The organism is Leisingera sp. M523, from assembly GCF_025141335.1.
GTDB lineage: Bacteria > Pseudomonadota > Alphaproteobacteria > Rhodobacterales > Rhodobacteraceae > Leisingera.
The window spans coordinates 57,501-115,171 of sequence record NZ_CP081036.1; the positions used below are offsets into that span (position 1 = coordinate 57,501).

The 57,671-nt window shown below is 59.5% G+C and carries 45 protein-coding genes, 1 tRNA gene, 2 rRNA genes and 7 pseudogenes (2 of these 55 cut by a window edge); 38 read left to right on the forward strand and 17 right to left on the reverse strand.

What is annotated here, in order from left to right; all coding sequences use genetic code 11:
* The 9 genes from K3557_RS00265 to K3557_RS00305 all read left to right on the forward strand — a co-directional run.
* Window positions 1–1,737, forward strand: a 23S ribosomal RNA gene (locus K3557_RS00265); it begins 1,107 nt to the left of the window's first position.
* A 212-nt stretch (window positions 1,738–1,949) separates the two neighbouring features.
* A 5S ribosomal RNA gene (rrf, locus tag K3557_RS00270) occupies window positions 1,950–2,064 on the forward strand.
* Window positions 2,065–2,110: 46 nt separating this feature from the next.
* Window positions 2,111–2,187 (forward strand) — tRNA-Met (locus K3557_RS00275).
* A gap of 324 nt (window positions 2,188–2,511) precedes the next feature.
* Window positions 2,512–2,913: a hypothetical protein gene (locus tag K3557_RS00280; RefSeq protein WP_259996632.1), complete on the forward strand. Its 402-nt coding sequence runs from the start codon at window positions 2,512–2,514 to the stop codon at window positions 2,911–2,913.
* Between the two features lie 29 nt (window positions 2,914–2,942).
* A complete protein-coding gene (gene tnpB / locus K3557_RS00285) occupies window positions 2,943–3,284 on the forward strand; it encodes an IS66 family insertion sequence element accessory protein TnpB (protein WP_259996633.1) in 342 nt (113 codons plus the stop codon).
* Window position 3,285: 1 nt separating this feature from the next.
* The gene (locus K3557_RS00290; protein ID WP_259996638.1) at window positions 3,286–4,380 is read left to right on the forward strand and encodes an AAA family ATPase; all 1,095 of its coding nucleotides are present in this window, start codon (window positions 3,286–3,288) and stop codon (window positions 4,378–4,380) included.
* 163 nt (window positions 4,381–4,543) lie between these two features.
* Complete coding sequence (locus K3557_RS00295; protein WP_259996649.1) at window positions 4,544–4,924, forward strand: transposase; 381 nt, start codon at window positions 4,544–4,546, stop codon at window positions 4,922–4,924.
* A complete protein-coding gene (gene tnpB / locus K3557_RS00300; RefSeq protein ID WP_259996652.1) occupies window positions 4,918–5,271 on the forward strand; it encodes an IS66 family insertion sequence element accessory protein TnpB in 354 nt (117 codons plus the stop codon). Before K3557_RS00295 ends, tnpB (K3557_RS00300) begins: the two co-directional genes overlap by 7 nt.
* Before the next feature lie 54 nt (window positions 5,272–5,325).
* Window positions 5,326–5,658: a transposase gene (locus K3557_RS00305; protein ID WP_259996653.1), complete on the forward strand. Its 333-nt coding sequence runs from the start codon at window positions 5,326–5,328 to the stop codon at window positions 5,656–5,658.
* Between the two features lie 157 nt (window positions 5,659–5,815).
* Here the strand turns inward: K3557_RS00305 and K3557_RS00310 are convergent, their stop codons facing one another.
* The 6 genes and pseudogenes from K3557_RS00310 to K3557_RS00335 form a co-directional block, all read right to left on the reverse strand.
* Window positions 5,816–6,703 (reverse strand): DMT family transporter, encoded by an 888-nt coding sequence (locus K3557_RS00310; protein WP_259996655.1) that lies wholly within the window; start codon window positions 6,701–6,703, stop codon window positions 5,816–5,818.
* A 425-nt stretch (window positions 6,704–7,128) separates the two neighbouring features.
* Window positions 7,129–8,348: pseudogene (locus K3557_RS00315) on the reverse strand (IS91 family transposase).
* Window positions 8,349–8,360: 12 nt separating this feature from the next.
* Window positions 8,361–9,250 (reverse strand): annotated as a pseudogene (locus K3557_RS00320) (tyrosine-type recombinase/integrase).
* 169 nt (window positions 9,251–9,419) lie between these two features.
* The gene (locus K3557_RS00325) at window positions 9,420–9,995 is read right to left on the reverse strand and encodes a recombinase family protein (RefSeq protein ID WP_259996657.1); all 576 of its coding nucleotides are present in this window, start codon (window positions 9,993–9,995) and stop codon (window positions 9,420–9,422) included.
* 450 nt (window positions 9,996–10,445) lie between these two features.
* Window positions 10,446–11,513, reverse strand: a complete 1,068-nt coding sequence (locus K3557_RS00330) for an IS110 family transposase (RefSeq protein WP_259996669.1) — start codon at window positions 11,511–11,513, stop codon at window positions 10,446–10,448.
* Window positions 11,514–11,601: 88 nt separating this feature from the next.
* The gene (locus K3557_RS00335) at window positions 11,602–11,979 is read right to left on the reverse strand and encodes a helix-turn-helix domain-containing protein (RefSeq protein ID WP_259996671.1); all 378 of its coding nucleotides are present in this window, start codon (window positions 11,977–11,979) and stop codon (window positions 11,602–11,604) included.
* 124 nt (window positions 11,980–12,103) lie between these two features.
* Here K3557_RS00335 and K3557_RS00340 point away from each other — a divergent pair, with 124 nt between their 5' ends.
* Window positions 12,104–13,015, forward strand: a complete 912-nt coding sequence (locus K3557_RS00340; RefSeq protein ID WP_259996673.1) for a PLP-dependent cysteine synthase family protein — start codon at window positions 12,104–12,106, stop codon at window positions 13,013–13,015.
* Between the two features lie 412 nt (window positions 13,016–13,427).
* On the opposite strand, the gene K3557_RS00345 is transcribed toward K3557_RS00340, so the two are convergent.
* A complete protein-coding gene (locus K3557_RS00345) occupies window positions 13,428–14,447 on the reverse strand; it encodes a helix-turn-helix domain-containing protein (protein WP_259996675.1) in 1,020 nt (339 codons plus the stop codon).
* Window positions 14,448–14,587: 140 nt separating this feature from the next.
* Between K3557_RS00345 and K3557_RS00350 the strand changes: the two genes are divergently transcribed.
* From K3557_RS00350 to K3557_RS00375, 5 genes and pseudogenes are all read left to right on the forward strand, one after another.
* Window positions 14,588–15,676, forward strand: a complete 1,089-nt coding sequence (locus tag K3557_RS00350) for a hypothetical protein (protein ID WP_259996678.1) — start codon at window positions 14,588–14,590, stop codon at window positions 15,674–15,676.
* Between the two features lie 290 nt (window positions 15,677–15,966).
* Window positions 15,967–16,468, forward strand: a pseudogene (locus tag K3557_RS00360) (DUF932 domain-containing protein); the annotation flags it as partial.
* 205 nt (window positions 16,469–16,673) lie between these two features.
* Entirely contained in the window at window positions 16,674–17,408 is a 735-nt protein-coding gene (locus K3557_RS00365; RefSeq protein ID WP_259996682.1) for a GTPase, read from the forward strand.
* Entirely contained in the window at window positions 17,405–18,055 is a 651-nt protein-coding gene (locus K3557_RS00370; protein ID WP_259996684.1) for a hypothetical protein, read from the forward strand. Before K3557_RS00365 ends, K3557_RS00370 begins: the two co-directional genes overlap by 4 nt.
* A 144-nt stretch (window positions 18,056–18,199) precedes the next feature.
* Window positions 18,200–18,604, forward strand: a pseudogene (locus K3557_RS00375) (ParB/Srx family N-terminal domain-containing protein); the annotation flags it as partial.
* A 542-nt stretch (window positions 18,605–19,146) separates the two neighbouring features.
* On the opposite strand, the pseudogene K3557_RS00380 reads toward K3557_RS00375, so the two are convergent.
* The 4 genes and pseudogenes from K3557_RS00380 to K3557_RS00395 form a co-directional block, all read right to left on the reverse strand.
* A pseudogene (locus tag K3557_RS00380) lies at window positions 19,147–19,368 on the reverse strand (integrase); the annotation flags it as partial.
* 546 nt (window positions 19,369–19,914) lie between these two features.
* On the reverse strand, window positions 19,915–20,259 hold the full coding sequence (locus K3557_RS00385) for a copper-binding protein (protein ID WP_259996686.1): 345 nt from the start codon (window positions 20,257–20,259) through the stop codon (window positions 19,915–19,917).
* Window positions 20,260–20,294: 35 nt separating this feature from the next.
* Window positions 20,295–23,474 carry an efflux RND transporter permease subunit gene (locus tag K3557_RS00390; RefSeq protein ID WP_259996696.1) on the reverse strand — a complete coding sequence of 1,060 codons (3,180 nt, stop codon included), beginning with the start codon at window positions 23,472–23,474 and terminating at the stop codon, window positions 20,295–20,297.
* Window positions 23,471–24,763: an efflux RND transporter periplasmic adaptor subunit gene (locus K3557_RS00395; protein WP_259996698.1), complete on the reverse strand. Its 1,293-nt coding sequence runs from the start codon at window positions 24,761–24,763 to the stop codon at window positions 23,471–23,473. The genes K3557_RS00390 and K3557_RS00395 overlap by 4 nt, the downstream gene beginning before the upstream one ends.
* A gap of 328 nt (window positions 24,764–25,091) precedes the next feature.
* On the opposite strand from K3557_RS00395, the gene K3557_RS00400 reads away from it, so the two are divergent.
* From K3557_RS00400 to K3557_RS00475, 17 genes and pseudogenes are all read left to right on the forward strand, one after another.
* On the forward strand, window positions 25,092–27,185 hold the full coding sequence (locus K3557_RS00400; protein WP_259996703.1) for a 3-hydroxyacyl-CoA dehydrogenase NAD-binding domain-containing protein: 2,094 nt from the start codon (window positions 25,092–25,094) through the stop codon (window positions 27,183–27,185).
* An 11-nt stretch (window positions 27,186–27,196) separates the two neighbouring features.
* Window positions 27,197–28,375 carry an acetyl-CoA C-acyltransferase gene (locus tag K3557_RS00405; RefSeq protein ID WP_259996716.1) on the forward strand — a complete coding sequence of 393 codons (1,179 nt, stop codon included), beginning with the start codon at window positions 27,197–27,199 and terminating at the stop codon, window positions 28,373–28,375.
* A gap of 13 nt (window positions 28,376–28,388) precedes the next feature.
* Window positions 28,389–29,585 (forward strand): acyl-CoA dehydrogenase family protein, encoded by a 1,197-nt coding sequence (locus K3557_RS00410; RefSeq protein WP_259996726.1) that lies wholly within the window; start codon window positions 28,389–28,391, stop codon window positions 29,583–29,585.
* A gap of 14 nt (window positions 29,586–29,599) precedes the next feature.
* Entirely contained in the window at window positions 29,600–30,730 is a 1,131-nt protein-coding gene (locus K3557_RS00415; RefSeq protein ID WP_259996728.1) for an acyl-CoA dehydrogenase family protein, read from the forward strand.
* A 3-nt stretch (window positions 30,731–30,733) separates the two neighbouring features.
* Window positions 30,734–31,159, forward strand: coding sequence for a PaaI family thioesterase (locus K3557_RS00420; protein ID WP_259996730.1), 426 nt, complete (start codon window positions 30,734–30,736; stop codon window positions 31,157–31,159).
* Window positions 31,156–31,935, forward strand: a complete 780-nt coding sequence (locus K3557_RS00425; protein ID WP_259996732.1) for an oxepin-CoA hydrolase, alternative type — start codon at window positions 31,156–31,158, stop codon at window positions 31,933–31,935. Before K3557_RS00420 ends, K3557_RS00425 begins: the two co-directional genes overlap by 4 nt.
* A 10-nt stretch (window positions 31,936–31,945) precedes the next feature.
* Window positions 31,946–32,950: a nitronate monooxygenase family protein gene (locus K3557_RS00430; protein ID WP_259996734.1), complete on the forward strand. Its 1,005-nt coding sequence runs from the start codon at window positions 31,946–31,948 to the stop codon at window positions 32,948–32,950.
* A gap of 23 nt (window positions 32,951–32,973) precedes the next feature.
* Window positions 32,974–34,494, forward strand: coding sequence for a class I adenylate-forming enzyme family protein (locus K3557_RS00435; RefSeq protein ID WP_259996736.1), 1,521 nt, complete (start codon window positions 32,974–32,976; stop codon window positions 34,492–34,494).
* 176 nt (window positions 34,495–34,670) lie between these two features.
* Window positions 34,671–35,741, forward strand: a complete 1,071-nt coding sequence (locus tag K3557_RS00440; RefSeq protein ID WP_259996738.1) for a C4-dicarboxylate TRAP transporter substrate-binding protein — start codon at window positions 34,671–34,673, stop codon at window positions 35,739–35,741.
* A 61-nt stretch (window positions 35,742–35,802) separates the two neighbouring features.
* Window positions 35,803–36,300: a TRAP transporter small permease gene (locus K3557_RS00445; RefSeq protein WP_259996740.1), complete on the forward strand. Its 498-nt coding sequence runs from the start codon at window positions 35,803–35,805 to the stop codon at window positions 36,298–36,300.
* 41 nt (window positions 36,301–36,341) lie between these two features.
* Window positions 36,342–37,682: a TRAP transporter large permease gene (locus K3557_RS00450; protein ID WP_259996751.1), complete on the forward strand. Its 1,341-nt coding sequence runs from the start codon at window positions 36,342–36,344 to the stop codon at window positions 37,680–37,682.
* Window positions 37,683–37,749: 67 nt separating this feature from the next.
* Complete coding sequence (locus tag K3557_RS00455) at window positions 37,750–38,553, forward strand: IclR family transcriptional regulator (protein ID WP_129369615.1); 804 nt, start codon at window positions 37,750–37,752, stop codon at window positions 38,551–38,553.
* A gap of 220 nt (window positions 38,554–38,773) precedes the next feature.
* Window positions 38,774–39,630 (forward strand): annotated as a pseudogene (locus tag K3557_RS00460) (transposase); the annotation flags it as partial.
* Window positions 39,631–39,713: 83 nt separating this feature from the next.
* On the forward strand, window positions 39,714–40,118 hold the full coding sequence (locus K3557_RS00465) for a hypothetical protein (protein WP_259996753.1): 405 nt from the start codon (window positions 39,714–39,716) through the stop codon (window positions 40,116–40,118).
* Window positions 40,115–40,465 (forward strand): IS66 family insertion sequence element accessory protein TnpB, encoded by a 351-nt coding sequence (gene tnpB, locus K3557_RS00470; RefSeq protein ID WP_259996760.1) that lies wholly within the window; start codon window positions 40,115–40,117, stop codon window positions 40,463–40,465. The genes K3557_RS00465 and tnpB (K3557_RS00470) overlap by 4 nt, the downstream gene beginning before the upstream one ends.
* A 77-nt stretch (window positions 40,466–40,542) precedes the next feature.
* Window positions 40,543–41,412: an AAA family ATPase gene (locus K3557_RS20505; RefSeq protein ID WP_409201194.1), complete on the forward strand. Its 870-nt coding sequence runs from the start codon at window positions 40,543–40,545 to the stop codon at window positions 41,410–41,412.
* A gap of 44 nt (window positions 41,413–41,456) precedes the next feature.
* A pseudogene (locus K3557_RS00475) lies at window positions 41,457–42,172 on the forward strand (hypothetical protein); the annotation flags it as partial.
* A gap of 126 nt (window positions 42,173–42,298) precedes the next feature.
* Here K3557_RS00475 and K3557_RS00480 read toward each other — a convergent pair.
* Window positions 42,299–42,991: a TetR family transcriptional regulator C-terminal domain-containing protein gene (locus K3557_RS00480; RefSeq protein WP_259996770.1), complete on the reverse strand. Its 693-nt coding sequence runs from the start codon at window positions 42,989–42,991 to the stop codon at window positions 42,299–42,301.
* A gap of 113 nt (window positions 42,992–43,104) precedes the next feature.
* Here K3557_RS00480 and K3557_RS00485 point away from each other — a divergent pair, with 113 nt between their 5' ends.
* From K3557_RS00485 to K3557_RS00500, 4 genes are read left to right on the forward strand one after another with little or no spacing between them, the layout of a single operon-like run.
* Window positions 43,105–44,742 (forward strand): NAD(P)/FAD-dependent oxidoreductase, encoded by a 1,638-nt coding sequence (locus K3557_RS00485; protein WP_259996772.1) that lies wholly within the window; start codon window positions 43,105–43,107, stop codon window positions 44,740–44,742.
* Window positions 44,743–44,752: 10 nt separating this feature from the next.
* On the forward strand, window positions 44,753–46,324 hold the full coding sequence (locus K3557_RS00490) for an NAD(P)/FAD-dependent oxidoreductase (protein ID WP_259996774.1): 1,572 nt from the start codon (window positions 44,753–44,755) through the stop codon (window positions 46,322–46,324).
* Complete coding sequence (locus K3557_RS00495) at window positions 46,324–47,502, forward strand: aminomethyltransferase family protein (RefSeq protein ID WP_259996777.1); 1,179 nt, start codon at window positions 46,324–46,326, stop codon at window positions 47,500–47,502. Before K3557_RS00490 ends, K3557_RS00495 begins: the two co-directional genes overlap by 1 nt.
* Window positions 47,503–47,520: 18 nt before the next feature.
* Window positions 47,521–48,900 (forward strand): aminotransferase, encoded by a 1,380-nt coding sequence (locus K3557_RS00500; protein ID WP_259996778.1) that lies wholly within the window; start codon window positions 47,521–47,523, stop codon window positions 48,898–48,900.
* A gap of 221 nt (window positions 48,901–49,121) precedes the next feature.
* On the opposite strand, the gene K3557_RS00505 is transcribed toward K3557_RS00500, so the two are convergent.
* A complete protein-coding gene (locus K3557_RS00505; protein WP_259996780.1) occupies window positions 49,122–51,161 on the reverse strand; it encodes an NAD(P)-binding protein in 2,040 nt (679 codons plus the stop codon).
* 166 nt (window positions 51,162–51,327) lie between these two features.
* On the opposite strand from K3557_RS00505, the gene K3557_RS00510 reads away from it, so the two are divergent.
* On the forward strand, window positions 51,328–52,389 hold the full coding sequence (locus K3557_RS00510) for an extracellular solute-binding protein (RefSeq protein ID WP_259996782.1): 1,062 nt from the start codon (window positions 51,328–51,330) through the stop codon (window positions 52,387–52,389).
* 102 nt (window positions 52,390–52,491) lie between these two features.
* On the opposite strand, the gene K3557_RS00515 is transcribed toward K3557_RS00510, so the two are convergent.
* From K3557_RS00515 to K3557_RS00530, 4 genes are read right to left on the reverse strand one after another with little or no spacing between them, the layout of a single operon-like run.
* Window positions 52,492–53,595, reverse strand: a complete 1,104-nt coding sequence (locus tag K3557_RS00515; RefSeq protein WP_259996784.1) for an ABC transporter ATP-binding protein — start codon at window positions 53,593–53,595, stop codon at window positions 52,492–52,494.
* Between the two features lies 1 nt (window position 53,596).
* Window positions 53,597–54,430 carry an ABC transporter permease gene (locus tag K3557_RS00520; RefSeq protein WP_259996786.1) on the reverse strand — a complete coding sequence of 278 codons (834 nt, stop codon included), beginning with the start codon at window positions 54,428–54,430 and terminating at the stop codon, window positions 53,597–53,599.
* On the reverse strand, window positions 54,427–55,284 hold the full coding sequence (locus tag K3557_RS00525; RefSeq protein ID WP_259996789.1) for an ABC transporter permease: 858 nt from the start codon (window positions 55,282–55,284) through the stop codon (window positions 54,427–54,429). The genes K3557_RS00520 and K3557_RS00525 overlap by 4 nt, the downstream gene beginning before the upstream one ends.
* A gap of 58 nt (window positions 55,285–55,342) precedes the next feature.
* Window positions 55,343–56,548: an SRPBCC family protein gene (locus tag K3557_RS00530; protein ID WP_259996791.1), complete on the reverse strand. Its 1,206-nt coding sequence runs from the start codon at window positions 56,546–56,548 to the stop codon at window positions 55,343–55,345.
* 148 nt (window positions 56,549–56,696) lie between these two features.
* Between K3557_RS00530 and K3557_RS00535 the strand changes: the two genes are divergently transcribed.
* A protein-coding gene (locus K3557_RS00535) for a trimethylamine methyltransferase family protein (RefSeq protein WP_259996802.1) crosses the window boundary here: on the forward strand, window positions 56,697–57,671 show its 5' portion. The gene runs 525 nt beyond the window's last position; 975 of the gene's 1,500 nt are visible here — the first part of the coding sequence; the start codon lies at window positions 56,697–56,699; its stop codon lies beyond the right edge, outside the window.

A 57,671-nucleotide genomic window follows, 5' to 3' on the forward strand; every position in this document is an offset into this window, starting at 1 on the left:
AGCCATCCTTTAAAGATAGCGTAACAGCTCACTGGTCTAATCAAGATGTCTTGCGGCGAAGATGTAACGGGGCTCAAGCCATGAGCCGAAGCCGAGGATGCACATAGTGCATGGTAGCAGAGCGTAGTGTGACATAGTTCCATGCGTCCTTATCTTCCTCCGGGAAGAGTTGGACGCAAGGAGCTTTCGATGAAGCGGGCCTGTGAGGGATCCCGTGGAGAGATCACTAGTGAGAATGATGACATGAGTAGCGACAAAGAGTGTGAGAGACACTCTCGCCGAAAGTCCAAGGGTTCCTGCTTAAAGCTAATCTGAGCAGGGTAAGCCGGCCCCTAAGCCGAGGCCGAAAGGCGTAGGCGATGGGAACCACGTTAATATTCGTGGGCCAGGAGGATGTGACGGATTGTGAAGGTAGTTCATCCTTATCGGATTGAATGGGCTGCTGATCAGTCCCTGGAAATAGCCCTCCATCAGACCGTACCCTAAACCGACACAGGTGGACAGGTAGAGAATACCAAGGCGCTTGAGAGAACGATGTTGAAGGAACTCGGCAAAATACCTCCGTAAGTTCGCGAGAAGGAGGCCCGGGTCCTACGCAAGTGGAATCCGGGGGCACAAACCAGGGGGTGGCGACTGTTTATTAAAAACACAGGGCTCTGCGAAGTCGCAAGACGACGTATAGGGTCTGACGCCTGCCCGGTGCCTGAAGGTTAAAAGGAGGGGTGAGAGCTCCGAATTGAAGCCCAGGTAAACGGCGGCCGTAACTATAACGGTCCTAAGGTAGCGAAATTCCTTGTCGGGTAAGTTCCGACCTGCACGAATGGCGTAACGACTTCCCCGCTGTCTCCAACATCGACTCAGCGAAATTGAATTGCCTGTCAAGATGCAGGCTTCCCGCGGTTAGACGGAAAGACCCCGTGCACCTTTACTACAGCTTCGCACTGGTATCAGGATTGTGATGTGCAGGATAGGTGGTAGGCATCGAAACCGTGACGCAAGTCGCGGTGGAGCCTCCCTTGAGATACCACCCTTCGCACTCTTGATATCTAACCGCGGTCCGTTATCCGGATCCGGGACCCTGCGTGGCGGGTAGTTTGACTGGGGCGGTCGCCTCCTAAAGAGTAACGGAGGCGCGCGAAGGTTGGCTCAGAGCGGTCGGAAATCGCTCGTTGAGTGCAATGGCAGAAGCCAGCCTGACTGCGAGACTGACAAGTCGAGCAGAGACGAAAGTCGGCCATAGTGATCCGGTGGTCCCGAGTGGAAGGGCCATCGCTCAACGGATAAAAGGTACGCCGGGGATAACAGGCTGATACTGCCCAAGAGTCCATATCGACGGCAGTGTTTGGCACCTCGATGTCGGCTCATCTCATCCTGGGGCTGGAGCAGGTCCCAAGGGTACGGCTGTTCGCCGTTTAAAGAGGTACGTGAGCTGGGTTTAGAACGTCGTGAGACAGTTCGGTCCCTATCTGCCGTGGGTGTAGGATACTTGAGAGGAGTTGCCCCTAGTACGAGAGGACCGGGGTGAACGAACCACTGGTGGACCTGTTGTTGCGCCAGCAGCAGTGCAGGGTAGCTATGTTCGGACAGGATAACCGCTGAAGGCATCTAAGCGGGAAGCCCCCCTCAAAACAAGGTATCCCTGAGGGCCGTGGAAGACCACCACGCCGATAGGCCGGAGATGTAAGTGCAGCAATGCATTCAGTTGACCGGTACTAATCGCCCGATAGGCTTGATTTGATCCAGTAACAGACAGTGTTACCGAAAATCCAAACAAGCAAACACATCCCAAAATACAAACGCTTGGACAACGTTGATTGTACTGCCTTCCGCTCGTGGAAACGTCTCGTGACGTAACTGGGGTGCGGTCTTTCGCGTATTTGCTCTGCAAACACGCTGCCGACCGCAAACCAAGAAAATCCACTTGCCGGAGGCAAGTGGATTTTTCTTGGTTTGGTGGCTACAGCACAAGTGAAACACCCGGTCCCTTCCCGAACCCGGAAGTTAAGCACTGTCGCGCCGATGGTACTTGGGCTCAAGCCCTGGGAGAGTAGGTCACCGCCAAACCTAGTAAAATCCAAATATCTCTCAATACGATCTCAAACAAACCTGACGCGGGATGGAGCAGCCAGGTAGCTCGTCAGGCTCATAACCTGAAGGTCGCAGGTTCAAATCCTGCTCCCGCAACCAACACTAATTCGACAGATATATCAAAGGCTTCGGATCTACCGTCCGAGGCCTTCTTCGTGTTCACCCCTTCCGCACCCGCCGCAAGATGCAATAGACCCGCCAGATCGCCCTCAAGGGTCAGATCCAGGCCAGCGCCCTCCGCCGCTGGCGTCAGCACGATCCGCTCCACCAATGCGCGCAGTGCCTCCTTGGCCTCTTCCATGCCTGCGGCGGAACCAAGGTTCCGGATCAGCGTAAGCGTTGCATCCAACCCCCTCGATGGCATCTAAACCCGTTCAACTACCCAGTGATATGTAGGCCTCCAATCCACAGCAGGAGGCAAACATGTCGAAACATGAGGTTTGGGGTTTCACCATTGAAACATCCCCTTCAGGCAAGAATATCTGGCCCATTGACCTGAAACGGGAAGCAACCCGGCGCATCCGGGAAGACGGCCTGTCTCCCGGCGACATCGCCGCGGAACTGGGAGCCCATGAATGCCTCGTTCGCAAGTGGTGGGTCGCTGACCGCCGCAGCCGAGGCGAGCATATCGCGGTCCAAGGCCCTGCGTTCGCCGAAATCAGGATGGCCGAAGAAAGCCAGCCTCCTTCGGCCCCGGTCGAAACTCGCGGCACACCACCTGGATTTGCGCGTTTCCACTGCGGTGCGCTGTGTTTTGAGTTCCCAGTTAGCATACCCGAAGCCGATTTATTGAAACTCATTCGGGTTGCCGGTCAAACCTCATGATCGCTCCGTCAAACTCATTCAAGATTTACTTGGCGACCACCCCCGTCGATTTCCGCAAGGGCATTGACGGTCTCGCCAACTACGTCATGAGCAACTTCGAGCTCGATCCGTTTTCAGGTGCCTTCTTCGTGTTCCGATCCAAGGGGCGTGACAAGATCAAGGTGCTTATGTGGGACGGTACTGGCCTGGTTCTGATCTACAAGCGCATCGAAGGCGCTGGTTTCATCTGGCCTAAATTGTCGGATGGGACAATGACCCTGACGAAGGCTCAGTTCGAGGCCCTGTTCGAGGGGATAGATTGGCGCCGGGTCGCTTCTGCGCCGTATCACCGTCCCGCTCTCTTTCAAAACCAGCATGCCGAGGTTCAATAGAATGCCATTGATACCCTTCATTGATATCCGTTTTTTCCCGCCTGAGGAAACCAGAGAAAGCCTGGAAAAGCGTTTCACCCGGCATCTTCGGCTGTTGAGGTGCGGGCTCGTAGCCGCTTTCAGATCTGGCAATCACCCGCTGCCCGAAGGTGATGCTGATAAACTGCTGTCGGTAAAAATCACGCACATTGACAGGATCCGCGTTCAAAGACGCGCCGGAAGGATCATTGAACGCAGGCAGGCTGCGTCCGGTCTCGCTCATCTCGTCAGAGCTGACCGCGAGCGCCTCACGACGCTGCATGACGGAGTCAATCTCGTGGAAATACCTACCGAGCATCGTGCTGATGAAATTGCGGCGGCGCTGCATGAAGAAATGCCATGGATGGGCGCCGCGACCGAGCAGATATGGCACGCGATGCGGAGGTCGGTTCGAGACGGAACGGCAGGGCTTCGCTTGCCACCTATTTTGCTTGATGGACCGCCTGGGATTGGAAAGAGCTTTTGGGCCCGCCGTCTGGGTGAATTGCTGTCGGTTCCAACGACAGTGATCGAAGCTACCAATGAGAACGCATCTTTCGGAATCGTTGGCTCACAGAAAGGCTGGAGTAATGCCGCTCCCGGCCGAGTTCTGGAAACCATTCTTCAATCTCGGGTCGCGAACCCGGTGGTTGTCGTTGACGAGGTCGAAAAAGCTGGCACCGCGAAATCTGTATCAGGACGAGCGTTTGGGCTGACCGAGGCCTTGCTGCCCCTCCTTGAGCCTATGACGGCGCAAAACTGGAGCTGCCCATACTACCAAGTGAAATTCGACATGAGCTGGGTGGCATGGGTGCTGACCTCGAATGACTTCCGGAGCCTGCCCGAGCCTCTTCTAAGCAGATGCCCGCCAATCCGTTTGCGGCATCTGACACAAGCTGAGCTGGTGAAATTTATTCGCCGCGAGGGTCATAAGAAGGGCATTGATGACACAGGGATTGAAGCTGCCGTGGAAGCGTTCACCCGCGCAGGAGGAAAGGACCAAAGTATGAGTTTGCGAACCGCAGCGCGTGTAATCCAGCGCGCATACGATCTGGAACGGCACCCAATTTTGCATTGATCGCTATTTGGATGCTTGTGCGGCTTCGCTGCTGTAGCGAGATGCTTCGTAACCGGCGTCTGCGCCCCACGTTGTAGCGCCCATCCCGTGCTGCGAGATCTTGCACATCTCACAGTGCGGAGTGCGTTTCGCAATGTGCGCTACAAATTCGTTTCTCAAATCGTTGGGCGTCGAGATCTACGCGTCGGGTCACCGTCGGTGGCCGGATGGCGCCAAGGCCCAGGCGGTGGCGGATACGCTCGAGCCGGGTGCGACGGTGAATGGCGTGGCCGCGCGGTATGGGGTCTTACCAAACCAGCTGTCGGCCTGGCGCCGACTGGCGAAGCAGGGGAAGCTGGTGTTGCCAGCGGCGGAGCTGGACGAACCGGTCTTCGCCCCGCTGGTGGTCTGCGATGTTCCGGAGGTGCAGCCGGAGCCGGACATGGCCGCATCAGAAGAGATGATCCGGATCGTCTGGGGCGAAGTCAGGATCGAGCTGGCGCCGGGCACGCCCGCAATCCGGATCGCCGAGATCGTGCATGCGCTCGGAGCCACGCCATGCTGATGCCCTCGCAGGGCGTGCGGATTCTGGTGGCGACGAAGCCGGTGGATTTCCGCAAAGGTCATGACGGTTTGGCGGCGCTCGTGCAGTCAGCACTGGCGGAAGATCCGTTCACCGGCACGGTCTTTGTGTTCCGGGCCAAGCGGGCGGACAGGATGAAGATCCTGTTCTGGGACGGCAGCGGACTTGTGATGGCTTACAAGCGGCTGGAGGAAAACAGCTTCACTTGGCCTGCCATCCGCGACGGGGCGATGACGCTGAACCGTGCCCAATTCGAAGCGCTGTTTGCCGGGCTGGACTGGCGGCGGGTGCGGTCCCTGGAGGCGCGCCGCCCGGCTGTGGCAGAGTGACTCGGGCAGCCGAAAGCCTGCGTCCAGAGAGGCAGACCAGGGTATGCTCCGGACATGTCCAGCACCCCGCCCATCGACCTTTCTGCCATTCCCGAAGACCAGCGTGACGCTGTTCTGGCAGTGCTGCGCGAGCGGGATGCGCTTCGGGAGGCCAATAAACGCCTGGAGCACCTCGTTGCCGAGCTGAACCAGGCCGTGCATGGCAAAAGGTCGGAGAAGCTGAGCGAGGACGAGCGGCAGCTGGCCTTCGAGGATCTCGAGACCGCGGTGGCCGAGGTCGAGACGCAGCAAAACACGCAGACATCCACCGGTCCGGCGCCGCGCAAGCCAGCCCGCCGCAACCGGGGCAATCTGCCCAAGGACCTGCCGCGGATCAAGCCAGTCTAAAGCGGCTGAAGGAGCCAACGCTCACTTCGCGAATGACATTCTGGCCGGTCAGCTCCCGGACGCCATCAGGAAGCGGAAACACCGACTTCGTAGAGAACCAGGACCCCGAACGGCAAAAGAACCCGCACTTGACGATCCCGCAAACAGAGAGCTGCTTTCAACGGCGCATACTGTTCAGGACCAATCCCAGCACAACAAAGCTGCCACCCCAAAGATGGTAGGTTTCAATCCTCTCACCCAACAAAAGAACGCCAAGCGCACCTCCAAAGAACGGGACCAAATTGTTGTATGGGGCCGCGATAGAAGGTCCGACACGCCTTGTTCCCCAATTCCAAGCAAGGAACGCTAAAATGGAAGGGAACAGCGCGAAATAAACCATCGACCATGCAACTAAGGGGGTGTCGGGCATCGGAACAATACCTCCGCTTGCAACCGCTAAAGCAGCCAATACCAAACTGCCTATCACCACCAGCACACCGAGAAATGACACTTCTGATAAGCCCGCAGGTTTCAAAGGCAACGACACGCAATATCCGGCCCACGCGAGTGCGGATACGATTGCCCAAATATCACTACTTGCGATCTGGAACGCGAAGAGAGCCTCTAAACTTCCCCTGAATACCAAAACAAGCGCGCCCAGTAGGCCAAACAATACTGCCGCTGCACCAACCAATCCAACCCGTTCTTTCCAGACAAAGGACGAAATCAGCACGATCAAGACTGGCGCGACGGAGAGATAAAGGGATGCGTTAAGTGCCGTAGTCTGAGCGACAGCCATAAACAGCGTCGCTGGATACACGACGACGCCCAATGCTGAAATCAGTGTCAGGCGCGGTAGGTTCGCTCGGATAATTGACCCATGCTGATCCCATTTTAAAATTAGATAGGCAGCGAACAGAACCGAGCCCGGTCCCCACCTCCAAAGAGTGAGCCAAAGGGCCGATCCTTCGCTCAAGCCAAATCGGCCAACCGCATAGGAACCGCCCCATGCAAGACATGCAAAAACAAGAAAGAGATGTGCGGCAATAGATGAGTTGTTGGTCATACGCCGCAGATACCAGCCTTTAGAAGAACATGGCATAGTGAAGTTGTTATTTAATGCCGACCTTGATGCGAACTTTGCGAAGGGCAACTATGTCTAAGATTTTTCGATGCGGGCCAGTTGGTTAGGTTGGGCTTGGCGGGGTGGCCCGCGTTGACAAATCTGACAAGGTGGAAGCCGCGGGATGTGTATGCTGCGCTATGGGGAAAGCGCAGGCATCCGCCATGGATATTGGTGGAATTTTCGCGGGGTTTGCTGAGCTTGGGCGATTGGCGGCACGGCCTTTGGGGCAGTGTCTGGAAACTTCGCGGGTCTTGCCGGGGCGGTTTTCATCGTCTTGAGCTGCGAGCACGAGCGTAGGCCAAAGCGCACCGTTGGCCAGCATGGGAAGTTTCTGATCTCAGAGTGGTTGTGAGACGGGCTTTTCATCATGCGGCCTGCAATCTTGGCGGTACCCGGGATCGCGGAACCTCGCCGCTCCGGAAGGTTTCGATGATGCGCATGGGTCCGCCGCAATCGGGGCATGGTTCGCGCAGGGTCAGGGGTTCTTTGAGGCCGTCTTCTGGCTGGTCCGGTTCGCCAGAGCCCGCCGTTCCGAGAACCGCGCGGACCCGGGCGACTTTCTCTTTGCGACCACTGCCCGCGAGGAAGCCATAGTGCCGGATGCGGTGGAACCGGCCGGGGAGGACATGGATCAGAAAGCGGCGGATGAACTCGTCGGTTGAGCCGCATCACCTTCATCCGGTCCCCGCGCTTGATCCCGTGATCCTTCCAGCGGAACGCTACGGTGTCGGCGTCAGCGCTGACCAGGCGATGGTTTGAGATCGCCACGCGGTGTGTGTACCGGCTCAAATAGGCAAGCACCGCCTCCGGACCACCGAAGGGCGGTTTGGCATAAACAACCCAGTCGATCTTGCGCAGCGGGGCCGGCCATTCAGCGAAGGCGGGTGCGTCTGCCAATCCCACAGGATCTCCGAAGAGTCTCAAGTGCCCGGCACCGTGCAGCGCCATCAGCCCGTCCAGAAACAACCGCCGGAACAGCCGCGACAGCACGCGTGCATGCAGAAAGAATCCGGGCTTGCACGCGACCCACCGGGTGCCGTCCGGCGACAGGCCGCCACCCGGGACGATCATGTGGATGTGGGGATGATGGGGCCACGCCGGAGGCGTGCTTTCAGCACGACGCCGAGCCCCAGGTGTGCAGCACGCTGGTCAAGCCGACACGGGCGCCGAGGCGCTTGGGATCGGCGGCGATTGTCATGACCGTTTGAGCGGACGCTTTGAACAGCAGGCTATAGAGTGCCCGCTTGTTCCAGAGAGCAATCCGCGCAATCTCGGCCGGTAGTGTGAAGACCACGTGGAAGTACTCCACGGGCAGAAGGTCCTCGGCGCGTGCTGCCATCCAGTCTCGCGCCGCTGGTGCCTGAAACTTCGAACAATGCCGGTTCTTGCAGCTGTTATACGCAATATGCTGGTGGTTGCACTTGGTGCAGGCCGCCACATGCCCGCCGAGCGCCCCCGTTCGGCAGGCTTCAATCGCTGACATGGCCTTCAACTGCGCCAGGTTCAGATGCCCGGCATTGGCCCGCCGATAGGCAGGATCGTGGGTTCGAAAGATGTCAGCAACCTCCAGCTTCGGGCGCGGCACTGCCCGCGCGCGTCACTCGGACCTTCGGTCCCGGAGCTGCGCCAGCAACTCGTAGGGGCTATCGGTGTCGCGGATCAGCTTGGTCGCGACATGGGTGTATTGCGCCGTCGTGCTCAGCTTGGCGTGCCCAAGCAGAACTTGAATGACCCGCACATCTGTTCCGGCTTCTAGCAGGCGGGTTGCGAAGCTGTGGCGCAAACTGTGCAGCGTGCTCCTCGGCTTCTTGATCCCAGCCAGATGCTTGGCTGCGCTGAAGGCACGGTGCAATTGGCGGGGTGAGAGCGGATTGATCCGGGGTTTGCCTGGAAAGAGCCAGCCATCCGGCCGCGCCTCGCGCCAATAGTCGCGCAGAAGCGCCAAAAGGCCAGGCGGCAGCATGACCTTGCGATCCTTGCCGCCGTTGCCTTTCTCGTGCCTTTCTCGACATGGATCAGCATCCGGTCACTGTCGATATCGGTGACCTTGAGATTGCAGACCTCCGACGCCCGGAGCCCGGTGCCATAGGAAATGCTCAGTGCAGCGCGGTACTTCAGCCCCGGGCCGGGCGCGACCTTCAGCAGCTCGAACACCTCTTCGGCGCTGAACACGACCGGTAGCTTCCTTGGCTCCGTGCGGTAGTGCAGGCATTGCTTCATCTCCGGGCGCTGGCATGTCATCTCGAAAAAGAACCGCAGCCCGACAAGCCGCACATTGTAGGTCGAAGGGGTGACATTCGTGTTCACCATATGCAGCTGGTAAGCGCGCAGGTCTTCGGGCGTTGCAGTATCCGGCGATCGGCCAAGAAACTCGGCAAAGTATCGAACGGCCCTGATATGCGCTTTCTGCGAACTCTCCCCGAGCCCTTTGATCCGCATATCTTCGATCATCCGCTCTCGAAGCGGTGTGGTCTTTGTGTCCGCCATGGGACCCTCCTGTCTGTTGATTGAGAGACCCCAATCGTCAAACAGACACGCCCATTCCCAAAATCTCAGTCGTCAGATCATCCCGCAACGGTATCACCGAGCGCCCCTGCCGCGGTAGCGGCTTCGTCCTTGTTCGCGTCTTTCCAGTTCGATCATAACGCATCGAAGGTCAGGTCTGTGTCCGTTTCAGGGTCCGATAAGCTGTAGGTCTGGACACGGAAAACACCTCAGCCAGGTCGCTGATGGAGTAGTCTCCGGTGGCGTGCATGCGACGGAGTTCTTTCTGCTGCTTCTCTGACAGCTTGGGCTGTTTGCCACGTAGCTTGCCCTTGGCGCGGGCGATAGCCATGCCTTCACGGGTCCGCATGCGAATGAGATCGGACTCAAATTCGGCAAAGGTCGCAAGGATGTTGAAGAACATCTTTCCCATCGGGTCAGAGGGATCGTACACGGACGCGCCAAGGGCGAGCTTAACGCCCTTCGCCTCGAGCTGATCCGCAATGAGGCGCGCATCCGGGACGGAACGGGCCAATCGGTCCAATTTAGGCACGGTAAACGTGTCCCCCTCTCGAACAGCGGCCAAAGCCTGATCGAGACCTGGACGAGCGCGGTTGGTTCCAGTCAATCCGTGGTCGGTGTAAATGCGCGCCGGAGTCACTCCGAGGCTTTTCAATGCCTGCTTTTGCGCAGTGAGATCCTGTCCATCAGTGGAACAGCGGGCATATCCGATGAGCTTGTTTTTCATGGCCGTACTGTACGTATACGGCCTTTCATTGCAATTATCACCGTACCACTTATATGAGACAGCCTTGAGGCCTATTTATCTGAACTTCAATTCATCTTCAAAACTGACCGCTGAGCGATCCCCTTACTGACGCCAGCTTCAGAGGTACCCCTCAGCCCGATCAAGACGGGTCGCACAAATTCATGCATCGCGCAGAAAATCTGGAAAGAACCCAATGTATGTACCGGCTGCTGTTCGCAAGTGAGATATTGGCGTGGCTTGCGGAAGTCGCTGGTATGTATCCGGCCTGTTTGTCGGCTCGCGGGCCATGGCCATTTTGGGTTACGCACGCGCCGTGGTCTCATTACTGTCCAGACCGATGACGATCATTTGGGCTCTCAGACTCTGGGGGCGTAGTGTCTCCGTTCCATGCTTTTCTCCTTCGCGAACTCCTTTGGGACTTGAGGCGCTTCAGATGGCGCCCAAAGCCTCGTCTCTCTGGACCGCATACTTCGATCCGTGGCGCAGAACGCTCCATGCGGTGCGGGCCAGCTTGTTGGCCAATGCAACTGCGGCCTTGTTGCGGGGCATGCGTGCCGTGACGCCCCTCAGCCAATCCCCCAAGCCCACGGCATCCCAGCGGTGTGGACGCATCAAGATGACATTGGCAGCCTGCACTAACAACATGCGTAAATACCCATTGCCGCGCTTGCTGATCCGACCAAGGATGGTCCGCCCACCTGTGCTGAACTGGCGCGGCACCAGACCTACCCACGCTGCAAAGTCCCGACCTCTGTCAAATACCTCGCCCTTGCCAATGGCCGCAACGATCGCCGTCGAGATCAGTGGACCGATCCCCGGAATGGTCATGATGTTGGCGCTGTTTTCTTCTGACTTGCTGATCTCTTCAACCTCTGAGGAGATTGCATTGATCCGTTCATCAACCCAGAGCCAATCGCCATAGAGCCCCATCAGGATGGAGCGCATACGGGGTGAGATTTCATCGCGCCGGTTTTCCAGGATCGCCTCAAACGAGCTCTGCAACCTATGCCGTCCCGCCCGCACGGTGATGCCTTGCTCAATCAGGAACGCCCGGATTTGATTGATCGTGGCGGTGCGGCGTGCCACCAGTCTTGACCGCACTCGGTGCATTGCCTGCAGGTCCAGTTGATCCTGACTTTTCTCGGTAACGGCCCGCAGGTTTGGTCTCATTGCTGCTTCTGCGATTGCCTCGGCATCATTGTAGTCGTTCTTTTGCCCTTTATTGAATGGCTTCACATAGATCGCTGGAATGATCCGGGGTTCGAAGCCAAGCTCTCGCAGCATGCGGCTAACAAAATGCGCGCTCATGCAGGCTTCCATACCAACGATGCAGTGAGGAAGTTTCTCAAACGTCGACTTCAACGCCAACCGCTTAATTTTCTGGCGCAAAACGCGCTGACCTGCGTGGTCAAAGCCGACCAGATGGAACGTGTCTTTTCCGATGTCGACGCCAATGACTGCAACCTCGTCGATATCTTCAGGGTCCTTCGATTTCATAGCCACTTCTCCTGTTTGCAGAAATAGGCAAAACCTAAACTGCTGGGTGAAGCAGCCGGTACATCCCAAAGTGACCTTGGTTAGAAACTCAGGTCGAAGCGTAGGCGACTGTCTCGCCAAGGTTTGGATCGAACAATCCGCCACCTAAGTGCTCGTGCCCCCAATTCATGACCGCCGACAAAGCTGGCTCCAAGGCTCTCCCCCGCTCGGTAAGCAAGTAACGGTATCGGACGGGTCTGTCCTGATAGGCCTCCCGCTCCACCAGCCCCCAGTCCATCAGCCGCTTTAGACGCTGAGACAGTATGTTTGGGGGCAGGTGTTCCTCGCTGTTCTGCAATTCCTGGAACGTATGCCTTTTGTGCCACATCAGGTCTCGCACTACCAGAAGGGTCCACTTGTCACCAAGGATCTCAAGGCTGCGAGCAATCGAGCAGCGGGAGCGGAATTCATGCTCTGTTTGGGCCATGTCGTCCTCATCTAAGCTATCGACTTGGTCAATTTAGCCCAGTTACTTAAAAAATGGAAGTTTGACTCATCGCATGACTTAATTTATGGAAGTCACTTCTGGAAATCCGCGAAAGGCTCCTCAAATGAACGCCATCGGCAATACCCCCTTCATCAAGCTTTCTAACCTGACAGGACCCGATCACGCCGACATTTATGTAAAGTGGGAAGGGGCCAATCCAACTGGCAGCATGAAAGACCGTATGGCTATGTCGATGATCGAAGGCGCCGAGCAGCGGGGGGAGTTGAAGCCGGGCGGGCGCGTCGTTGAATATACGGGCGGCAGCACCGGAAGCTCGCTGGCGATGGTCTGTGCTACCCGCGGATATAAGGCCTGCTTTGTCTCTTCGAACGGGTTCTCCGAGGAAAAGCTGCAAACCATGCGGGCGTTTGGTGCCGAGGTGGAAATCGTCCATGCAGAGGGCGGCGTGCTAACTGCGGATGTGATCAACCGGATGATCGCCCGCGCAAAAGAACTTATCCATGAGCCGGGCACCTTCTGGCCGGATCAGGTTAACAACATGGACAACAAGCTGGGGTATCACGGCATGGCGCAGGAAATCCTGCGCCAGATGAACGGCCCGGTGGATGCTTTCGTCATGGCAGCAGGAGGTGGCGGCTGCATTTCTGGCACCGCCGAGATCCTAAAGGCGCATAATCCTGACAGCGAGATAGTCGCCGTAGAGCCCTATTACGTGCGCAATATCTCAGGAGGTGATACAAGTGGTACGCATAAGCTTGAAGGGATTGGCCTGTCTTTCGTACCGAAGATCCTGCGACGTGACCTGATTGACGATGTCATTCCGGTGAAGGACGAAGATGCCTATTGGGGAGCCCGGGCGCTCGCCCACAAGGAAGGATTGCTTGGAGGGGTGACATCAGGTGCAAACATCTGGGCGGCGCTGCAAAAGGCCAAAGAGCTTGGACCGGGCAAAACGGTTGTGACCGTGATCATCGACACCGGCCTGCGTTATTTGAACGATGATCTGCATCGGTGACGGGACCTAACCATCACTTTGTTGGTGGCAGCAATGTCCGCTCCTCGATGGTCGATCCCGGTCGCGGCGAACAGGCGATTTGGATTTGGCCGAAATTTACACCGTTGAATGACCGCAATCGGGACTTTGCTGCCATTGCCCTTCCAGTTGTTTGCTGACGCAGCATTCTATTGCAGATGCGGCACGCTCATCGCTGCGATGCAGCCGATGTCGCCAGACCGGTCATTTAATGCCAGTCTGAGGCGCGAAATTCGAACCGCCCTTTCGCTGCAACCACGACCGACTAACGAGGAGCGGGACGAAGCGTCAATTCGCTGCGGCTGCGCCAATGGCTGCTGTTGCTCGGCGGATCAACGCCCTCCACGCACCGATAGGGTTCATTATGCCAACTATCGAGCGGCAAGCCCAGTTGTCATCCGATCGCCGCGTCGTACTCGCTCCAGTCAGTTATGATTGGCTCTCCGTTGATAAGGTGCCTCAGAATATGTTGTGGAAGAATAAAATTCTCGAAAACCGATGGAAATCGTAGCTCCGTGGCTTCAATCCTTTGACCAAATTGGAGGTTTCCGTCTTCCAGGAACTTCTTGGGGACATAGGCTGAGGTGTATTTCCATTGGTCTACTCTGCTCGGAAAGTCCATCTTGAACATGGGTGAATCATAGAAAAAATTTTTTCGAAAGAAGTCCCCGGGCCAGTGAAAGCATTCAAAACCCCCAACGGAGAGCATGCATTTGGTGAGTTCGTCAGAGATCGGTGACCCTTTAGGTACCCTGTTGGACAGCCAGAGTAGGGATGAGCTTACAATCGAAAAACAGAACCAATAAATTGCTTGGAAAGCTGATCGCGAACCGATTGAACTGCTGATCCAATAGTTGTTTAAGATTAGGAGAACTCCATCCTGTAGGAAACCATCAAAAATAGCTAGCTGCTTTGTTACATCGATATTCTCTTCCTTTGATATCACATATTCCCTTATGGAAACGAATTCTTCTGAGAATTGGACCTTCAGCTGTTCCTCCCGGATCGACAATTCTCCAATACGTGCCATGAAGGCCTCGCCCGAAAATGCATCGAGAATGGAGATCAGATGTCTCGGACTTAGTTGGCACCCTACTCCGATTTTGATTGGAATTTCTGTACCTCTGATGCTGTCCGATGGGTACAGCCGCTCTTGAATCTGGTCTGCCGTGAGGATTGGGATGTCTGCAGGAGAAATCTCGAGGACTGAAGTGATTTTCTTTACAGTTTCCGGTTGAGAATTGAGAATTTTCCCCCGCTCAAAATCTGAAATGTAACCCTTCCGGCTCGCGTTCGAAAGTGCGGCCTCAGCCAACGCTTCTTGGCTCCACCCTAAACTGTTTCTGCGCTTGCGGACTAAGTCCCCAAGTCTTTTCACATCGAAGTTTCGGCGATCTATATTTGGTTCATTCATAGTGAAGCTTTATATTTTTCAGAAGTTTAAGCCTGGGTGGAACTTCGATGGAACCTTGAAGTAACGACGTTTCTAGCCCCGTCACCCATAACACTATCACACGGCTGCGCAGTCGTCCTTTCAATCAAATGGAGGGCGATATGAAACGCCAAAACCTGAGTGTGAAGGCACTCGCAAAAGAACTCACCAAGCTGTTCGCGGTGGCAGTTCTGTCAACAATCATGACTTTGTCTGTGGGCAATTTCAAACCGCAAAACCCTACTGACACAGTGGGCGAAAGGGTTGAACTGATCGAAACCGGAGCTGCTATCGTTGAGATGGGAACCTTCGAGGAAGACCCCTTTGCCGAAGTCCGTGGACTGCTGGGCTATATCCGAAGGTTCGAGAGTGTGGGCGCTGCAACTTCGCAGGGTGTACAGTCAGCCTATCAAGTGGTCTACGGCGGCATCGCCGCTACGGATCGGCCCACTGAAGCCCTCACCAGCATGACCGTTGCTAAGGTGCTGGCATGGCAGGATAGCATCGATGCTCGCTATCCTAGTGAAGCGGCGGGTGCTTACCAAGTGATGGAGGATACTCTTCGCGGGCTTGTAGACGCGGGTCAGATTGATCCTGATGCGATCTTCAACGAGGCAACCCAAGACTATGTTGCAGAACTGCTGATGAAACGTCGTGGCCTGTCAAAGTTCGTTACGGGCGAGATTTCGACTGAAGAATTTGCCGACAACCTCGCTCGCGAATGGGCCAGCTTCCCCGTCGTTCGTGATCAGCAAGGGGCAAAACGCTATGTCGAGCGCGGCCAAAGCTACTACGCGGGCGACGGGCTGAACAAAGCACATGCCGATCCCGACGAGTTTCTGAGCATCGTTGAGCGTATCCGTGTGACCTCCACAGAATTGCCGGAGGACACGACGACAGCCGCCTCGAAAGCGCCTGAACAAGTGACGAAGCGGCGTGAACCTTCCGAGAATGCATCCGAAACAGGAGCCGTTACGCTTGGCGCAACAAAGTGGGCAGATGGTCCGATCGAGATTAGTGGTCAATTCGACTTTGTAGACCAATATGGTTGGAACATTTTGAGCAATGCTGAGTATGTGTTCGAATCCGACATCTATGAAATCGGGGGCTCCGCGACATATGAGAAAGATGACCTGTCGTTCTCTTTCAGTGGTGCGCATGACGCGGGCGACAACACGGAATTTAGCGCGGAAGTGGAGTATCGCTTCTGATCAAGGTCAAAAATCTTTGAGCGGGCACCTCTCAACGGGGTGCCCTCCATTATATGCTACCGCAGCCGTGAGATCGTTGTGTGAGCAACGCCCATGTCCTTAGCAATGGCTCGGCAACTATCTCCACCCGCCAACCGCTCAAGGGCGACTTCGCGTCGATGGCCTTTTCAAGCTGTGGCCTGGCTTTCGCCGATCTGGCAGTAGCCTTCTCTCGGAAAATTCAATCCACCCCGACCGCGTTCAACGCCCCAATCTGACGGTCGAGACTCTGAGCTTGTGTGGACACTCTCGGGCTGCTGCCCGATGGCTCGCCGGACCTCTATTTCCGGGGGTTCTACTGCTGGAATTCCGAGGTGGGCACCAAGACGCTCGGCATCGCCAGCTTCTACCTGCGCGCGGTCTGCCAGAACCGCAACCTGTGGGGCGTCGAAAACTTCCAGGAGATCACCATCCGGCACTCGAAATACGCCGCCTCGCGCTTCGCTCACGAGGCCGCCCCGGCGCTCAGCCGCGTCTTCGCCGGCGCACTTCATCGATGGCATCCGTACGGCGCGCGAGAAGATCGTCGCACGGACGGACGACGACCGTCATGACTTCCTCAGAAAGCGCGGGTTCTCGAAGGCGGAGACGGGGCGGATCGTCGAGACGGTGCGGGCCGAGGAAGGCCGCCCGCCCGAGAGCGTGTTCGACTTCGTGCAGGGGATCACGGCGGTCGCCCGGTCGAAGCCGCAGCAGGATACGCGGCTGGTTATGGTGGGGAAGGCGAAGGCGTTGCTGGAGAAGGCGGTTTAGGCGATGCTGGCGGGAGCCAGCCAGGCTTCCAACTCCCGCCGAACCAACCGTGTTGTCTATTGTTTGCGACGGCTATAGCTTGCGTACGAGCAGTGTTAGATAGCTTCCGTGGTCAACAAAGAATAAACAGATGCCTAAAAGACAATGGAAAACATGGCCAAAGCAGACCGCTAGTGAATTAAATTAAATCGGCGGCGTCGTAGGCGTGGGTGGAATTATTCTCGGAGGAGTGGGTGCTGTTCTTGCGGCACCGATAGCACTTGGGGCCGGCGTACTTCTTGCCGCGGGTGCAGTCGGCTACGCCGGAGTGAAAGCGTTCCCAGAAAAGTTGGTGGACCCAAAACAGATTGTGGGCAACCGCCTATCTTCTATCGGTGAGTTGGAAAAGCTCTCCGATAGCATCCCAAGAGTGGGAATTGTCGGTTCTAGCAGTTCTGGGAAGAGTACGTTGGTCGAAAAGCTAATGCAAAGCGCGAATGCTCCCGAACCAACTGCTGATGTCTACATCGCGATACTGCGATCAGGCGGAGCAAATCCGAAGATTTTTGCCTTGATTGACGGCGCCGGGGAAGAGTACCCGCAACAGTTCTCCGTCGCTGAAGCTGCTGACTTGCTTTTTATAGTGCTGGATCACAACGAGGGTGATTCTGACGCAACAATCAAGAAAACCCGACTCGATGACCACCGAAGCTTCATTAAACAGCTTACAGCTTTCTTAAAAGGAAAGTCATTTGCAGATCAGTTTGTTATCCTTCTGAATAAGAACGACAACTGGGGGAGATCAGCAAACGCTAGTGATTTCGAGTCTTGGGGCCAGGAGGTAAAAGCTGACCTTTCGGAAGTTGTACAAGGCACGCGAATTTTTGTGCGGGGGCATAGTAATTGGGATGTGGACTGCGTGAACCAGTTTTGGACTGAAGCTGAGGAGAAGACCCAATGAAAAACCTTACTCAGTCATACAATCCAATTCCGATTAAGAACTCTCCGATTGAATTTATTCTTATTGGTATGGATCAAGGATATTTTCGCCCAATCGTTATTTCTGATAATTGTGGTTTGGACCTCTTGGGGTTCGCGGCTTCGAGAAGCTATTCTTCGAAGTTTGAAATTGATGAAAGCGTGACGTCATCGTTGCTCAGTGCATGGCGCAAGGCTGAAGATAGTTTTATCCACCAGTTCGTTGAACTGAATATCTCTGCGCCGATAGGTGATGAAGTAGAGGAAATCCGGTCTTCAAAAGTCTACTTTTACTGGAAGGGAGTTCGGCTTCCTTCCCACGCGATCGACGAAGTGCGCCGGATTGCCGAGATTAATTTCAGTATTATTATCAACGAACTGTATGGAGCGAAGGCCGGTGGGAGCTCGAGCGATCGGCGCATTGAAAGGGAGATGGAACGTGGGAAATTTGACGGTTTCCTTGGCTGGCATGTGTCACCAGTTGTTCGAATTGTGAACTACTTCAACGTTCGGAAACGCCGTACTCGCGACCTAAGCCGGATCGTTTTGACAATTTATCTTTTTCTTGTGCTTGCCATGGCTGCTGCCGCAGCAAGCTATTTCTTTGAAAGGGTGATAACGCTCCCCTGATAGTGCCCTAAAAGTTGGGAGACAGAAGTTTCGGTTTTTCCGGGTTTCCCCACGGTTTTAGAGTGAGGGGGATGCCGGGTTTTCCGTGATGGGTTTTGAGGTCGGGAGAGAGGCTCCCGGCTGGCCTGTAGCGGAGATATCCCGATGACCAAGCAACAGAAAATCACCCTCAGCGCCTCGCGCGACATCCCCTTCAACAAGCTGATGCTCAGCCAGTCGAACGTGCGCCACGTCAAGGCGGGTGTGTCGATCGAGGAACTGGCGGAGGACATCGCGCGGCGGACGCTGCTCAGTTCCATCACCGTGCGGTCCGTGCTGGACCAGAGCGGCGCCAAGACCGGCATGTACACGATCCCCGCCGGCGGGCGGCGGTTCCGGGCGCTGGAGTTGCTCGTCAAACAGAAGCGCATGAACAAGACCGCACTGGTGCCCTGCATCGTGCGCACAGACGGGCTCGCCGAGGAAGACAGCCTCGCCGAGAGCGTCCAGCGCGCGCCGCTGCACCCGCTCGACCAGTTCCGCGCCTTCCAGACGACGCGCGAGAAGGGGGCGTTCCCAACAGCCGACCTTCCTGTAACGGCAGCTAAGTCCCGCACTGCGGTACTTCGCCCTTAAAAAATACCGCACGATGCATGAACGGCAGCAATGCGAAAGCTGCGCTGCGGCGTTCCGCCAGGCTTAAGCAGACAACCAGGTGTGATTTGCAGGATTCTGCAAAGGGTGCTTTCTGCGCACAGCGGACTTAAGAGAAAACTAGACTGCGCTTGCAATGGATGGCGGCTGGCAACGTAGCCGCCAGTTATCGGGCTCCAATGAAACAGTGTCCAAATCCTGCTCCCGCAACCAACGTTTCCGACCAAGCCTCCGCAAACAGCGGGGGCTTTTTCGATTCAAGGCCCCCCAAAGCCATGATCCCCGCCAATTCCCCAACAAGTTTAAGCTGATGGCCGCCCGGCGCAGCACTGTCGGGAACCATCCGCACCTCCGAAATCAGCGCCCGCAGCGACGCCGTCGCCTCCCGCCTCACTTCCGGTGCATTCAGAGCGCCAGCAAGATCCCCGATCAGCTCCCGGTACCGCGCCGACATCTTTGACCAGATCAGCAACCGCCAGTTTCACCAGATCGCATCCTCGCAGTTTGCTGTCGATAGCCACGTTGAAAAGCGCAAGATCGCGCAGGTTGCCCGCCAGTTCGAGCCGCGCACGGATCGCCCAGACCTGTTTTGGCAACAGTGGTCGTTTCTGGCCGATGACCCGGCCCTTGTTCCAGGCTCTTTGTTTCGGGGTGACAGCGGGAAGTTAGACTCTTGGCATAGTGCGCCCTCCAATCCTCCCGCCAAACCCAGACATCAGCACCGTGCTGACACCTGAATTTTACAGGCAGTTTGAATGGCCGTTGTCTGGTTGCCTGTTCTTTGGGACACGCCGCAGACGCATTCGGCAGCTGCGAGCCCATAGCGGTCTTTATCGCGTGCCAACTCTTCGCAAGGGCAGCACGACGCGAGCCGCGCTAAGCGGCCATTGCAAGACCCGTCTAGGAAAGGCGGCTGACTGGAATTTCCGACCAATCGCCGTAGCTGCAATAGACGCGAAAAGGAACGGCTGTCTCAGGCCCGGCGAGCGGGAAGCTGACACTCTACAACGCGCTATACGCTACTAGCCTTCAAGTAGAAATCAGTCTTCTAAGCGTAGAGGGATGCGCGAAGAGCTCTCAATACCATCTTCGCGAGGATTGCTTTGATGATTAGGTCTTTGCGGTTAAAATTTTGGTTTGTAAAGAAAAATGGAAAAGTTGCAGCCCCGCATTGTGCAGTTTTTGCGAGTGGCAGAGACAATGTCACCTGCCACTCACCTTTCTTCTTACTCAGGCATGATAGCGCCGATCTCGTACATTCCGTTTTTGTTCTTGATCAGCATCAGCGTGACCAAAGCACCGTCTGATATGTCACCCATCATTTGAACATTTGAGGCTAGAGTGAGATCCATTGTCATTGCAGGCCAACCGATTTCAGGGATCGGCTCGTGGCTGACGTTTGCAGAGTTTTCGTCAATCGAATTGATGGTCGCCTTTGTATGAACAGCACCTTCCATTTGAGCATCGCTCATCCCCATGTTGGAATGGTCCATAGTGCTATGGCTCGTCTGAGCGGAAGCAATTGGTGCAGCCAAAAGCGAGGCGGCAAGGGTTACAGCAAGTTTTTTCATTGAATTGTCCTCTTGGGGTGATTTCACATTTCTGACTATTCTGCCGGTACTGGTGATGCCTCTCGGCCGGGTTCCTGCAGCAGGGTTCGGTTGACCCGGGTAAGAGCCAATCGCTTCCAGATCACAAAGATTGAAGGAATGACGAAAAGGGTTAGCAGCGTGGCAGTCGCCATCCCGCCTACCATCGGGGCTGCAATGCGCTGCATGATCTCCGAACCGGTGCCTTGGCCATACATGATCGGAATTAGACCGGCGAAGATTGTCGCAACCGTCATCACTTTGGGGCGTACTCGTAGAAGTGCGCCTTCGAATACCACCTCTTCGACATCATCGGTTGTCAATTTGCGCTGTGCCTCAGCCGCGAGGTTTTTTCGCTTTTCCCAAGCTAGATTGAGATACAGCAGCATAACAATCGCGGTTTCAACCGCGACACCGGCCAGCGCAATGAACCCCACCAGAACAGCGACAGAGATGTCGAAGCTCAAGTACCACAGGAACCAGACACCTCCTGCGAGGGCAACCGGCAACGCGGCAAGGATGATCCCAACCTCGATTACTCGATTGAAGGCCAAAAATAGCATCAGTGTGATGATAAGCAGCGTGGCCGGCGCTACCAGCTTCAGCCGCTCCTGCATGCGCTCAATGTACTCGTACTGACCGGACCATGTGATCGAGTAGCCAGGCGGCAATTCCACTTCGTCGACGACCAGTCGACGGGCTTCGGTTACGTAGCCTCCCAGATCCCGGCCCGCGATGTCGATGAAGACAAAACCAGTGCGGCGTGCGTTTTCAGACCGGATCATACCGGGCCCATCCACCACTTTAACCTCTGCTAGGTTGCCAAAGGGGATATGCGCACCGGACGGTGTGACCACCGGAAGGTCGCGCAGGCGTTCGGGGCTGTTTCGCCACTCCTGGGGGTAGCGAAGGTTTATTGGAAACCGCTCGAGACCTTCCACGGATTCCGACACCTGCATCCCGCCGATGGCGGTCTGAACGACATCCTGCACTTCACGCACGCTCATCATATAGCGCGCAGCGGCATCGCGGTTGACGTCGATCTCCACAAAGCGTCCTCCAACTGGCCGCTCTGCATAGGCTGATGCCGTGCCGTCGATACCTGCAACCACGCGCTCGATATCGACACCAATCTGCTCGATGACGCTCAAATCAGCGCCGGAGATTTTGACGCCGACGGGTGTCTTGATCCCTGTGGCAAGCATGTCGATGCGGTTCTTAATCGGCTGAATCCAGACGTTGGTCACACCAGGAATTTGCACGGCGCGGTCGAGCTCGCCGCGTATGCCTTCCATCGTCATGCCCTCGCGCCATTCGGATTCAGGTTTCAGCTGAATCGTCGTCTCGATCATTGTGAGCGGAGCGGGATCCGTGGCGGTATCGGCGCGTCCAAGCTTACCATGCACCGTCGCGACCTCAGGGACCGTAGCAATCAGCCGGTCAGATTGCTGCAGCACTTCGCGTGCCTTGCCGATGGAAACACCGGGATACAGTGTCGGCATGTAGAGGAAATCGCCCTCGTTCAGCTCTGGCATGAACTCGGTTCCGATACGCTGCAGCGGCCACCACATGGAAGCGACGAGCACACCGGCAAGCAACGTCGTGGCCCAGGGCCACGCGACAGCAGCATCCAGAAAGGGCCGATATATCCAGATCACGATACGGTTCAGAGGGTTCTTGTGCTCCGAAAGAATCCGGCCGCGCACAAAGTACCCCATCAGAACTGGTACCAGCGTGATGGAAAGGATCGCCGCCGCTGCCATTGCGTAGGTCTTTGTGAAGGCCAGCGGCTTGAAAAGCCGCCCTTCCTGGCTTTCCAGAACAAAGACCGGCAAGAAGCTCACGGTGATGATTGCCAGGGAAAAGAAAAGTGCTGGCCCTACTTCGGTTGCGCATTCGGTGACGAGGCGCCAGCGGTTCTGATTGGTCAGCTTTTCCTTCTCTAGCCTTCGATGCATGGCTTCGATCATGACGATGGCCGCATCCACCATCGCGCCGATGGCGATGGCAATCCCGCCCAAACTCATGATGTTGGCATTCACCCCCTGCAGCTTCATGATGATGAAGGCGGCAAAGATGCCGAGAGGCAGTGACAGAAGGATCACCAGGGACGAGCGAATGTGCAGCAAGAAGGCTGCACAGACCAGAATGACAACGATAAATTCTTCGGTCAGCTTTGTTTCGAGATTCTCGATTGCACGCTCGATAACGCCCGCGCGGTTGTAGGTCGTGACAAGCTCAACGCCTTCAGGCAGGTTTGCCCGCAACTCTTCGATACGCGCCTCAACAGCCTTGATCGTGGCCAGGGCGTTCCCGCCCCACCGCAGGATGACGACACCGCCAACGGCATCGCCTTCGCCGTTAAACTCCCCGACGCCGCGCCGCATTTCCGGCCCAAGGCGGATGTCTGCCACGTCGCCAACTGTCAGTGCTGCACCGCGTTCGTTGACCATAAGCGGTGCTTTGGCCAGGTCCGCCAGTTCATCAACATAACCAGTAGAGCGGATCATGAATTCCGCCTCGCCCATTTCGATCACAGAACCGCCGGTCTCGCGGTTGGCGTTTTGAATGGCACTGCGGATTTGCGGCAGGGTGACGTCAAAGGCTCGCAGTTTGTTCGGGTCCACAACGACCTGATACTGTTTGACCATCCCGCCTATGGTTGCGACCTCGGACACACCATCGACGGTTTGCAGCTCATACTTTAGAAACCAGTCTTGGAGTGTCCGCAGCTGGGCCAGGTCGTGCCCGCCTGTCCGGTCAATAAGCGTATATTGATAGATCCAGCCGACACCGGTTGCATCCGGCCCGAGCTGGGGCGAAACCCCTTCTGGAAGGTTCGCAGTAATCTGACCCAGATATTCGAGAACGCGGGTGCGAGCCCAGTAAAGGTCCGTGCCGTCCTCAAAAACGACATAGACGTAGCTGTCGCCGAAAAAGGAAAACCCCCTCACGTCACTGGCTCCGGGCACAGAAAGCATGGCAGTGGCAATGGGGTAAGTGACCTGATCTTCAACGACCTGGGGGGCTTGCCCGGCATAAGGCGTGCGGACAATGACCTGAACATCCGACAAGTCGGGAATAGCATCTACGGGAGTTTCGCGGACCGCCCAGACACCGATCACGCCCATCATGACTGCAAGTGCTAGAACTACGAAGCGATTTGCAACAGAAGCCCGTATTACAGAAGCGATCATTGAGTCACCTCAACCGGCTTTGTGCCTACCAGGGTCATTGAGAAGTCTGCATTCTGGGTGAAAAGCAGAGTCACTTCTTGTCCATCCGGCAATCCAGTTAAGTCGAGGGCTGGATCAATCGAGAAGTCCATGGTCATTCCCGGCATGCCAATCTGCGTCACTGGACCGTGGGTGATGTTCACCGTCCGCGTTGCGGAGTCGACACTATTGATCTTGCCCAACACCTCCATCGGCGGTGAGACCGTTTCTACCCCGGTGAGCACCATGGTCATGCCGCTCGGCCGCGCAAAGGTCAGCGCCACTTCTTTGCCGACCGGAAGGCTGGTAATTTCCAGCTCTTCACCCACTTGGAAATTCATGGTCATGCCTGGCATGCCAATTTCCATGATAGGGCCGTGAGTTATCGTGACCATGCGGGTTTCCGCGTCGACCTGGTCAATGGTTCCTGAAACGAGAACCTCTGAAGCTCCCTCGGAGGTGTTTGGCTCATTGGTCTCTGGAGGTGTGTCTGCAATGGGCTGGGAGCCTGCAGCCCGGACAGCGGTAATGGTGAACATCCCGTCATCACTTTTTGAGAGATCGAACTCGACTGGCACATCCAGGGGTACTTCGGCAGTGTCTAGGCCTGCCACTGGCATATCCATTTGCATTGCAGGCCAGCCGAGTTCCGGAATAGGTTCATGTGAGAGCGACAGCTTTCCGTCCGTTGTCACGCCACTCACAATGCCGGTGCCTGTGGCAGCAACACCGTCGTCTGGACCAAGCTCAATGAGCCCGAGCAGGCCATCTGCTCCACGAGACAGCCGAAACGACACCTGTTGACCTTCAGCCAAACGCGAAAGAGAAACATCAGCCCGGATCGGGAAACTAGACGTCATTTCCGGCCAGTCGAGGCTGTCCAGGGCTCCGTGCCGGATCTGTGCGGTCCGGGCCTCAGGATCCAGCGCAGCCAGCTCGCCTGATCCACGTGCAGGGGCCTCGTCAGTCGGCGCCATGCGCATGAGCCCGGCGCTCAGTGCGCTTTCGCTGTCGATCAGGAATTGGGCCGAGGCAACAACCTCTTCCCCCGGCGCCAGCCCTTGTGCGACTTCTGTCCGCCCGCCGCCGCCGAAATTGTCACGCAGCCCCGCGGTGATGAGGCGGGGTTTGAAAGTGCCGTCGCCGGTTTTCAGTATCACCCGTTCTGCGGCGCCGGTTCGGATAACAGCCTCGGTCGGGACCGTGAGCGCCATGCGGTTTTCTGACGGGATCAGGCTGACCGTGCCGAACATGTTCGGGCGTAGCAGCATGTCGGAGTTGTCAAATTGCAAGCGAACGGGAAGAGTCCGGGTTACTGCGTCAAGTTCAGGCTCGGATGCTTGACCGACTGCAGAAGCGGACCTTCACAATGGGCCCTGGTTCGGAACCTGACTGGCCGACATGCAACACGGTTGGCAGTTGACGCGTGCTGGCTCGCCTTCTCCGTCGCGTCCTGTGTGACCTTGCGGATGAGCAGCCGTCTCGGTGGAAGAAAATTCCGTAAAGAGGAATGTAATTTTACATATTGAAATTATAAATCGACATTGTTACTCAGAAACCCAAGCCAAGAGATGCGCGAACAACGGGCGGAGGAACGGGATGGCAAATCAGGTTAATCTGACAATGGATGGCAGCGTTGCTGTTGTGCGGGTGGACAACCCGCCGGTGAACGCGCTTTCGCATGCGGTGCGCGCTGGTCTGCAGGGGAGTTTTCGGGCCGCGCTGAGCCGCGCGGAAACCAAGGCTGTTGTCATCTGCTGCGCGGGGCGCAGTTTCTTTGCCGGCGCGGATATCCGCGAATTCGGCAAGCCGCCGCTGGCGCCGTTCCTGCCGGATCTGATCACTGAAATCGAGGCGGCGCCGGTGCCGGTCATTGCGGCGATGCACGGGAATGTGCTTGGCGGCGGGCTGGAGGCGGCCCTGGGCGCGCATTACCGGATCGCGGTGAAGGGCACCCGTCTCGGCCTGCCGGAAGTGTCGCTGGGGCTGCTGCCCGGCGCAGGCGGAACCCAGCGCCTGCCGCGGCTGATCCCGGCGGCAGATGCGGTCCGGATGATCACCGGCGGCAAGCCGGTTAGTGCCGATGCGGCGTTGTCCATGGGGCTGATTGACCGGGTGGCGGACGGCACCGATGCCCGCGCCGAAGGTATCGAATTCGCCCGGGAGCTGATCGCGGCAGGCAAGGAGCCGCGCCCGGCCGGGAGCCTGCTGTGCAATATACTGGAGCCGGCGGAACTGGAGGGCGTCCGGGCCAAAGTTGCCAGGGCCGCACGCGGGGCGATTGCGCCAATCGCCTGCCTCGATGCAGTGGAGGCGGCGATGTCGCTGCCGTTCGAGGACGGGCTGAAGAAAGAGCGCGCATTGTTTCAGGGGCTGATGGCCTCGGACCAGAGCACCGCCCTGATCCACGCTTTCTTTGCCGAGCGCCAGGTTGGGAAACTGCCGGAAATCGAAGGTGTTGACCCGCGCGCAATCAATCGGATGGGCGTTGTTGGCGGCGGCACTATGGGGGCGGGGATTGCTGTCAGCGCTTTGCTGAGCGGATTGGATGTGACCCTGGCCGAGCGTGACGAAGCTGCGGCAGACAGGGCGGCAGACAGCGTTGGCAGGATGTTGGAGAGTGCTGTGAAACGCGGCAAGCTGGCAGCGCCGCAGCGAGATGCCATTCTAGCGCAAGCGTTCCGCACCACCACCCGGTACGAGGATTTCGCACAGGCAGATCTGGTGATCGAAGCTGTCTTTGAAAGCATGGACGTCAAGAAGGACGTGTTCACCCGGCTGGATGAGGTCTGCAAGCCGGGCGCCATTCTGGCCTCGAACACCTCTTATCTGGATCTGAACCGGATTGCGGCAATGACCAGCCGCCCGCAGGATGTGATCGGGCTGCATTTCTTCTCGCCCGCGCATGTGATGCGGCTGCTGGAAGTTGTGGTGGGCAAAGATACCGCCCCTGATGCGGTGGCGACCGGCTTTGCGCTGGCCAAGCGGCTGAAGAAAGTGGCGGTGCGCGCGGGCGTCTGCGACGGCTTTATCGGCAACCGGATCCTGTCGCATTACAGCAAGGCGGTCTACGGCATGGTGCTGGCCGGGGCCAGCCCCTATGCGGTGGACAAGGCGCTGACCGGGTTTGGTCTGGCGATGGGGCCGTTTGCCGTTGGCGATCTGGCCGGGCTGGACATCGGTTGGGCCAACCGCAAGCGCCTAGCGGCTGAGCGCGACCCAAGGGAAATCTACCCCGAGTTTGCCGACCGACTGTGCGAATTGGGCCGGTTCGGGCGCAAGACCGGGCGCGGGTTTTACATCTATGAGGAAGGCGCTGGCGGGCCGAAGCCTGATCCTGAAGTGGAAGAAATCATCGCGGCAGAGCGCGCCACCAAGGGCATCACACCGCGGACGATAGGCGAAGATGAGATCATCAGCCGTTACATGGCAGCGATGGTGAACGAGGCCGCCCGCGTGGTCGGCGATGGCATTGCGCTGCGGCCGCTGGATGTGGATGTGACCCTGCTGAACGGCTACGGGTTTCCGCGCTGGCGCGGCGGGCCGATGCATTATGCCGATGCCAAGGGGCTGGACAGGATCCTGCAGGATATCTGCTGCTTCCACGAGGAAGATCCCCTGCTTTGGCAGCCTGCGCCGCTGCTGGAACGGTTGGCCGCCGAAGGCCGGACATTCGGCAGCCTCAACACCTGAAGGAGTTCTCAATGAAACAGGCGGTCATCGTCTCCACTGCGCGCACTGGTCTGGCCAAATCCTACCGCGGCGCCTTCAATGAAACCCATGGCGCCACCATGGCAGGCCATGCCATCAGCCACGCGGTGCAGCGTGCCGGCATTGCGCCGGACCTGATCGAGGACGCGCTGGTCGGCTGCGGTTACCCTGAGGGCTGGACCGGGTCCAACATCGCCCGCCAGTCGGTGATCCGCGCAGGGCTGCCGGTGTCAGTTTCCGCGGCCACGGTGAACCGCTTCTGCTCGTCCGGCTTGCAGGCGGTGGCAATGGCAGCGCATTCGATTGTGATGGAGGGCGCAGAGGCCGCCATTGGGGCAGGGGTGGAAAGCATCAGTCAGATGCCGCCCGCCCGCCCGCCGCAGGCGCAGGAAAGCTGGATTCTGCAGAACAAGCCGGAGCTGTATCTGCCGATGATCCAGACTGCCGATATTGTCGCCCAACGCTATGGCATCAGCCGCGAGGCGCAGGACGAACTGGCGCTGTCCAGCCAGCAGCGCACGGCAGCGGCGCAGGCTGCGGGCCGTCTGGATGATGAGATTGTGCCCATCACTGTGACCCAGGCCTTCAAGGACAAGAAAAGCGGCGAGATCACCCGTAAGGAGGTGACCTTTGCCATGGACGACTGCAACCGGCCGGACACCACGCTGGAGGGGCTGGCCGGGCTGGCCCCGGTGCAGGGTGAGGGGCATTTCGTCACCGCCGGCAATGCCTCGCAGCTGAGCGACGGGGCGGCGGCGCTGGTGCTGATGGACAGCGCCGTGGCCGAACGCGAAGGCGCCGAACCGCTCGGCGCGTTCAAGGGCTTCGCGGTTGCGGGCTGCGAGCCGGATGAAATGGGCATCGGTCCGGTCTACGCGGTGCCGCGCCTGCTGCAGCGGCACGGGCTGAAGGCCGACGACATCGATCTGTGGGAGCTGAACGAGGCCTTCGCCTCGCAGGCGCTCTACTGCCGCGACCGGTTGGAGATCGACCCGGAGATTTGCAACGTCAACGGCGGTTCAATCTCGATCGGCCACCCCTTTGGCATGACCGGCGCACGGATGACCGGGCATCTGCTGCTGGAAGGGCGGCGGCGGGGCGCCAAGCTGGGTGTTGTCACCATGTGCATCGGCGGCGGCATGGGTGCGGCCGGCCTGTTTGAAATCTTCTGAGGGGCACCACGCGATGGATCTGAATTACACCAAGGAAGAACAGGCGTTCCGGGCTGAGGTCCGCCAGTGGCTGAACGACACCCTGCCGCATGAACTGCGCGAGAAGGTGCGGCTGGGCAAGCGGCTGGCCAAGGCGGACGTCGAGCAGTGGCACAGCCTGCTGAATGCGCGCGGCTGGCTGGCGCCGAACTGGCCGCGGGCCTATGGCGGCTGTGAATGGAACGCGGTGCAGCGCCATATCTTTGAAGAAGAGGCTTGTCTGGCCCATGCCCCGCGCAGCCTGCCATTCGGCCTGTCGATGCTGGCGCCGGTGCTGCTGGCGTTTGGATCTGAAGAGCAGCGCCAGCGCTTTCTGCCGCGCATCCTGAACGGGCAGGACTGGTGGTGTCAGGGCTATTCCGAGCCGGGCGCAGGTTCCGATCTGGCGGCGGTCAAGACCCGGGCGGTGCGTGACGGCGATCACTATGTGGTCAATGGCCAGAAAACCTGGACCACGCTGGGCCAGCACGCGAACTGGATTTTCTGCCTGGTGCGGACGGATCCGGATGCCAAGAAACAGGAAGGCATCTCCTTCCTGCTGATCGATATGAACACGCCCGGAGTCACGGTGCGCCCCATCGTGCTGATCGATGGCGAGCCGGAAGTGAACGAGGTGTTCTTTGACAACGTCCGGGTGCCTGCGGAGAACCTGGTGGGGGAGGAGAACAAGGGCTGGACCTATGCCAAGTACCTGCTGACCCATGAGCGCACCAATATCGCCGGGGTCGGTTTTTCAAACGCGCTGCTGACGACGCTGAAACATGTGGCCGGGCGGGTGGCGTCCGGCGGCCGGCCGCTGGCGGAAAACCCGCATTTCGCGGCCCGCATGGCGCAGGCAGAGATCGACCTGATGGCGATGGCGACCACCAACCTGCGGGTTGTCTCGGCTGCGGCCAAGGGGCAGGCGCCCGGCGCCGAAAGCTCGATGCTGAAGGTCAAGGGCACGGTGATCCGGCAGGAACTGACATCGCTCTTGCGCCGGGCGATGGGGCCGGACGCGCTGCCGTTCCAGCCTGATTTTCTGGATGGCGGCAGCAATGCAGCGGCACTGGGTCCGGATCATGCGGCGGCGGCGGCGCCTGCGTATTTCAACATGCGCAAGCTGTCGATTTTCGGCGGCTCGAACGAGGTGCAGCGCACCATCATCACCAAGGCCATTCTGGGGCTGTAACGGGAGCAGGCGACATGGATTTCAATCTGACCGAAGAGCGGATGATGCTCCGCGATACGCTGCAGCGGTTTCTGGCGGACAAGTATTCACATGAAAATCGTCGGGCACTGATTGCGGCGGGTATGCCATTTGATAGCGGGATCTATGCCGGGTTGGCCGAACTGGGCGTGCTGGGGGCCATGTTCCGCGAAGATCAGGGCGGTTTCGGTGGCCAGGGCTTTGACCTGATGGTGGTGTTCGAAGAGCTGGGCCGCGCTGGCGTGATCGAACCGGTGCTGCCCGCGGTTCTGGCGGGCGGGCTGATTGCCGCGTTTGGCACCGGCCGCCAGCGCGGACTGGCGGATGAGATCATTGCGGGAACCCATGTCGCGGCGCTGGCGCAGGGCGAGGCCGGGGCGCGCTATGACCTGAACCATGTGGAAACCACGGCTGCTGCCGAAGGCGATGCCATCGTGCTGAACGGCATCAAGACCCATGTGCTGTACGGTTCTGAGGCGCAGACCCTGGTGGTGTCGGCGCGGGAGGCTGGCGATGCGGCGGATATGGCAGGCATTTCGCTGTTTCTGGTGCCGGCAAACACCCCGGGCGTGACCGTCAGCGGCCACCGCAATATGGACGGCATACCGTCTGCAACGGTTGTATTGGACAGGGTTCGCCTGACGGATGCGGCGCGGCTGGGGGCTGCCGGAGAGGGGCTGGGCGCGCTGGAAGCTTCTGTTGCCCGCGGCCTGACTGCCCTCTGCGCCGAGGCGCTGGGGGCGATGGAGGCCGCCAAGGACCTGACCATCGCCTATCTGAAGGAGCGCAAACAGTTCGGCATGCCGATCGGCAAGTTTCAGGCGCTGCAGCACCGGATGGCGGATCTGCTGATCGAGGTGGAGCAGGCGTGTTCCGCCGTGATCAACCTGGCGGGCAATCTGGACCAGCCGCGGGAGTTGCGCGAAATCCACGTCAGCGCCGCCAAGAACCTGATTGGCCGCGCCGGGGCGCTGGTGGCCGAGGAATGCATCCAGATGCATGGCGGCATCGGCATGACCGATGAATACGCGCTGTCCCATTTTGCCCGCCGGCTGACGACGATCGACCATCTGTTCGGCGACACGGATTACCATCTGGAGCGCTTCATCGCGCTGAAGGCAGGGTAAGATATGGCGCTGATCCGTCCCGGCAGGCCCCTGATCCCGCTGTTCGAGGCAATGGGATACGGCATTGAACTCGACCCGGAGGCGGTTGAGGCGCATTGCGTGCTGGAGATCTCCAGCCTGCACCTGAACCGCCAGGGCAGCCTGCATGGCGGGGTGGCGGCGACGCTGCTGGATACGGCCAGCGGGATCACCGCCAGCCTCACCTGCGATCCGCAAGGGATTACCCCATTTGCCACCCTGTCGCTGAACGTCAGCTACATGGCGGTGGCCCGGTCTGGCCGCCTGCGGGCGTCCGGGCAGATCACCGGCGGCGGCAGCGCAACCAAATTTGTCTCTTGCGGCCTGCGGGACGAGACGGGGCGGCTGATTGCAGCCTCCACCGGCGTCTTCAAACGGGTGCGCGGAACAGCAGCAGAGGATGCGGCATGAGCGCGCTTTACCGGCACGAGGTCCGCGGCGGGACCCTGGTTATCTGGAACTGCAACACAGGCATGCGCAATGCGTTGTCGTATGAGTATTACCAAGGCTTGCAGGAGGGTCTGGCGCGGGCGGCGGAGGATCCTGCGATTGCAGCGGTGATCCTGGCGGGCGCGGGCGGGTTCTTCTGTTCCGGCGGCAATCTGAACATGCTGAAGGAACGCCGCGCGATGCCCTATGAGGAGCGGCAGGTGCAGATCGGCAAGCTGAACGCCTTGATCCGTGCGGTCCGGGACTGCCCCAAGCCCGTGATTGCAGCTGTCGAAGGCGGCGCGGCTGGGGCTGGGTTATCGCTTGCAATGGCGGCGGATATGATCGTGGCGGAAGATGGAGCGCTGTTCACGCTGGCCTATGTCAAGGCGGGCCTGGTGCCGGATGGCGGTGCCACCTATGCGCTGACGCAGGCGCTGCCGCGGGCGACCGTGGCACGGATGGCGATGCTGGCAGAGCCGCTCAGCGCCGAGCGGATGCATCAGCTGGGGGTGGTGACGGAACTGGCACCCAAAGGGCGCACCCTGGCGCAGGCCGAAGCTTTGGCCGATGCGGTGGCCCGTGGCCCTGAGATGGCGATTGCGGACATCAAGATGCTGCTCAACCAGGCCGAAACCGCCAGTTTCGAAGACCAGATGACCCATGAACGCGATGCCATGGCCAAGGCCCTTGGCGGTGACGAAGCCCAGGCTGGCATCGGCGCCTTTCTTAGCAAAACCTCCCCAGTATTCCGGTAAGGAGACCGACATGATGCATACTTCTGCGCTTCCGGCGATTTTCGACACGGCCGTGACCCGGACCTATGGCACCCGGCTGCCGGTTGTGGCGGGCGGCCTGCAATGGCTGGCCAATGCCGAATATGTATCGGCTGCGGCGCGGGCCGGGATTGTCTCGTTCATCACTGCGGCCAGTTTTCCCGAGATGGAGGATCTGCGCGCCGAGATCCGCCGCTGCCGCGAGATGTGCGGGGGCAAGGCTTTCGGCGTCAATGTCTCGATGATCCCCAAGCTGGTGCCAGGCGAGAAGACCGAAGAGGTGTTCCGTCTGATCGCGGACGAAGGTGTGCAGTTTGTCGAAACATCCGGCCGCAGCCCCGAGGCGTTCATGCCCATCCTCAAGGATGCCGGGATCACCGTGCTGCATAAGGTGCCCAGCCTGCGTTATGCGGTGAAGGCGGAGCAGGTGGGGGTTGATATGGTGTCGATTGTCGGCGCCGAATGCGGCGGCCACCCCGGCATGGATATGGTTGGCAGCATGGTCAACGCAGGCCTGGCCGGGGACCGGCTGACTATCCCCTGGCTGATCGGCGGCGGCATCGGACACGGCAAGCAGATCATGGCGGCGCTGGTCATGGGCGCGGCGGGCGTGGTGATGGGCACCAGGTTCCTGGTTGCCAGCGAGCTGACCGCGCATCCGGACTATAAGCAGGCGATGGTGAATGCGAGCGAGCTGGACACGCAGCTGACCATGCACTCGGTGCGCAACACCGTGCGCAGTCTGCGCAACCAGACCACAGAAACAGTTGCCAAGCTGGAGCGCGACAATCCGGAGATCGGCATTCAGGAACTGCTGAAGCATGTATCCGGCAAGATCGGACGCCAAGCCTATGCCACTGGCGACGTCTCGCAGGGGCTGCTGTCGGCAGGCCATGCGCTGGGGTTTGTCGACAAGGTGGAGCCCTTTGCCGAAATCATCGCCCGGCTGGAGGCTGAGGCACTGGCGGTCTTCGGGCGGCTGGGCCTGGCGGCGTAACGGCGCAAGGGAGGAGGAAAGACATGCATAACCGCGTACACGGGCTGCTGCAGGCAGCCGCCGGGGCCCGCCCCGATGCTTTGGCGCTGATGGATCAGGGTGGCCGCTGCCTGACTTGGCAGGATATGTCCCAAGCGGCACATGCCGCGGCGGAGCAGCTGAAGTCCGCAGGCGTGCGGTCCGGCGACCGGGTGGTTCTGGTGTTTGAGAACTGCGCCGAGGTGATCGCGTTCTTCTATGGCGCCAGCCTGCTGGATGCATCCGCGGTTGCCATCAATGCGCGGCTGACCACGGCTGAGCTGGACCGGATCTTTGCCCATTCCGATCCCAGTGCCGTCATGTTCACAGCCGCCGCCTCGGCAGCGGCCCGCGTCCATGCGGACCACTATGGCGCACAGGACGTGCAGGGTGCCTTTGGCGCGGCGGCCCTGATGCCGCGCGCTGGCGCCGTGCCGGAACCGGTGTCAGAGGACGGGTGCGAACAGACCGCCCTTCTGCTTTACACCTCGGGCACAACTGGCACCCCCAAGGCCGCAATGCTGACCCACGCCAACCTTATTGCAGGGGCGGCGGCCTCAGCCGAGGTGCGGGGGATTCAGCAGTCGGATGTTACCTATCTGGCGCTGCCGCTCAGCCATATTTTCGGGCTTGTCACCATGCTGTCCGTCACCCTGGCGCAATCGGCGATGCGGATGGAGGCGCAATTCTCGGCAGAGCGTCTGTACCAGGCGCTGCAGGAGGATGTGACCCTGCTGCCCGCAGTGCCGCAGATGCATGCGCATCTGTTCAACTATGCCCGCGCTCACGGCAAGCCGCGCTATGATGCGGACAAACTGCGGTTTGTGTCCTCTGGCGGTGCGCCCCTGGATCCGGCCTGGAAGCGCGAGGCAGAGGCGTTTTATGGCCTGCCCCTGCAAAACGGTTACGGGCTGACTGAGGGCACGGCGGGTGTCTGTGCCACCCGCAACGCATTCGGCGATCCTGACATCAGCGTCGGCCTGGCAATGGGCGATTGCACCCTTGAACTGGATCTGGAGGCGCCGGGCGCCACCCCGGAGGAAGGCATCGGCGAGATCCTTGTGGGGGGGCCGCAAATCATGAAGGGGTACTTCCGCGATCCGGTGCAAACAGCCGCAGCGCTGACTAAGGACGGGTTTTTCCGCACCGGCGATCTGGGCCGCTTTGACGGGGAAGGGCGGCTGCATATTGCCGGGCGCACCAAGGAGTTGATCATCAGGTCCGGCTTTAATGTCTATCCGGTGGAGATCGAGGCGGCGCTGACCGAGCATCCCGATGTGGTGGTGGCAAGCGTGGTGGGCCGTACCGTTGAAGGGAATGAAGAGGTTCTGGCCTTTGTCAGCGCCGCCACCGGCAGTAGCGTGACAGAGGCGGAACTGAAAGCCTTCCTGCAGGACCGGCTTGCGCCCTACAAGCGGCCGGCACGTATTATCGTGGCTGCGGCCCTGCCTGCCGCGCCGACTGGGAAAATCCTGAAAGCGAAACTGATCGAGACCTTTGCCAGCGAGCTGGCGGAAGGCGTTTGATCTGCTGCGCCGATTTCGTGTCCTGCAGAGGCGCAGAAGAGGAAGTCCTGTTCTGCAGCGGGTCGAGCGCAGGCAGTTATCGCAAATTCCATTATGTGAAATAAAATTCTGGACATAATGTTAAAATTCCACATAGTAAAATGAAGCGAATGGCTTTCGAGGAGGAGATGCCAGTCATGGGAATGATCAGGAATATTCTGGGAGGGCTGACCATTGCGGCCTGTCTTGGCGCGACGGCGGTCTCTGCGGAGACCGTGATTTACTACGGCCACAGCGGCCCGGACCGGGGCACGGTTCCTGCCGCGCTGAAATGGTACAACAGCCGTATCGGCGAGCTGTCGGCAGGCGATCTGCGCATGGATGTCCAATGGGGCGGCGCGCTGTTCAAGGCAAGCGCGGCAGTGCAGGGGATCAGCGACGGGGTGGCGGATGCCGGTTCGATCATTGCGGCTTATTTCCAAAAGGAAATGGCGGCCTATTCGCTGGCTGACTTTCCCATCGGCGGGCCGAATGCTTGGGTCGCCATGCGTGCCGCCGACCGTCTGATGCGGTCGGAACCGCAGATTACCGAGCATCTGGCCCGCCAGAACCTGGTCTATATCGGCACCTTCACCGCCTCGGCTGTGAATGTGGCCTGCGCCGGAGAGCCGATCCGTTCGGTTGAGGATATCAAGGGCAAGAAGGTCCGCGGCGCCGGCGTTTACGGCAAGGTCTTCGGCGAAATGGGCGCCACCCGCGTGAACCTGTCGGTCTATGAGGCCTATCAGGGGCTGGACACCGGGCTGATCAATTGCAGCCAGGGCTATGATTACATCGTTCCTTCGCTGAAATGGGACGAGGTGATCGACAGCTATACTGTCCTGAACTGGGGGCAGATCGGCGGCTACGGCATGTTCATGAACAAACAGGTCTTTGACGGCCTGGAGGCTGGCCAGCAGCAGGTGCTGATGCAGGCGGGCGAGGAACTGGCCGACCAGTTTGCCAAGATCGTGACCGGGGCCAACAGCAAAGCGATGAAGGCGATGACCGCAGGCGAGACCAGCCGCAAGATCGAGGTCATCGAGCTGAGCGATGCTGACAAGGCTGCCCTGAATGCTGCGGCGGAACCCTTTATTGCGGATTGGATGGAAAATGCCCGCAGCGTTGGTCTGGATGCCGACCGGCTGATGGCGACCTATACCGCCGCTGTGGCTGAGTTCACGTCCGAGTTCGAAGCCAAGGGCTATCCTTGGACGCGCAGCAACTGATCAAGGCGGAACAGGGGCCGGGCGGCGGCAGCGCCGTCTGGCAGTACCAGGGGAGGACAAGATGCTGCACAGGCTGGAACGGGTTTTTGTGGATGTATCGGCTGCGGCTATCATCCTGCTGGCGCTGTTGATCTTTGCCGATGTGGTGGCGCTGAACCTGTTCAACAGCTCGGTGCCGGACACCATTGTCATCGTGCGCGAGCTGATGGTTCTGGCGATTGTGATGCCCCTGGCCGCCGCAACCGCGCAACGGGCGCATATCGCGGTGGAGTTTCTGACCAATCTGCTGCCGCCGCGCGTGTCGGGGTGGCTGGCAGTGTTCGGCACCCTGTTCGGCCTGCTGGCGCTGACGCCGATCCTGTATTCCGGCGGCCGGGAATTCCTGCATCAGTGGCAGACCGGCAGTGTGTTTTACGGCGATCTGAACCTGCCGCAATGGCCGGGGCGGCTGGCCTTTACCCTTGGGATTGCGCTGGGATGGCTGCGGCTTGCGGTGATGGCTGCCGGTGATGCGCTGACCCTGCTGCGCGGCGGCGAAATCGCGCTGCACAAAACCTGACATCCATCTGACATTCAACAGACCTGCCGAGGAGACTGCCCGTGGATCCCGCCCTGATCGGCCTTGTGGCCTTTGCCGTTATGCTTGTGCTTCTGGCCATTCGTGTGCCGATTGCCTTTGCCCTGATCGGCGTGCCGACGCTGGCGGCCTTTACAATCTTTGCGTTCCGCACCGGCACCTTCATGCCGGAACGGGCCTTCCGGGCAACCTCCTCGCTGGTCTTCAATAACTCGTTCGATCTGCTGCATTCCTTTGATCTGTCGATGATCCCGCTGTTCATCGCGCTTGGCAATATTGCCTATCGGGCCGGGATCACCACAGCTGTTTATGATGCGGCCAAGGTCTGGCTGCTGCGCCTGCGCGGCGGCATTGCGGTGGCCTCGGTGATGGGCTGCGGCGGGTTTTCCGCCATTACCGGCTCCAGCCTGGCCTGTGCGTCGACCATGGGCAAAATCTGCACACCTGAAATGCTGCGTCTTGGCTATGACCCAAGGCTGGCAACCGCCAGCGTCGCGGCCGGGGGTACACTCGGCTCTCTGATCCCCCCGAGCATTCTGTTCATTATCTATGCGATCTTTACCGAGACCTCGGTGAACAAGCTGTTCATTGCCGGCATTCTGCCGGGGCTGCTGACGCTGGCGGGTTTTGTCCTGGTCATTGCCATGTGGATCAAGGCGGATCCGGCGGCGGTGCCGGCGCGCGGCGAGGCTGCCAGCTTTGCCGACAAGCTGGCAGCGTTCCGAAGAGCATGGCCCGCAGCGGTGATCTTTGCAGTTATCGTGATCGGGATTTACGGCGGCTATTTTACCGCCACCGCAGCAGCGGCGGTCAGCGTGGTGCTGACGGTGCTGATCGGCCTGGCGCAGCGGCAGCTGGACCTGGCGGGCATCTGGCAGGCGGTGCGGGAAACCTGTGTACAGACCGCCGCGATCTTCTTTGTCGCGGCGGGCGCCAAGATCTTTGTCGCGGCCATCGCGCTCACGGGCATGGCCCCGGCGCTGGTGGACTGGGTGGCGCAGGCGCAGTTATCTACGGGCACGCTGCTGTTTGCGATCTGCGTCGTCTATCTGATGCTGGGCATGTTCCTGGATCCGATCGGGATCATGGTTCTGACCCTGCCGCTGGTGGTGCCGCTGGTGGAATCCTATGGGCTGAACCTGATCTGGTTCGGCGTCGTTGTCGTGAAGCTGCTGGAGATCGGCCTGATAACGCCGCCTGTGGGGCTGAATGTCTTTGTGCTGTCCAATGTTGTCGGCAAGGACGCCCCGGTGGGCATGGTGTTTTCCGGCATCTGGCGGTTCCTAAGCGTTGATGTGGTCGTGCTGCTTCTGCTGGTGGCGTTTCCGTCGATCTCTCTGGTGCTGTCAAATGCGGTTCAGTAGTATCGGGGACCAGCGGACTGCGAATACCCCGCTCGGGCCGGACGTCCGCATAGATACAGGGAATACCATGCCAGCCGATGCATCGGACAAGAGATTTGCAAATACACTCGCGCGGGGCCTGACCATCTTGCGGGCCTTCCGCCCGACGGATGACGGTCTGGGCAACCTTGAAATCTCCGAACGCACCGGCATTCCGCGCCCGACAGTGTCCAGGCTGACCTTCACCCTGTGCGCGCTTGGATACCTGACCCATGGACGGCGGCACGATAAATACCGCCTTGGCCCGGCAGCGCTGGCGCTGGGGAACATCGCCGCGGCCTCATTCGCCTTTGTTGAGATCGCCTCGCCGGTGATGCAGCGGCTGGCGGATGAAACCGGCACGCTGACGGCGATCAGCATCAAAGATGACCAGCGGATGCTGCTGACCAGGGCCTGGCGGCCAGTGAACTCCTCGGCAATCTGGCTGGATGTCGGCTATCGGATGCCGCTTCATACTTCTTCCAGCGGCAAAGCGTATCTGGGTGCACTCAACGATGAGGAATTTGCCCGTTTTCTTGAAAGCCAAGGCGATGAGCCAGCAGAGTTGCTGGCGGAATTCGCAGCAATAAGACTTGCCGCGCATAACGAGATCCTGGCTGACGGCTACACTCAGGTTAGGGGCGTAAGCCGGTTTTCCGAAACCATCAACGCCGCTGCTGTGCCATACCGTCCGTCTGATTTAGGTGAGCCGGTGGCTTTTCTGGCAAGCTCCACTTCAAAGCAACTTACTGATCAACGCATCTCTGACGAGGTTGGCCCGGCACTTGCCGAGGCTGTGTCTGAGGTCCGCAGGATGACCGGCCAACAGTCCGCTCTTGTGATGAATGAATAGGGCGTCTCGGGTGTAACCGACTCTGCCGACGGAGTTTCGGTTTGCCGCCATTCCTCGCGGAGGGCCCGGAGCCATCGTCAGATGGCAGCTTTTCAGATCGCTTAGGCATTTGTGCGTTTTGCAGCATTTGCCTGGTTTGGGCTGATTTTGTTGAAAAAACCCTGCTTGATCGAAAGGTAAGTGGCTGTTTCAGTTCTCTCGAGGAGCGGGAGGATTGGCGATGATGGGACCGAGGCAGGAAGCACAAGCGGCCTTGTTCTACGAGTTTTCGCTGGAAGATCACATTCCACAAGATCACCTTTTGCGGTCGATTGACCGGTTCGTTGATCTGGGCAGCGTCCGCGCGCATTTGGCCGGCTTTTACAGCCACACGGGCCGCCCATCCATTGACCTGGAACTCCTGATCCGGATGCTGTTGGTTGGATACTGCATTGGCACCCGATCCGAGCGGCGGCTATGCGAAGAGGTGCACTTGAACCTCGCCTATCGGTGGTTTTGTCGCCTTGATCTGACGGATCGTATCCCGGACCACTCGGCATTCTCAAAGAACAAGCACGGTCGTTTCCGCGAGAGCGGCCTCTTGCGCCACGTGTTCGAGATGACGGTCGCGCGCTGCATGGAAGAAGGGTTGGTCGGTGGTCAGGGCTTCGCGGTCGACGCCAGCCTGATCAGTGCCGATGTTCAAAAGCAGAACTCGAGCAATCCGGAAGACTGGGCGGCGCGCGAGATTGATCCTGATGATGCGCCTCGGGCTGTGCGCGAGTATCTTGACACATTGGACGACGAGGCGTTCGGTGCGGCGATGACTGCCAAGCCCAAGTTCACGGCTCAAGCAGGCCAATGGACGGCAGCGCCCAAAGGCCAGCGTTCTTTGCCTATTCCGACAACTATCTCATCGACACAGATCACGGCATCATCATGGGCGTGGATGCCAATCGGTCGAACCAGACCGCTGAAGTCGGTGCCATGCGCAAGATGCTTGATTGAACTGAAGAGCGATTTGGCGTAAAGCCCCTTCGGATCGCCGCTGATACTGCCTACGGATCGTCCGACAATCTTGTTTGGTTGGCTCAGAAGCGTCGTAAGCGGTGCAAAGACCCCATGTTTCAATAAAATAAGGGGTTTGAGATACTGGCGCCACCTGAAGAAAGGAGGTGGTGATGCTGGATGGAATGATGCCGGAAGAGGTGAAGGTGTGGGGGTTCACGATCCCCGTTTCCTCATCCGGGCGGCGAAAATGGCCTGATGCGCTCCGCACCAAGGCTGTTCAAAAGATCCTGGCTGGAGCCGGAATCCGCGAGACGGCTGAGGAGATCGGCGCCAACAAATCTCTGGTCGCTCTCTGGGTTAAGAAGGCCGGCACTTCCGGGAAGAACCCAGCCTTTGTCGAGGTCATTGCTCCGGCGGCCCAGCGGCTGGTCGAGTCTCCTCACAAGAATGGACCCGAGGCAGCAAGCAGCGCCTCCTGCCGGATAAGTATCGGAGTGGCAGCCATTGAGATACCCCATGGCTATCCTGCCGATCACCTAGTGGAAGTTCTGCGGGCTGTGAGGGCAGCACAATGATTTCTCCCGCCAGCAACTTCCGGATTTACCTTGCCTCGGAGCCGGTCGATTTCCGCAAGGGTATGGACGGGCTTGCAGCCTGTGTGGCTAACAATTTCGAGCTAGATCCCTATTCAGGGGCGATTTACGTATTCCGCTCCCGGCGCGCCAACCGGCTGAAGATTCTGGTCTGGGATGGCTCCGGCCTTGTGCTGATCATGAAACGGCTGACCGGCAAACGCTTTACCTGGCCGAAACCGCAAGCCGGACCTATCATCTTGAGCAAAGTTCAGTTCGACACCCTTTTCGAAGGGATCGATTGGACCCAGGTGGCAGCATCAAACAGCCGCAAGCCCGTCTTCCTGTAAACCCAAACAACAGTTCCTTGTTGAGCGGCCGGAGCGTTCCCGGCCGGCAGTCCAACCTTGCCAGAGGTCTTACTCCGATGCCCCGCATCCCCTTCATCGAAGCCCGGTTTTTCAGCCCGGAGGACACCACCTACACATTGGAGAAACGGTTCTTACAGCACCTGCGCGACCTGCGAAGCCGGAAGCTGCCGGATATCAGCGCTGGTGCGGAGGACGAAGACAGCAGTGAAAGAGCAGCAAGGCGCCGCCACTCCATCAGCCCCAGCGAACAGGACAGAGCGCGGATCAAACGCCGTGTTGATCTTCTTCTTGAGGGCCGGAAGGCAGCTTCCGGCATGGGGCATCTCAGCCGGGAGCACCGGGAGCGGCTCTCTGTATTTCGAGATGGCGTCAGGCTGGTTGCGATCGCTACCGAACACCAGGCTGATGAACTGGCGGCTGAACTGCATGGGGAAATGCCTTGGATGGCTCCGGCGACGGAAGCCGTGTGGCATGCGATGCGCCGGTCCGTACGCGAAGGGTGGCCGGGCCTGCGTCTGCCGCCCATTCTGCTGGATGGGCCGCCCGGTATCGGTAAGAGCCACTGGGCGCGGCGCCTCGGGCAGATGCTCACAGTCCCAACGGCCGTTGTTGAAGCTACCAGCGAGAACGCGTCGTTCGGCGTTGTCGGGTCGCAGCGGGGCTGGGGCAGTGCGTATCCGGGGCGCGTGCTGGAAACCATTCTGCAGGCGGGCGTAGCAAACCCGATCCTTGTCGTGGATGAAGTGGAAAAGGCCGGGAAGGCTACGTCCAATATTCAAGGCGCTCGCCATTGTCCTCGGACCAATGGCGGACAAAAGCTCGCTCCGGGGCAAGCCGCACAAAACCACGATGCCCGGCAAAAAGGCCCCGTGCCCGCTCTCGCACATGCTGCGCATGTGCTGCCGGGCAGTGGATGGACAAGGTAAACCGGCAATTCCGTGTCCCCGCGCCCAACATGCTCTGGGTCAGCGATTTCACCTATGTTGCCACCTGGAAAGGGTTCGCCTATGTCGCCGCTCGCCATTGGGCTCGAACCAATGGCGCCTTCAATGGCTCGCTTATCGATGCCTATGCCCGCAAGATCGTTGGCCCCCTCTCGGCAGATTTGGCTTTGCCAAATCGCCTGCCGGTCAATGGGTCGTGTCAGCACCTCGGCGCATGCCGGGTTCGTTCTCCCCTCTCGCACATGCTTCGCATGCGCCTGCCGGGCAATGGATGCTCTGGAGCAGGCTGTTCACGAGCGGCGGCCGACAAAGGCGATGGGGCTTGTTCATTACTCCGGCCGCCGTTCTCGGCGATGCTGGCATCGCCTGTCACGCAGTGGGTCAGTCAATACCTTTCGATCAAATACACAGAGCGGTTGGGCGAAGCCGGTATAGAACCTTCTGTCGGCAGCGTCGGAGACAGCTATGAGTTCAAGCAGATCCGCGCAGCGGATCAAATGATCCGGGGGATCATTTGAAGGCGCAGAACGCCCTGGCCGAGACGATCAACGGTTTGTTCAAAGCCGAGGTCATTCACCGCCGCGGCCCTTGGCGCAACTTCGAAGACGTGGAATACGCAACGCTCGGATGGGTGGATTGGTTCAACAACCGCCGCCTGCTTGAACCCATTGGGCACATCCCGCCGGCAGAAGCAGAGGCCCATTTCTACGCCGCTCTGGAAACTGAGGACATTGCCGCGTAACTAACTGAAATCAGTCTCCGGCAAACCCGGTGCGGTTCAGTTCAACGCCGCCAACTGGTCGAAGCCCATGGAGGTTCAAGCAGAAATTCTTTGACGCGGGGAACTCCTGTTAGGCTGCTAACTGGCTTAATTGCCAGTCTTTGCCTGGAAAGCCTCCGTATAATTAGGAAACAGCGTTTGCAGGAATGTCAGAGTCTGCTCAAGTGCCGCCTCACGCGTGTAAATGTGCGGAAACAAGTGCAACTTCTGCCAGTAACCATCGGTCAGCGTATCAATCCAGCCGCCAGTCAGGCGCGCCTTTTCAGGATCATCCGGCGCCAGCTGCCGACAGATCTCGCTAAGGATTTTAGATCTCTTATCTTCAAACTCGCCAGTGATCTCGGCATATTGCGGAACAAAATTCTGCTCTCCGAAGAAGGCAAACCAGATGGCAAGCGCACTGGGGTTGCAGATCTTCGGGCTGAAATCCGCCTCAATGATCGTGCGCAGCCGGGGCGCGGGTGCAGCATCGGCCTTGTCCAGCGCAGCCTGCCAGTGGGCCTCGTAGGTCTGGTACTGATCCCGCAACGCTTCGGTCAGAATGCCGGTCTTGGACTTGAAGTAGAAGACGGCAACACCTTGGGACAGCCCGGCCTCATTGGCCACCGTCGCCAGCGTCGTTTTGGCAAGCCCATTGGCAACAATCGACTTCAGAGTCGCATCGAGAATCTGCCGGCGCCGCATGTCGGCGTTTTCCTTGCGTTCTTTGCGCGGCTTCCTGCCGCCGCTCTGCGATGCCACCATGAGAAATCCAAATGCCAATTTTCTTTCTTGTTCCACACTTCGCTGCGCCTGTCAGCCGGATTATTTTTATTTGAGCGCTCAAAAAAACTTTACGGCAAATATCTTCTCTACTAGTCTCCAGTCAGCAACAGTCGAACCAGGAGAAATTCATGGGGCAGCATGACAGATATGACGCCATCGTGGCAGGGGCCGGGCACAACGGTCTGACCGCGGCCTGTTACCTGGCCAAGGCCGGGCTGAAGGTTCTGGTGGTGGAAAAAAACGACTGGATCGGCGGCGCGGCGGTAAGCCGTTCCTTGCATGAGGGCTGGACGTACTCCAACTGCTCTTATGTCTGTTCGCTTTTGCGTCGCGAGATTGTGCGCGACCTGGAACTGCCGAAATACGGGCTGCAGGTGATCCCCTATGAGGGCGGTGCCAGTTTCAGCCGCGATGGCGATTACTTTGCCTACATGTCGGGCCATGACGCCTTGCGCCGGGAAATTTCCCGTCACAGCGCCCATGACGCGGATGCCTATGACCGGTTCAGCCAGACGGTGATCCGCCAGTGCCGCTTTATCCGGCCCTTCCTGCTGCGCAATGCACCGGACCCGTCGTCGCTGAAGCCGCGCGACATCGGCGAGTTGCTGTTCCTGATCAAACAGGCGCATGGGCTGGGCAAGAAAGAACTGGGCGAGACGCTGCGTTTCTGGTCGATGTCGATCGGCGATTTCCTGGATGAGCATTTTGAAAATGACCTGATCAAGGCGCATATCGCCGGGGCAGGGATCATCGGCACCGGCCTTGGGGTTTATTCACCGGGCACGGCCTATGTGCTGCTGCACCACTATATGGGCGATGTCGATGGCGCGATCGGGGCCTGGGGTTTTGCACGCGGCGGCATGGGGGCGATCTCCAACGCGCTAGGGGCCTGTTTTGAGGAGGCGGGCGGCACCATCGTCACCGGCTCCGGCGTCGACCGTTTCCTGGTGAACAGTGGCAAGGTCACCGGGGTGGCACTGGAAAACGGCGACGAATACCAAGCTCCCATCGTGGCCTCCAACATGGATGTAAAGCGCACGTTCCTAAAGCACACCGGGCAAGAACACCTTCCCGAGGACTTCACCAAGGCAGTGAAGCGTTTCAAGATCCGCGGCTCCTCGGGTAAGCTGAACATCGCGCTGGATGCGCTGCCCGAATTCCCGGCCGCCCCCAAAGGCGCGCCCTTCTTGCGCGGCGATCTGCATTGTTCGGAGAGCCTGATTGAGCTGGAGCGCGCCTATGACGACTGGAAGGAGGGGCGCTGGTCGCAGAATCCGTATTTCGACATGCTGATCCCCAGCCAGATCGACCCGACCATGGCGCCGCCGGGCAAGCATATGATGACCGTCTTTGTGCAATACGCGCCCTATGATCTGGAGGTGGGCGGCGTGCGCGCAGGCACCAACTGGAACGGCCAGACCCGCGGTGCCTTTGCCGACTGCGTCTTTGACAAGCTGGAGCAAGCCTGCCCCGACATCCGCAGCAAGACCCTGCACGCGGAGATCCGCACGCCTTGGGATATCGAGCAGGAGGTCGGTCTGACCGAAGGCAACATCTTCCAGGGTGAGCTGACCTTTGATCAGCTGCTCTTTAACCGCCCGGTGCCGGGTTACGCGCAATACGACACCCCGATTGACGGCATGTATATCGTCGGATCCTCAGCCCATCCGGGCGGCGGCGTAATGGCGGCGCCGGGCGCCAATGCCGCCAAGGAAATCCTGCGCAACATCGGCAAGGGACGCGCAGTGACCGGTTACGCGGCGTGAGGAGCAAACAATGAATACACCAACCTACGACGCAATTGTCATTGGTGCCGGCCACAACGGGCTGGCCGCGGCTGCAACGCTGGCCCGCAAAGGCAAATCCGTCTGCGTGATCGAAAAGAACGCAACCACCGGCGGCATGGCCCGCAATACCACGCTGGCAAGCGGCATAGAGGTGCCGGAGATTGCGCATCTGCTCTACAACCTTCATCCCAAGGTGAAGAAGGAGCTGGGCCTCGGCACCGGCCGCGCGCCTCTGGACGTGCGCGAGCTTTCTGCTGTTTCACTGTCCCAGGATGGGAACCATGCCGTGATCCGCGGCGGCAAGGCAGAACTGGCCGATGGGCGGCCCCACCCGGAAGCCGCGCTTTTTACGGAGCTGATGCGCCGCCTGACACTGTTCGCCGGCCTTCTGGGCCAGCTTTCAACAAAATCCCCGCCATCGCTTGAGGGCGGCTTGGCCAGCCTGAATACACTCACGGAACTTGCCGGGCTGGCCAAACTGGGGCTGGATCTTAAGCGGACGGGCAAGAAAGACATGCGCGAGTTTCTCCGCGTGCTATTGTCCAACGCCTACGATTTGATTCTGGACGATCTGGAAGACGGTCCGCTGGCCGGGGCGCTGGCAGCGGATGCGGTGCGCGGCGCCTATGCCGGGCCGCGCTCACCCGGAACGGTTTTCTCGCTGATGTACCGGCTGGGGCAGGGCGGCGGAGCGCAGCTGCCGATCGGCGGCATGGGTGCGGTTTCAGCTGCGTTTGAAGCTGCGGCCCGTGCAGCCGGCGCTGAAATCCGCACCGGCACCAGCGTGTCCCGTGTGCTGGTCGAAAATGACCGCGCGGCAGGTGTGGTGTTGGAGGATGGCACGGAGATCTCCGCCGGTACAGTTCTGAGCAACACTGGCCCAATGCCCGCGATGAAGCTGGCGGGTGCGGAACATTACGACGTGGAAATGGTGCGGCGGATGCGCAACCAGCGCTGCAAGGGCGCGGCCGCCAAGGTCAATCTGGTCCTGAACGGTGTACCGAAGTTCACCGGCCTCACCCCGGAACTCGCGGCAGGCCGGCTGCTGATTGCGCCAAGTGCCACCTATGTGGAGCGCGCCTTCAACCCGGCAAAATACGGCGGGATCCCGGAAAGCCCGGTGATTGAGGCGGTCATTCCCAGCCTTGCCGACCCGGGACTGGCCAAAGACGGGCAGCATGTGCTGTCCGCTGTTGTCAGCTCTGTTCCGTATGGGCTGGAGGGCGGCTGGGATGAGGCCGCATGTGACAGGCTTGCCGCCGTCACACTCTCCACGCTGGAGACATACGCACCCGGCCTCAGCGCGCTGGTCACGGAACGCCAGGTGCTCAGCCCCGCCTGTATCGAGGCACGGACCGGCGCGCCGGGCGGGCATTGGCATCATGCGGAGATGGGCATCGATCAGATCCTCACGGTGCGGCCCGCCAACGGCATGGCGCATTACCGCTTCGGCCCCAAGGGCTACTACCTGTGCGGTGCGGGGGCCCATCCGGGCGGCGATGTGACCGGGCTTGCCGGCCGCAACAGCGCCTTGCAGCTATTAAAAGACGGGGTGATCTGATGACCAAACATGTACCCATCGGACTGATCGAAACCCCGTTCCAGCCACGGCTGGAGGCGCTCAGCACCGCCAAAAGCTGGACCAATTGGGCGGGCTATGTGTCGCCTGCGATGCTGGACACAGTGGAGTTCGAATATTTCGCCATCCGCAACCAGACCACCCTGTTCGACATCTCGCCGATGCACAAATACCGCATCACCGGACCGGACGCGCTGCAAGTGGTGAACCGGCTGGTGACCCGCAATGCCGCCAAGCTGCGCGCCGGGCGGGTCAGCTATGTCCTGTGGTGCGATGAAGAGGGTATGGTGATCGACGACGGCACCCTGTTCCGCTTCTCGGACACTGACTTCCGCCTTTGCTGTCAGGAGCCGATGTACACATGGCTGCTCGACACCGCCTGGGGCTTTGACGCAAAGATCTCCGACGAAAGCCAGGAGATCGCGGCGCTGTCGCTGCAGGGCCCGACCTCGTTTTCGCTGCTGCAGGACGCAGGACTAGGCGCCGTAGCGGATATGAAACCCTTCGACTGGCGCGAAATCGAGCCGGATCTGTGGATTTCCCGCACCGGCTTCACCGGCGATCTCGGCTATGAGCTGTGGGTGCCTAATGGTAAGGCGCTGGAGCTTTGGGACAGGCTTTGGGCCAAGGGCGGCCACTGGGGCCTGCGGGCGATCGGGTTTGAGGCGCTCAACATCTGCCGGATCGAGGCCGGGTTCATCGCCGCGGGTTTTGACTTCCAGCCTGTGCATATGGCCATGCGTCTGGGCCGGGGCCGCAGCCCGCTGGAGCTGGGATTTGCCAAGATGGTAGATTTCACCAAGGGCCATTTCAACGGCCGCCGGGCGCTGTTGAAGCAGCAGGAGACCGGTCTGCGTTATCACCTGTGCAAGATCGACATCGGCGGTTTCAAACCCGCGGATGGCGCGCTGATCTATCACAAGAAAAAGAAGGAGGTGGGGCATGTGACCTCTGGCGTCTGGTCCCCCACCACCAAGCGCAACATCGCGCTGGCCGAGTTCAAGGCGCCTTTCGGCGAGAACGTCACCGATGACCTCTGGGCCGAAGTTTACGTCAACGAAGAGGGGCAGTGGGACAGGCGCCTGGTGCCGGTCACCATCGAGGACAAGCCCTTCTTCATTAACAGCCGTGCGCGGGCAACCCCGCCGCGCCCGTTTTAACCCGGATCAGGTACTCCCATGACTAAGATGACCCCGAACACATTCGCAAACGAACCGAACGCCGACACCCTGCACGAATGGGACCGCACCCATCAGCTGCACCCCTGGATGGCAATGGATGACTGGCGCGGCTACGATAACATGCTGATGGAGAGTGCCGACGGCATCCATCTGTGGGATGCCTCCGGCAAACGTTACATCGACGGGCCGGGCGGCATGTGGTGCACCCAGATTGGCTATGGCCGTCAGGACATGGCCGATGCCATCGCCGCGCAGGTGATGAAGCTGCCCTATACTTCGCCCTTCACCAACACCACCGAGCCGTCGGCAGTGCTGGCCCGGAAGATCGCCGAAATGGCGCCGGGCGACCTCAACAACGTCTTCTTCACCACTGGCGGCTCGACCGCGGTGGATACGGCCCTGCGCACCATGCAGTACATGAACAACCGCCGCGGGCTGCCGCAGAAGAAAAAGATCATCGCCCGCGAGAAGGGCTACCACGGCTCCACCTATCTGGCCCATTCGGTGACCGGCAAGGAGCGCGACCAGAGCCATTTCGATTTTGAAACCCGGCTGGTGCATTTCCTGCCCGACGTGAACCCCTACCGCCGCCCCGCGGGTATGAGCGTGGAGGGCTGGTGCGACGCCAAGGTTGCGGATCTGGAGGCTGCCATTGCAGAGATCGGCGCGGACAATATCGGCGCCTTTATTGCCGAGCCGATCCTGTCCTCCGGCGGTGTCATCGTGCCCGCACCCGGTTACCACAAACGGACGTGGGAGCTGTGCCGCGCCAATGACATCCTCTATATTTCCGACGAGGTGGTGACGGGCTTTGGCCGTCTTGGCCACTGGTTCGCTTCCCAGGAGGTCTTTGGCATCCAGCCCGACATGATCACCTGTGCCAAGGGGCTGACATCCGGCTATCTGCCGCTTGGCGCCTGCATCATCTCTGACCGCGTCATGGAGCAGATGAGCGATCTGGGCACACCGTCCTCCTACACCAACGGATACACATATTCCGGCCATCCAGTGTCCTGCGTTGCGGCGCTGAAGAACATCGAGATCATCGAGCGAGAAGGCATCTTGGAGCATGTCCGCGCAGTCACTCCGCATTTCCAGGCGCGTCTGAGCGATCTGATGAGGTTCGGTATCGTCGGCGACGCCCGCGGCGAGGGTCTGCTGGGATGCATCGAGTGCCAGGCCGAGGATCTGGAGGCCGAGCGTAAGCTCGGTTCGATGATTGATGCCGCCTGCGAGGAGATGGGGCTGATCGTCCGCCCGCTGATCAACATGGCAGTGTTCTCGCCGCCGCTGATCATCACCTTGGAACAGATCGACGAAATGTTCGACATCCTGGAGCGTGCCATCCAGCAGGTGGAAGTGCAGCTGGCAGCGTGAAGCTGGAGGGGGTGGCACCGGCTCCCGTCACCCTTCCCCAAACTGGCGGGCGCAAACGGTGGTTCCGGCGCCCGCTTTTTTTGTTCCGAATACCTGCGGCTGTGACGGCGTGTCTGGGCCATCGCTCCAGCCCGGGACGTGTCGCACCTCTTATACACAGGAAGTAATAAGCCCCGGCTGCTGCGGCCGTTTCCGCAGGAGCCGGGGCTTAAAATTCTGCCTTACACTGTATGCTCGCGGCGCCCGTATTTCTTGGCCAGATCGACCTCCTGCCCCAGATCCATCGCTGCGCGGTAGCCGCTTTGCACCGCGGCGGCGATAATGTGGGGGGCCTCTGCGTCGCCGATACGGGCTACCGATTTGATCCCGGTGTCTTGCAACCCATCTCCCAAAGCCTTCAGCCCGTCATAAAGCCCCAGCACCGGCAGGCGGCGGGTGAGGGGGATGATCGCATCGCAGGCAAGCGTGCTGCGGGCTTCTGAGAGCATGCAGGACAACACCGCCTCACCCGTCTGCGCGGCCACCAGCATCCGGTTGGGCACAACCGCGACACCTGCCTCGACCAGGGCGGCGTTGGACTGGTAGACCTCCGTCGTCCACTGGCCCCAATCGCAGGGGCGGCCTGCAGGTGTCACCAGGGTGACCCGGTGCCCGTCTTTGCGCAGCTGCAGTGCCAGGACCGAACCGAGATAGTAGTGGTCGTCGTCATAAATCACCAAGTGATCGGCGTTGAGCGCCTCGCCGTTCAGCACCGTTTCTGCCGAGACGATCATGCCGGGCGCTTCTTCTTCCAGCCCGGTGCCGGAATGGCGCCCGATGGTGTCCGTGGCCCAGACCGCCCCGGTGGCGGCAATGACGTGAGAGACGTCAAGGTCCAGCACATCGGAGGCATCCAGCGGGCTTTCCGGGTAAACCTCAACGTTGGACAGCTTATCGATCTGGCCGATGCGCCAGTCGCGCACGCGGGCCCATTCGATCATCCCCGGCAGGCGGGATTCGCGGGTGACACGCCCGCCCAGGGTCCGGCTTGCCTCGGCCAGCATCACCGAATGGCCCCGTTCGCCCAGCACCCGGGCGGCCTCTAGCCCGGCAGGGCCGGCGCCTACCACCAGGACCTTCTCAGGGGCTGTGCTGCGGCCGGATTTCTCCGGATGCCAGCCCTGGCGCCATTCCTCGCCCATGGTCGGATTCTGGGTGCAGCGCAGCGGCACCCCCAGCGAGTCATGCGCATAGCAGATGTTGCAGCCGATGCATTCGCGGATGTCTTCGCTGCGCCCCTCCTCGATCTTCTTGGGCAGAAACGGGTCGGCAATCGATGGCCGGGCCGCGCCGATCAGATCCTGCCCGCCCTGGCGGATCACCTGCGCCATGGTGTCGGGCGACGTGTAGCGGCCCACTGCCACAACAGGTTTCGAGGTCAGCGATTTTGCTTTCGCGATACTATCAGTGAAGGAGGCTTCCTTGACGAAACGGCTCGCCCCCATCTCCACGCCATAGTCAGGCACCACCAGATCCCAAAGATCCGGCAGCTCCGACAGCATGGCAAAGGCGTCATAGCTTTCGGCATCCTCCAGCCCAACGCTGAAACGGGTGGCCACTGCGCATTTGTGGCCGACGGCCTCCTTGGTTTCCTCGATCAGTTCGCGCACCAGCCGCACCCGGTTCTCCAACGAGCCGCCATATTCATCGCCGCGGGTGTTGTTCACCGGATCGAGGAATTCGGACAGCAGATAGCCGTGGGTGGCATAAACATAAACGATGTCAAAACCGGCCTCGACCGCCCGTACGGCGGCATCGCGGTGCCATTTGCGGATGTTGCGGATGTCTTCTCGGTCTATTTTGCGCGCCTGCCCGGGGTGCAGGACAGTGGAATCCGTCTGCGGCCGGTTGCGCATGCCCAGGGGCGCCAGCCTGGTGCCGAAATTGGTTACCATACCGCCGCCTATCCACAGCTCCACCCCGGCCAAAGCGCCATGTTCATGCACGGCGTCGGTCATCAGTTGGTTGGCGCGGATGTCATTCTCGTCCCACAGCGCGGCATAGGGGTAATAATCGTTATCCGAAGTCGGATGGACCGAGCAGAACTCGGTGTTCACAACTCCCCAGCCGCCTTCCGCCTTCATCCCCCGCATCGCCGCCACAGTACGCGGCCGCCGCCAGCCCATGCCGGCGCAATGGGGCACCTGGTAGAACCGGTTCCTGGTCTCCACCGGGCCGATTTTCAACGGCTGGAACAGGATGTCATGGCGGGGATCGCGCATCAGAGTTTACCTTTCGGCGGGCATATTTCAGTTCACAATTTAATTGAGCGCTTAAATAAATGTTGTGTCAAGCCGATTTCCCTCCTAACCTTTTCTATCATGGCCAAGCCTGTGCCGGAGGAGGCAAATGGCGGGAAAACAGGGCCGCGGCAACAGGGAGACTTTCATGAAATTTTTGAAAACAGCCACTGCGCTTGGCACGGTTCTTTCGCTTCAGGCAGGCGCGGGCCTGGCCGCAGACGCGGAGCTGACCGTTTTCGACTGGGCCGGTTACGAGGATCCAGGGTTCTTCTCTGCTTACATTGAGACGCATGGCGACAGCCCGACCTTTGCGTTCTTCGGTGACGAAGAAGAGGCGTTCCAGAAATTGCGTTCAGGGTTCCGCGCCGATGTTGCGCATCCCTGTTCGCAATCGGTGCCGAAATGGATCGAGGCCGGATTGCTCGCACCGCTCGACACTGCACGGATCGACCGCTGGGGCGAGCTCGAGCCAAGCTTTCGCGACGTCAAGGCCTACACCAAGGACGGGCAGAACTATTTCATCCCGGCAGACTGGGGCAATACCGCAGTCACTTATCACACGGAGCATTTGAACGACGCAGACGTGGCTTCTTTGCAAGCCTTTGCGGACCCCAAACACCAGGGGCGGATCTCGATCGGGGACAATGTGGACGACGCCTATGCGCTGGGGTTCCTGGCCACCGGTGTCAATGATTGGACAAATGCCACAGACGCCCAATTCCGTGCGGCGTCTGACTTCCTGCGCACCGTGCACCAGAACGTGCGCACTTATTGGTCCGATGGGGCCTCGCTGGCGCAGTTGATGCAAAGCGGCGAGGTTTATCTGGCCTGGGCCTGGAACGAGACCTATTCGACGATGACCTACGAAGGCCATCCGATCGAAATCAAGCGCGACACGGCAGAGGGCGCATCCAGCTGGGTGTGCGGCTATGCAAAGCTCACCAATGCACCGGGGTCCGAGGACAAGTTCTATGATTTCATCAACGCCTGGCTGGAGCCGCAGACTGCAAACCACCTGGTATCCGCCTGGGGCTATGGCCACGGCAACGCCAAGGCGATGGCGGATATGAACACCGAAGACCTGGCGGCGGCCGGGCTTGAAAGCAGCAACGCGCTGCGCGCCAAAACCCTGTGGCAGGCCCCGGTGCCTTCGGCGCTGCGCGAAAAGATGATTGCCGAATTCGAACTGATCAAAGCCGGTTTCTGAAACAGTCAGGCCTTCCGGATGACGAAACGCCCCGCCAAATGGCGGGGCGTTTTCTTGTTGTTCAGAGCATTTGCAACAGAGCTGAGGCTAATGCCCCCAGCCTTATTGGAACAGCACAATGGAGTCTGCGCCCCAACCCACCGGAACTTCGCTGCCGGGCGGCACGATGGACCGGCCTGCCGTGTTGCGCATTGAGATGGTCACGTCCTCGCCGTGGCCGGGCAGGCGCACGCTGTAATAGGTCATGTCGCCGTAATAGGCGGTGCCGGTCACCTGTCCTCTGGCCACCTGCTCGGCCGGTTCGCTTCCGTCAAACAGGATGGTCAGCATTTCCGGGCGGATGCCAATCGAATCCAGGGTCCGAAGGTCCAGCCCGTCGGGGATCTGTGCCGACGGCAGCTCGATGCTACCAAGTGCCGGAATGTCGAGCGCCAGATGGCCGTTCATACGCCCCGTGGCCTTGGCGCCGAGGAAGTTCATCACCCCGATGAAAGAGGCAATTCGCTTGTCCACCGGACGGCGGTACAGTTCCTCGGGGGTGGCGAGCTGCGCGATCCGGCCGTCGAACATCACCGCGATCCGGTCCGACATGGTCAGCGCTTCTTCCTGGTCGTGGGTCACCAAAATGAAGGTGATGCCAAGCTTCTGCTGAAGCTGCCGCAGCTCCACCTGCATCTGGTCGCGCAGCTTCTTGTCGAGCGCCGACAGCGGTTCATCCAGCAGCACCACCTTCGGCTTCATCACCAGCGCCCGGGCCAGCGCAACCCGCTGGCGCTGGCCGCCGGACAGTTCATGCGCGGCGCGGGTCCCAAGGCCGCCCAGGTCCACCATTTGCAGCGCCTGCTCCACCTCGCGGGCAATCTCGGCCTTGGGCAGTTTGCGTGTCTTTAACCCGTAACCGACGTTCTCGGCGACGCTGAGATGCGGGAATATAGCATAAGATTGAAAAACCATGTTGGTGGGGCGGCGGTTGGCGGGCACGCCTGCCATGTCCTGGCCTGCAATCACGATGGTGCCATCCGTTGGCGTCTCAAACCCGGCGATCATCCGCAGCAGGGTTGTCTTGCCGCAGCCCGATGGGCCTAGCAGTGAAAAGAATTCGCCCTCATAGACGGTTGCATCGATGCCTTTCAAAGCCTGAAAGCTTCCGAAGGACTTGGTGACGCCCGCAAGGTCGATGATGGGATTGGGAGATGGGATGGCCATGTCAGGCAAATCCTCCGGTGGCTGAAGCTTCGAGACCCTGTTTCCTGGCGGCGCGGCGGCGGAACCACTCGGCCAGGATCAGGAGCAGGACGGACAAAGCCAGCAGGATGGTCCCCAGCGCCATCACTGATGGCAGTTTGGCAGGGAAGCGCAGCTGGCTCCAGATATAGACGGGCAGGGTAACTTCGGTGCCTGTCAGGAAAAACGCGATGATGAACTCATCCAGCGAAATGGTGAAGGTGATCAGCAGGCTGGACACCACACCCGGCATGACCAGAGGCAGGACCACGCGGCGGAAGGTGCCCCAGCGGCTTTCGCCCAGGTCAAAGGACGCTTCCTCCAGGCTTTGGTCCAGCCCCTGAAAGGCGGAGTTCAGGATGGCGATGGAGAAGGGCGTGCAGATCAGCACATGCCCCAGCACCACGGTTGCCAGCGACAGCGGCATGCCCAGCTGCATCAGCAGCACCAGCAGGGACACCGCCACGATGATTTCGGGCAGCACCAGCGGCAGCATGATAAAGCTCATGATGCCGTGTTTTGCGGGAAACCGGTAGCGCGCCGCAGCCCGTGCCGCACAGGCGCCAAGGATGGTGCTCAGCACCGCCGATGAGAGACCGACCAAAAGCGAATTCCGCACCGCGCCATGCAGGGATTCGGTTTGCCACAGCACGTCGAACCACTGCGTCGTGAATCCGGTCAGCGGAAAGGAGATGATCGTGGCATCGTTGAAGGCGAACATCGGCAGCAGGATCACCGGCGCGTAGAGAAACACCATATAGGCAACCGCATAAACGGCCAGCCATCTGGCAGAGAGGAATTTCAGGGCGGGTTTCATTGCACCTTGCCTCCAAAACGTTTGCCAGCAAGGAAGATAACCGCGCTTATGCCGGCCACAATCAGCATCGAAGTGATCGCCAGCGCAGCCCCTAACGGCGCGTTGTTTGCCTTGCCGAATTGTATCTGGATCATGTTGGCGATCATCAGCCCGTCGGTGCCGCCAACCAGTTTCGGAGTGATGAAATCGCCGATGGTGGGGATCAGCACAATCAGGGTGGAGGCAACCACGCCGGGCATCGCCAGCGGCAGGGTGATGCGGAAGAACCGCCGCACCGGCCCGTCGCCCAGATCCTCAGCGGCCTCCAGCAGTGAGCGGTCGATTTTCTCAAGTGCCACAAAAATCGGCAGGATCGCAAAGGGTGCCCAGGCATGCGCCAGGGTCAGCACCACCGCATTGGCATTATACAGCAGGAAGGTCAGCGGCTCGTCAATAATGCCCAGCCCTGTGAAGGCCGTGTTAAGCACGCCGTTATAGCCGAGGATGACCTTCCACAGAAACACCCGCAGCAGGTAGCTGGTCCAGAACGGAACGGTGATCAGGAACAGCCACAATGCCTTGTGCTGTTTGACGTGAAAGGACAGAAAATAGGCGATCGGAAACGCCAGCCCCACGGTCACTGCCGTGACAATGAGCGAGATTTTCAATGAACGCAGCAGCAAGGCGCGGTAGATCGGCTTGCTCCAGGCCTCGCGGTAGTTGTCCAGCGTGAGCGTGGTGTCGAGATCCAGATAGTTCTGGGTCCAGAAACTGAACGTCAGCACCATCACCAAAGGCGCGGCCAGCATCAGCAGCGAATAGAGCAATGTCGGGCTGATTAATGCGAGGCCCTGGCGCCTCTCTCCAGTTAACATTCCTGGCTCCTCCTGGGTGGTTTTAAGGGCGCCGCCCCCGCACGGGCGGCGCCCGCCTTCATGTCTTGTCCAGCTGCGCAAGCAGTTCTGCGTTGCAGGCCTTCAATTGCCCTTTTCCGGGTTCATCATGCTGCAGAACCGGGAACAGCTTGCGCAGCTCGTCGTGGTAGCTGCGCACGCCATGCTCCAGATCCGACAGGATGACACCGTCATAGCCGCTGGAAAAGGCCGCCTCCCAGCACCATTCTATAAGCTGCTCATCCTCTTTCGAGGTGATCCGGTCGATCCGCCCGCTGAGATAGCGCGCGGCGCGCAGCTGCCGGTCTTCGGAGGGTCGCTTGTAACAGGCGGCGCGCTGGATGGTGCGGCCGTTTTCCACCGGAAACTCGTGGTAGAAGATCACCGAGTCCGGGTAGATGCCGAACACCAGGTTGGGGAACAGCCCAAGATAGAGCCAGGCTGCCTGATGTTCCTCGTCCAGCCCATCGGCTTTGGGCAGCAGCTTTTTGTAGTTGCGCACGCTCCACAGCCGCCCGTTACCGGGACGGAAGGCGCCGAATGACCGTGCAGCGCCGTTACTGAAAGGCTGATCGTCATAGTTGCTGCCAAAAAGATCATGCAGGCCCGGGTGCGCCAGCGGCACATGATAGCCTTCGTTGTCCACATCGCGGACGCATTTCCAGTTTGCGGCAATTTCAGTGGCGCTGATCCCGTTCCCGTCCGGCAGAAGGTCTGCCAGGCCGTAAGGCGCCAGCTCCGCCTCGAACTGCGCCATCACTTCGGACACCGCGGGCTGCGGTCCCGGCTTGAAGCGCACAAAGACAAACCCGTGCCAGATGTCCATCTCGACCGGTTTCAGCCCCCATTCCTGCGGATCCAGATCCGGCAGGGTTTCGGGCCGTGCCGCACCGCGCAGGGTGCCATCCAGATTGAAAGCCCAGCCGTGGAACGGACAGATGATGGCGTTTTTGCAATGACCCTTGTCTTCAGCCACGACACGGCTGCCCCGATGGCGGCAAAGATTGTGAAAGGCGCGCACTGCGCCGTCTTTCCCCCGCACCACCAGGGCACGCTCACCGGTGAAATCCGCGGCCATGAAATCGCCGGGCTCCGGCACGTCATTCACATGGCAAACAAGCTGCCAGTGGCGGCGGAACAGCAGCTCCTTTTCTTCTTCCAGAAGCTCCGGATTGGTATAACTCCAGGCGGGTAATCCGGTACGTCCGGCCCTGGGATCAGACTGAATTAGCGCGTCGTCCTTCATGCGGGTCTCCTTCCCTCTGGTTGGAATCATTAGCATTATTTATTTAAGCGCTCAAATAAATAATTTGCCGGAGGAGGCATTGATGTCTGGACAAACCGGATTTCGAACACCAAATTTGAGCGATCACTCAAAGAAATGGGTAGAACAAATGCGCCGTGCGAGAAGCCGCAGAAAAACCGTCTCAATCGAAGCGCCTGCCAGCAAGGGCCCGCATTCCCGGGCCACTCCGGCCTATGCGCCGCTGACGCAGGGGCAGGTGGACAAGATCGTGGACACCACGGTTGAGCTGCTTGCCACCTCCGGCGTGGTCATCGAGCCGGGCGGCGAGGCGGATGGTTTGTTGCGGCAGGCTGGCTGTGTCCTTTCAGACGGCGGTATCGTCAAGATCCCGGAAACCGTGACCCGCAGGGCGCTGGCAACAGCCGCCCGCAAGACCACGCTCTGGGACCGCAACGGTGAAAACCCCATCTCGATTGATTGCGAGCACACATGGTTCATGCCCGGCATGACTTGCATCGCGGTCTATGACGCGGACTCCGGTGAGCCGCGCCCTTCGACGCGGGAGGACCTGGCGCTGATCACCTTGATTGCCGACAAGCTGCCGCATGTCGACGGTGTCTGCATTGCGGTGAAGAATGTCGAACAGTCGAACCAGTTCGGCGAGATCGACGAATTTGTCTGCCTGATGGAAAACACCACCAAGCCGCTGGAATACCTTTGCGAGCACCCGTCGTCGCTTGTCGCTGTCACTGAAATGGCGGCCGCGCTGCGCGGGTCGCAGGACGCGCTGAGGAAAAAGCCCTACTTCCTGCATCTGGTCACGCCGCTGCCGGTCAATCTCGCACGGATCCACTCGGACCAGATCATCACCGCTGCCCGGGCAGGCGTCCCGGTTGGGGTTGGTACCCTGCCGATCGGCGGCGCTTCTTCGCCAATTACCCTGGCTGGATGCATCACCCATGCGCTGATGACAGACTTTGCTGCTGTGGTGCTGGGCCAGCTGGCCGCCGAGGGCAGTTTCTGCGTCGGCTGTTCGGATGTGAATTTCATGGAACCCGCCACCGGCGCCATCGGCAGCTTTTCCCAGACTTCAGTGGCTGATATGGCGATGTGCCAGATCCGC

Excerpts from the sequence above, each read along its gene's own strand:
- K3557_RS00280 (WP_259996632.1), top strand. The coding sequence starts at position 2,512 with ATGTCGAAACATGAGGTTTGGGGTTTCACCATTGAAACATCCCCTTCA.
- K3557_RS00290 (WP_259996638.1), top strand. The coding sequence starts at position 3,286 with ATGCCATTGATACCCTTCATTGATATCCGTTTTTTCCCGCCTGAGGAA.
- tnpB (WP_259996652.1), top strand. The coding sequence starts at position 4,918 with ATGCTGATGCCCTCGCAGGGCGTGCGGATTCTGGTGGCGACGAAGCCG.
- K3557_RS00305 (WP_259996653.1), top strand. The coding sequence starts at position 5,326 with ATGTCCAGCACCCCGCCCATCGACCTTTCTGCCATTCCCGAAGACCAG.
- K3557_RS00310 (WP_259996655.1), bottom strand. The coding sequence starts at position 6,703 with ATGACCAACAACTCATCTATTGCCGCACATCTCTTTCTTGTTTTTGCA.
- K3557_RS00325 (WP_259996657.1), bottom strand. The coding sequence starts at position 9,995 with ATGAAAAACAAGCTCATCGGATATGCCCGCTGTTCCACTGATGGACAG.
- K3557_RS00330 (WP_259996669.1), bottom strand. The coding sequence starts at position 11,513 with ATGAAATCGAAGGACCCTGAAGATATCGACGAGGTTGCAGTCATTGGC.
- K3557_RS00335 (WP_259996671.1), bottom strand. The coding sequence starts at position 11,979 with ATGGCCCAAACAGAGCATGAATTCCGCTCCCGCTGCTCGATTGCTCGC.
- K3557_RS00340 (WP_259996673.1), top strand. The coding sequence starts at position 12,104 with ATGAACGCCATCGGCAATACCCCCTTCATCAAGCTTTCTAACCTGACA.
- K3557_RS00345 (WP_259996675.1), bottom strand. The coding sequence starts at position 14,447 with ATGAATGAACCAAATATAGATCGCCGAAACTTCGATGTGAAAAGACTT.
- K3557_RS00350 (WP_259996678.1), top strand. The coding sequence starts at position 14,588 with ATGAAACGCCAAAACCTGAGTGTGAAGGCACTCGCAAAAGAACTCACC.
- K3557_RS00370 (WP_259996684.1), top strand. The coding sequence starts at position 17,405 with ATGAAAAACCTTACTCAGTCATACAATCCAATTCCGATTAAGAACTCT.
- K3557_RS00385 (WP_259996686.1), bottom strand. The coding sequence starts at position 20,259 with ATGAAAAAACTTGCTGTAACCCTTGCCGCCTCGCTTTTGGCTGCACCA.
- K3557_RS00390 (WP_259996696.1), bottom strand. The coding sequence starts at position 23,474 with ATGATCGCTTCTGTAATACGGGCTTCTGTTGCAAATCGCTTCGTAGTT.
- K3557_RS00395 (WP_259996698.1), bottom strand. The coding sequence starts at position 24,763 with ATGCTGCTACGCCCGAACATGTTCGGCACGGTCAGCCTGATCCCGTCA.
- K3557_RS00400 (WP_259996703.1), top strand. The coding sequence starts at position 25,092 with ATGGCAAATCAGGTTAATCTGACAATGGATGGCAGCGTTGCTGTTGTG.
- K3557_RS00405 (WP_259996716.1), top strand. The coding sequence starts at position 27,197 with ATGAAACAGGCGGTCATCGTCTCCACTGCGCGCACTGGTCTGGCCAAA.
- K3557_RS00410 (WP_259996726.1), top strand. The coding sequence starts at position 28,389 with ATGGATCTGAATTACACCAAGGAAGAACAGGCGTTCCGGGCTGAGGTC.
- K3557_RS00415 (WP_259996728.1), top strand. The coding sequence starts at position 29,600 with ATGGATTTCAATCTGACCGAAGAGCGGATGATGCTCCGCGATACGCTG.
- K3557_RS00420 (WP_259996730.1), top strand. The coding sequence starts at position 30,734 with ATGGCGCTGATCCGTCCCGGCAGGCCCCTGATCCCGCTGTTCGAGGCA.
- K3557_RS00425 (WP_259996732.1), top strand. The coding sequence starts at position 31,156 with ATGAGCGCGCTTTACCGGCACGAGGTCCGCGGCGGGACCCTGGTTATC.
- K3557_RS00430 (WP_259996734.1), top strand. The coding sequence starts at position 31,946 with ATGATGCATACTTCTGCGCTTCCGGCGATTTTCGACACGGCCGTGACC.
- K3557_RS00435 (WP_259996736.1), top strand. The coding sequence starts at position 32,974 with ATGCATAACCGCGTACACGGGCTGCTGCAGGCAGCCGCCGGGGCCCGC.
- K3557_RS00440 (WP_259996738.1), top strand. The coding sequence starts at position 34,671 with ATGGGAATGATCAGGAATATTCTGGGAGGGCTGACCATTGCGGCCTGT.
- K3557_RS00445 (WP_259996740.1), top strand. The coding sequence starts at position 35,803 with ATGCTGCACAGGCTGGAACGGGTTTTTGTGGATGTATCGGCTGCGGCT.
- K3557_RS00455 (WP_129369615.1), top strand. The coding sequence starts at position 37,750 with ATGCCAGCCGATGCATCGGACAAGAGATTTGCAAATACACTCGCGCGG.
- K3557_RS00465 (WP_259996753.1), top strand. The coding sequence starts at position 39,714 with ATGCTGGATGGAATGATGCCGGAAGAGGTGAAGGTGTGGGGGTTCACG.
- tnpB (WP_259996760.1), top strand. The coding sequence starts at position 40,115 with ATGATTTCTCCCGCCAGCAACTTCCGGATTTACCTTGCCTCGGAGCCG.
- K3557_RS20505 (WP_409201194.1), top strand. The coding sequence starts at position 40,543 with ATGCCCCGCATCCCCTTCATCGAAGCCCGGTTTTTCAGCCCGGAGGAC.
- K3557_RS00485 (WP_259996772.1), top strand. The coding sequence starts at position 43,105 with ATGGGGCAGCATGACAGATATGACGCCATCGTGGCAGGGGCCGGGCAC.
- K3557_RS00490 (WP_259996774.1), top strand. The coding sequence starts at position 44,753 with ATGAATACACCAACCTACGACGCAATTGTCATTGGTGCCGGCCACAAC.
- K3557_RS00495 (WP_259996777.1), top strand. The coding sequence starts at position 46,324 with ATGACCAAACATGTACCCATCGGACTGATCGAAACCCCGTTCCAGCCA.
- K3557_RS00500 (WP_259996778.1), top strand. The coding sequence starts at position 47,521 with ATGACTAAGATGACCCCGAACACATTCGCAAACGAACCGAACGCCGAC.
- K3557_RS00505 (WP_259996780.1), bottom strand. The coding sequence starts at position 51,161 with ATGCGCGATCCCCGCCATGACATCCTGTTCCAGCCGTTGAAAATCGGC.
- K3557_RS00510 (WP_259996782.1), top strand. The coding sequence starts at position 51,328 with ATGAAATTTTTGAAAACAGCCACTGCGCTTGGCACGGTTCTTTCGCTT.
- K3557_RS00515 (WP_259996784.1), bottom strand. The coding sequence starts at position 53,595 with ATGGCCATCCCATCTCCCAATCCCATCATCGACCTTGCGGGCGTCACC.
- K3557_RS00520 (WP_259996786.1), bottom strand. The coding sequence starts at position 54,430 with ATGAAACCCGCCCTGAAATTCCTCTCTGCCAGATGGCTGGCCGTTTAT.
- K3557_RS00525 (WP_259996789.1), bottom strand. The coding sequence starts at position 55,284 with ATGTTAACTGGAGAGAGGCGCCAGGGCCTCGCATTAATCAGCCCGACA.
- K3557_RS00530 (WP_259996791.1), bottom strand. The coding sequence starts at position 56,548 with ATGAAGGACGACGCGCTAATTCAGTCTGATCCCAGGGCCGGACGTACC.